Annotated in this window: 49 protein-coding genes and 4 tRNA genes (2 of these 53 running past the window's edge); 20 read left to right on the top strand and 33 right to left on the bottom strand. The window is 28.7% G+C overall.

Annotated elements, in window-relative coordinates; genetic code table 11:
- Positions 1-1,094, bottom strand: partial view of an aspartyl protease family protein gene (locus CXF68_RS11105; protein ID WP_101044665.1) — the 5' portion only. Its footprint begins 241 nt before the window's first position; only the first 1,094 of its 1,335 coding nucleotides appear in the window; the start codon lies at positions 1,092-1,094; its stop codon lies beyond the left edge, outside the window.
- A gap of 161 nt (positions 1,095-1,255) precedes the next feature.
- Here CXF68_RS11105 and CXF68_RS11100 point away from each other — a divergent pair, with 161 nt between their 5' ends.
- Together CXF68_RS11100 and murB are read left to right on the top strand one after the other, a co-directional pair.
- Positions 1,256-2,446 carry a pyridoxal phosphate-dependent aminotransferase gene (locus CXF68_RS11100; protein WP_101044663.1) on the top strand — a complete coding sequence of 397 codons (1,191 nt, stop codon included), beginning with the start codon at positions 1,256-1,258 and terminating at the stop codon, positions 2,444-2,446.
- Positions 2,447-2,451: 5 nt separating this feature from the next.
- A complete protein-coding gene (gene murB, locus CXF68_RS11095) occupies positions 2,452-3,459 on the top strand; it encodes a UDP-N-acetylmuramate dehydrogenase (protein ID WP_101044662.1) in 1,008 nt (335 codons plus the stop codon).
- Here the strand turns inward: murB and CXF68_RS11090 are convergent.
- The 11 genes from CXF68_RS11090 to aqpZ all read right to left on the bottom strand — a co-directional run bounded on the left by CXF68_RS11090 (position 3,456) and on the right by aqpZ (position 15,815).
- Positions 3,456-4,145: an SCO family protein gene (locus CXF68_RS11090; RefSeq protein ID WP_101044660.1), complete on the bottom strand. Its 690-nt coding sequence runs from the start codon at positions 4,143-4,145 to the stop codon at positions 3,456-3,458. The two genes, murB and CXF68_RS11090, sit on opposite strands and share 4 nt — an antisense overlap.
- Complete coding sequence (locus CXF68_RS20840; RefSeq protein WP_232771643.1) at positions 4,129-4,737, bottom strand: toxin-antitoxin system YwqK family antitoxin; 609 nt, start codon at positions 4,735-4,737, stop codon at positions 4,129-4,131. The genes CXF68_RS11090 and CXF68_RS20840 overlap by 17 nt, the downstream gene beginning before the upstream one ends.
- A 4-nt stretch (positions 4,738-4,741) precedes the next feature.
- Positions 4,742-5,515 carry a YHYH protein gene (locus tag CXF68_RS11080; RefSeq protein WP_101044658.1) on the bottom strand — a complete coding sequence of 258 codons (774 nt, stop codon included), beginning with the start codon at positions 5,513-5,515 and terminating at the stop codon, positions 4,742-4,744.
- A gap of 29 nt (positions 5,516-5,544) precedes the next feature.
- Entirely contained in the window at positions 5,545-6,855 is a 1,311-nt protein-coding gene (locus CXF68_RS11075; RefSeq protein WP_101044656.1) for a sulfatase-like hydrolase/transferase, read from the bottom strand.
- Positions 6,856-7,625: 770 nt separating this feature from the next.
- On the bottom strand, positions 7,626-8,726 hold the full coding sequence (locus tag CXF68_RS11070) for a hypothetical protein (RefSeq protein ID WP_101044654.1): 1,101 nt from the start codon (positions 8,724-8,726) through the stop codon (positions 7,626-7,628).
- 677 nt (positions 8,727-9,403) lie between these two features.
- Positions 9,404-10,225, bottom strand: a complete 822-nt coding sequence (locus tag CXF68_RS11065) for a hypothetical protein (protein WP_101044652.1) — start codon at positions 10,223-10,225, stop codon at positions 9,404-9,406.
- A gap of 412 nt (positions 10,226-10,637) precedes the next feature.
- Positions 10,638-11,345 carry a hypothetical protein gene (locus tag CXF68_RS11060; RefSeq protein ID WP_028889631.1) on the bottom strand — a complete coding sequence of 236 codons (708 nt, stop codon included), beginning with the start codon at positions 11,343-11,345 and terminating at the stop codon, positions 10,638-10,640.
- A 376-nt stretch (positions 11,346-11,721) separates the two neighbouring features.
- Positions 11,722-12,468, bottom strand: a complete 747-nt coding sequence (locus CXF68_RS11055; protein ID WP_101044650.1) for a LytTR family DNA-binding domain-containing protein — start codon at positions 12,466-12,468, stop codon at positions 11,722-11,724.
- Positions 12,461-14,191 carry a tetratricopeptide repeat-containing sensor histidine kinase gene (locus CXF68_RS11050; protein ID WP_232771642.1) on the bottom strand — a complete coding sequence of 577 codons (1,731 nt, stop codon included), beginning with the start codon at positions 14,189-14,191 and terminating at the stop codon, positions 12,461-12,463. The genes CXF68_RS11055 and CXF68_RS11050 overlap by 8 nt, the downstream gene beginning before the upstream one ends.
- A gap of 247 nt (positions 14,192-14,438) precedes the next feature.
- A complete protein-coding gene (locus CXF68_RS11045) occupies positions 14,439-14,933 on the bottom strand; it encodes a hypothetical protein (protein WP_101044648.1) in 495 nt (164 codons plus the stop codon).
- Positions 14,934-15,128: 195 nt separating this feature from the next.
- Positions 15,129-15,815 carry an aquaporin Z gene (aqpZ, locus tag CXF68_RS11040; RefSeq protein WP_101044646.1) on the bottom strand — a complete coding sequence of 229 codons (687 nt, stop codon included), beginning with the start codon at positions 15,813-15,815 and terminating at the stop codon, positions 15,129-15,131.
- 132 nt (positions 15,816-15,947) lie between these two features.
- On the opposite strand from aqpZ, the gene CXF68_RS11035 reads away from it, so the two are divergent.
- The 4 genes from CXF68_RS11035 to lipA all read left to right on the top strand — a co-directional run bounded on the left by CXF68_RS11035 (position 15,948) and on the right by lipA (position 19,109).
- Positions 15,948-16,154 (top strand): membrane or secreted protein, encoded by a 207-nt coding sequence (locus CXF68_RS11035; protein ID WP_101044644.1) that lies wholly within the window; start codon positions 15,948-15,950, stop codon positions 16,152-16,154.
- A 169-nt stretch (positions 16,155-16,323) separates the two neighbouring features.
- Positions 16,324-16,887 carry an RNA polymerase sigma factor gene (locus CXF68_RS11030; RefSeq protein ID WP_101044642.1) on the top strand — a complete coding sequence of 188 codons (564 nt, stop codon included), beginning with the start codon at positions 16,324-16,326 and terminating at the stop codon, positions 16,885-16,887.
- A gap of 93 nt (positions 16,888-16,980) precedes the next feature.
- Positions 16,981-18,201, top strand: coding sequence for an Nramp family divalent metal transporter (locus CXF68_RS11025; RefSeq protein ID WP_101044640.1), 1,221 nt, complete (start codon positions 16,981-16,983; stop codon positions 18,199-18,201).
- 38 nt (positions 18,202-18,239) lie between these two features.
- Positions 18,240-19,109: a lipoyl synthase gene (lipA, locus tag CXF68_RS11020; RefSeq protein ID WP_101044638.1), complete on the top strand. Its 870-nt coding sequence runs from the start codon at positions 18,240-18,242 to the stop codon at positions 19,107-19,109.
- 463 nt (positions 19,110-19,572) lie between these two features.
- On the opposite strand, the gene CXF68_RS11015 is transcribed toward lipA, so the two are convergent.
- Entirely contained in the window at positions 19,573-20,931 is a 1,359-nt protein-coding gene (locus CXF68_RS11015) for a pyridoxal-phosphate dependent enzyme (RefSeq protein ID WP_101044636.1), read from the bottom strand.
- Positions 20,932-21,183: 252 nt separating this feature from the next.
- Positions 21,184-21,504: a hypothetical protein gene (locus CXF68_RS11010; RefSeq protein WP_232771641.1), complete on the bottom strand. Its 321-nt coding sequence runs from the start codon at positions 21,502-21,504 to the stop codon at positions 21,184-21,186.
- A gap of 111 nt (positions 21,505-21,615) precedes the next feature.
- On the opposite strand from CXF68_RS11010, the gene CXF68_RS11005 reads away from it, so the two are divergent.
- Entirely contained in the window at positions 21,616-22,533 is a 918-nt protein-coding gene (locus CXF68_RS11005; RefSeq protein ID WP_101044634.1) for a LysR family transcriptional regulator, read from the top strand.
- A 5-nt stretch (positions 22,534-22,538) separates the two neighbouring features.
- Here the strand turns inward: CXF68_RS11005 and CXF68_RS11000 are convergent, their stop codons facing one another.
- Positions 22,539-23,774, bottom strand: coding sequence for an ABC transporter permease (locus CXF68_RS11000; protein ID WP_101044632.1), 1,236 nt, complete (start codon positions 23,772-23,774; stop codon positions 22,539-22,541).
- 126 nt (positions 23,775-23,900) lie between these two features.
- On the opposite strand from CXF68_RS11000, the gene CXF68_RS10995 reads away from it, so the two are divergent.
- Positions 23,901-25,148 carry an exo-beta-N-acetylmuramidase NamZ domain-containing protein gene (locus tag CXF68_RS10995; protein ID WP_101044630.1) on the top strand — a complete coding sequence of 416 codons (1,248 nt, stop codon included), beginning with the start codon at positions 23,901-23,903 and terminating at the stop codon, positions 25,146-25,148.
- 45 nt (positions 25,149-25,193) lie between these two features.
- On the opposite strand, the gene CXF68_RS10990 is transcribed toward CXF68_RS10995, so the two are convergent.
- The 5 genes from CXF68_RS10990 to CXF68_RS10970 form a co-directional block, all read right to left on the bottom strand.
- The gene (locus CXF68_RS10990; RefSeq protein ID WP_101044629.1) at positions 25,194-26,147 is read right to left on the bottom strand and encodes a MoxR family ATPase; all 954 of its coding nucleotides are present in this window, start codon (positions 26,145-26,147) and stop codon (positions 25,194-25,196) included.
- Between the two features lie 106 nt (positions 26,148-26,253).
- Positions 26,254-27,633 (bottom strand): peptidylprolyl isomerase, encoded by a 1,380-nt coding sequence (locus CXF68_RS10985; RefSeq protein WP_232771640.1) that lies wholly within the window; start codon positions 27,631-27,633, stop codon positions 26,254-26,256.
- Positions 27,596-28,444 carry a hypothetical protein gene (locus CXF68_RS10980; protein WP_101044627.1) on the bottom strand — a complete coding sequence of 283 codons (849 nt, stop codon included), beginning with the start codon at positions 28,442-28,444 and terminating at the stop codon, positions 27,596-27,598. The genes CXF68_RS10985 and CXF68_RS10980 overlap by 38 nt, the downstream gene beginning before the upstream one ends.
- Positions 28,445-28,447: 3 nt before the next feature.
- Complete coding sequence (locus tag CXF68_RS10975; RefSeq protein WP_101044625.1) at positions 28,448-30,052, bottom strand: peptidylprolyl isomerase; 1,605 nt, start codon at positions 30,050-30,052, stop codon at positions 28,448-28,450.
- On the bottom strand, positions 30,053-30,334 hold the full coding sequence (locus CXF68_RS10970) for a DUF493 family protein (RefSeq protein ID WP_101044623.1): 282 nt from the start codon (positions 30,332-30,334) through the stop codon (positions 30,053-30,055). It abuts the gene before it with no gap.
- Between the two features lie 114 nt (positions 30,335-30,448).
- On the opposite strand from CXF68_RS10970, the gene CXF68_RS10965 reads away from it, so the two are divergent.
- From CXF68_RS10965 to CXF68_RS10945, 5 genes are all read left to right on the top strand, one after another.
- Positions 30,449-30,979, top strand: coding sequence for an AAA family ATPase (locus CXF68_RS10965; protein WP_101044621.1), 531 nt, complete (start codon positions 30,449-30,451; stop codon positions 30,977-30,979).
- Positions 30,924-32,870 carry an ATP-dependent DNA helicase RecQ gene (locus CXF68_RS10960; RefSeq protein ID WP_232771639.1) on the top strand — a complete coding sequence of 649 codons (1,947 nt, stop codon included), beginning with the start codon at positions 30,924-30,926 and terminating at the stop codon, positions 32,868-32,870. The genes CXF68_RS10965 and CXF68_RS10960 overlap by 56 nt, the downstream gene beginning before the upstream one ends.
- Positions 32,871-33,815: a methionyl-tRNA formyltransferase gene (gene fmt / locus CXF68_RS10955; protein WP_198553799.1), complete on the top strand. Its 945-nt coding sequence runs from the start codon at positions 32,871-32,873 to the stop codon at positions 33,813-33,815. It begins immediately after the preceding gene.
- Positions 33,816-33,999: 184 nt separating this feature from the next.
- Positions 34,000-34,275, top strand: coding sequence for an HU family DNA-binding protein (locus tag CXF68_RS10950; protein ID WP_028889652.1), 276 nt, complete (start codon positions 34,000-34,002; stop codon positions 34,273-34,275).
- Positions 34,276-34,392: 117 nt separating this feature from the next.
- Complete coding sequence (locus CXF68_RS10945) at positions 34,393-35,166, top strand: pentapeptide repeat-containing protein (protein ID WP_101044617.1); 774 nt, start codon at positions 34,393-34,395, stop codon at positions 35,164-35,166.
- A 151-nt stretch (positions 35,167-35,317) separates the two neighbouring features.
- Here CXF68_RS10945 and CXF68_RS10940 read toward each other — a convergent pair whose 3' ends face one another.
- Positions 35,318-35,980 carry an HAD family phosphatase gene (locus CXF68_RS10940; RefSeq protein ID WP_101044615.1) on the bottom strand — a complete coding sequence of 221 codons (663 nt, stop codon included), beginning with the start codon at positions 35,978-35,980 and terminating at the stop codon, positions 35,318-35,320.
- 425 nt (positions 35,981-36,405) lie between these two features.
- On the opposite strand from CXF68_RS10940, the gene CXF68_RS10935 reads away from it, so the two are divergent.
- A complete protein-coding gene (locus CXF68_RS10935; protein ID WP_198553798.1) occupies positions 36,406-37,080 on the top strand; it encodes an SGNH/GDSL hydrolase family protein in 675 nt (224 codons plus the stop codon).
- 218 nt (positions 37,081-37,298) lie between these two features.
- Here the strand turns inward: CXF68_RS10935 and CXF68_RS10930 are convergent, their stop codons facing one another.
- Both CXF68_RS10930 and CXF68_RS10925 read right to left on the bottom strand, forming a co-directional pair.
- Positions 37,299-37,925, bottom strand: a complete 627-nt coding sequence (locus CXF68_RS10930; RefSeq protein WP_101044613.1) for a hypothetical protein — start codon at positions 37,923-37,925, stop codon at positions 37,299-37,301.
- 1 nt (position 37,926) lies between these two features.
- On the bottom strand, positions 37,927-38,346 hold the full coding sequence (locus tag CXF68_RS10925; protein ID WP_101044611.1) for a DUF2141 domain-containing protein: 420 nt from the start codon (positions 38,344-38,346) through the stop codon (positions 37,927-37,929).
- 453 nt (positions 38,347-38,799) lie between these two features.
- Between CXF68_RS10925 and CXF68_RS10920 the strand changes: the two genes are divergently transcribed.
- Complete coding sequence (locus CXF68_RS10920; RefSeq protein WP_101044609.1) at positions 38,800-41,862, top strand: M43 family zinc metalloprotease; 3,063 nt, start codon at positions 38,800-38,802, stop codon at positions 41,860-41,862.
- Between the two features lie 81 nt (positions 41,863-41,943).
- Here the strand turns inward: CXF68_RS10920 and CXF68_RS10915 are convergent, their stop codons facing one another.
- Positions 41,944-44,100 (bottom strand): TonB-dependent receptor, encoded by a 2,157-nt coding sequence (locus CXF68_RS10915; protein ID WP_101044607.1) that lies wholly within the window; start codon positions 44,098-44,100, stop codon positions 41,944-41,946.
- 232 nt (positions 44,101-44,332) lie between these two features.
- Between CXF68_RS10915 and pdxH the strand changes: the two genes are divergently transcribed.
- The 4 genes from pdxH (at position 44,333) to CXF68_RS10895 (ending at position 47,616) form a co-directional block, all read left to right on the top strand.
- A complete protein-coding gene (gene pdxH / locus CXF68_RS10910) occupies positions 44,333-44,980 on the top strand; it encodes a pyridoxamine 5'-phosphate oxidase (RefSeq protein ID WP_101044605.1) in 648 nt (215 codons plus the stop codon).
- Positions 44,981-45,010: 30 nt separating this feature from the next.
- Positions 45,011-45,499 carry a histidine phosphatase family protein gene (locus tag CXF68_RS10905; protein ID WP_101044603.1) on the top strand — a complete coding sequence of 163 codons (489 nt, stop codon included), beginning with the start codon at positions 45,011-45,013 and terminating at the stop codon, positions 45,497-45,499.
- Positions 45,500-45,507: 8 nt separating this feature from the next.
- Positions 45,508-46,404, top strand: coding sequence for a Ppx/GppA phosphatase family protein (locus CXF68_RS10900; RefSeq protein ID WP_101044601.1), 897 nt, complete (start codon positions 45,508-45,510; stop codon positions 46,402-46,404).
- Positions 46,405-46,521: 117 nt separating this feature from the next.
- Positions 46,522-47,616 (top strand): OmpA family protein, encoded by a 1,095-nt coding sequence (locus CXF68_RS10895; protein ID WP_101044599.1) that lies wholly within the window; start codon positions 46,522-46,524, stop codon positions 47,614-47,616.
- Between the two features lie 356 nt (positions 47,617-47,972).
- Here the strand turns inward: CXF68_RS10895 and CXF68_RS10890 are convergent, their stop codons facing one another.
- The 4 genes from CXF68_RS10890 to CXF68_RS10875 all read right to left on the bottom strand — a co-directional run bounded on the left by CXF68_RS10890 (position 47,973) and on the right by CXF68_RS10875 (position 53,658).
- On the bottom strand, positions 47,973-48,434 hold the full coding sequence (locus CXF68_RS10890; RefSeq protein WP_101044597.1) for a thioredoxin family protein: 462 nt from the start codon (positions 48,432-48,434) through the stop codon (positions 47,973-47,975).
- Between the two features lie 88 nt (positions 48,435-48,522).
- Positions 48,523-49,968 carry a DUF389 domain-containing protein gene (locus tag CXF68_RS10885; RefSeq protein WP_101044595.1) on the bottom strand — a complete coding sequence of 482 codons (1,446 nt, stop codon included), beginning with the start codon at positions 49,966-49,968 and terminating at the stop codon, positions 48,523-48,525.
- Between the two features lie 109 nt (positions 49,969-50,077).
- Entirely contained in the window at positions 50,078-51,193 is a 1,116-nt protein-coding gene (locus CXF68_RS10880; protein WP_101044593.1) for a C1 family peptidase, read from the bottom strand.
- A gap of 65 nt (positions 51,194-51,258) precedes the next feature.
- Positions 51,259-53,658, bottom strand: a complete 2,400-nt coding sequence (locus CXF68_RS10875; RefSeq protein WP_101044591.1) for a TonB-dependent receptor — start codon at positions 53,656-53,658, stop codon at positions 51,259-51,261.
- Positions 53,659-54,165: 507 nt separating this feature from the next.
- On the opposite strand from CXF68_RS10875, the gene CXF68_RS10870 reads away from it, so the two are divergent.
- Positions 54,166-56,322, top strand: a complete 2,157-nt coding sequence (locus tag CXF68_RS10870; protein WP_101044589.1) for a C10 family peptidase — start codon at positions 54,166-54,168, stop codon at positions 56,320-56,322.
- A 120-nt stretch (positions 56,323-56,442) separates the two neighbouring features.
- Here CXF68_RS10870 and CXF68_RS10865 read toward each other — a convergent pair.
- The 5 genes from CXF68_RS10865 to CXF68_RS10845 all read right to left on the bottom strand — a co-directional run.
- Positions 56,443-56,525 (bottom strand) — tRNA-Tyr (locus CXF68_RS10865).
- Positions 56,526-56,577: 52 nt separating this feature from the next.
- Positions 56,578-56,650, bottom strand: a tRNA-Lys gene (locus CXF68_RS10860).
- A 489-nt stretch (positions 56,651-57,139) separates the two neighbouring features.
- Positions 57,140-57,222: transfer RNA gene (locus tag CXF68_RS10855), tRNA-Tyr, on the bottom strand.
- A 52-nt stretch (positions 57,223-57,274) separates the two neighbouring features.
- Positions 57,275-57,347, bottom strand: a tRNA-Lys gene (locus CXF68_RS10850).
- Between the two features lie 134 nt (positions 57,348-57,481).
- A protein-coding gene (locus CXF68_RS10845; RefSeq protein ID WP_101044587.1) for an ABC transporter ATP-binding protein crosses the window boundary here: on the bottom strand, positions 57,482-57,671 show its end. Its footprint extends 575 nt past the window's final position; the window shows 190 of its 765 coding nt (coding positions 576-765); its start codon lies beyond the right edge, outside the window; the stop codon is at positions 57,482-57,484.

Raw genomic sequence — 57,671 nt, 5'->3', positions numbered from 1 at the left:
TAATAATTTATAAATGAAATAATATCCCCTTCCTTATTTTCTCCACCATACGTATCTTCCGTTTTCTTTCTTATGACCTCTTTAACCAATTCCTTGCCATCATAAATAATATGTAATCCACTCATGTTATAAAAAAAACCCTTTTTTAAGGAAGCATTCTTTTTTAAAGTAATTTTTTTATTAGGATAATCAACCCAAACTTTAAATCTATTTAAAATATTGCCGCCTATACTACCATTTCTTTCTTTAAATTGACGAGCATTAAGTGTTGATATTGTATCTAAAAAAGAAACTGTTGGTTTTTCTATTAAAAACTTCCCCAAAGATAAATAAGGTATCTTACTCCTATTCCCATAAATAGTTCCACTCATTCCTTCTCCTAAAACGTCTCTAAAATGTTTTATTGGAGTTTTTATATTTTTTTTTGTCCCTTCAAATAACCACATAGCATCGCTTCCTCCTGAGTCTATCAATAATTTTACAGGTATAGTTACATTATTTATAGTATCAATTCTAGCTTCAACATCTATATAAGGTTTGTTTTTATAAAATTGTAATGGAAAAGTTTCACATTTTCTACACTTTTGCACTTTATAGGTTTTAGGATTATAGAAAACAACGCTTTTTCTATTATAATTTATCTTAACAATAACATCTTTTAATAAATCATAACCAATAATACCGTGGATAGTGGTTCCCATTTTTGCTGATAAATTAAAAGAATCTCTTAAAACAACATACAGTTCTTGATTTGAGCTTAAAATGTTTTTAACTCTAAAACTATTTCCTTTTGAAGACAAAACCTCAATAGGTTCACCACTACCTAACCCCCTAACAAAAAATTTATTAACATTATTTAAACTGATACTATCGCTATCTATACCGTTGAATAAAATCGTTTTATTAACACCCGTATCTAAAATAAAAGATAATTTATGACCATTAACCTCTAAAGGAATTATTATTAAATTATTTATCAGTTTAAAAGAGACCTCTTGTTTATCAGTATTTTTTCCATAAAACTGAAATTTTCCTTGTGATAAAACCGAAGTATATAATAATAAAACAAAAATGTAAAGTATGAGTCTTTTCAAATGAGAGTGTGTTTTAGATTGTTAATCTTAAATATACAATCTTCAATCCATTTTTTTTGTTTTTTATGATTTTTTTAACCTCTAATTTACATGTAAAACAAATTCCTTTTCTCGAAAAAATTTCGCAAATTTGCCAATCAAACAACTAATTATATTATACAATGCCAGCTATTTCTATCAAAGGAAACTCAATGCCTCAATCACCAATAAGAAAATTGGTACCTTTTGCTGAGGCTGCTAAAAAAAATGGAACAAAAGTTTTTCATTTAAATATTGGTCAACCAGATATTAACACACCTCAAGTTGCTCTTGATGCTGTTAAAAACAATGCTATTAAGGTATTATCTTATGCTCGTTCTGAAGGTTCTGAAGAATACAGAACTAAATTAGCTAACTACTACGCTAAAAACGACATTAAGGTTAATGCAAATAATATTATAGCAACAACTGGTGGCTCTGAAGCTTTACTATTTACTATTGGTAGTATTACTGATCCAGGTGATGAAATTATTATTCCTGAACCTTTTTATGCAAACTATAATGGTTTTTCAACTGCTTCAGGTGTAAAAGTAGTTCCTGTAATTTCTAAAATAGAAGATAATTTTGCTTTACCTGCTATTGAAGAATTTGAAAAATTAATCACTTCTAAAACTAAAGCTATTTTAATTTGTAACCCTGGAAACCCAACAGGTTACTTATACAGCGCTGAAGAAATTGAAAAACTAAAACAAATTGTCTTAAAACATGATTTATTTTTAATTGCTGATGAAGTTTATCGTGAATTTACTTACGATGGTGAAAAGCACAATTCGGTAATGAGTTTAGAAGGTTTAGATCAAAATGCGATTATGATAGATTCTGTTTCTAAACGTTACAGTATGTGTGGTGCTAGAATTGGTTGTATCGTGTCTAAAAATCAAGAATTTATAAATACTGCTATTAAATTTGCGCAAGCACGTTTAAGTCCGCCTACATATGCTTTATTAGCAAGTGAGGCTGCTTTAGACACTCCTCAAAGTTATTTTGACGAAGTAATTGAAGAATATGAAGGTCGTAGAAATACATTAGTTTCAGAACTACAAAAAATTGAAGGTGTAAAAGTTGCAAACCCAAAAGGAGCTTTTTATTGTGTTGCTGAATTACCTTTAGCTGATGCTGATGATTTTGCGCAATGGATTTTAGAAAAGTTCAATCATAATAATGAAACGATTATGGTAGCTCCTGCTAGCGGATTTTACTCAACTAAAGGTGAAGGTAAAAACCAAATTCGTATGGCGTATGTTTTAAATAAAACGGATTTAATACGTTCTGTAGAAATTTTAAAAATCGCTTTAGAACAATATAATAAATAATTCTTTTGAATATTAAAGAAAATATATCATTAAAAGAATACAATACGTTTGGCATTAATATTAATGCTAAACGTTTTGTTTCTATTGACTCGCTTTACGGTTTACAACAACTTTTAAAAACAGAAAAAGACATTTTTTTAATTTCTGGTGGTAGTAATATGCTATTAACAAAGAATATTGAAAAACTTGTTGTTCATCTAAATTTAAAAGGAATTTCTATTGATAGAGAAAATGATAATGATATATACATTACTGTAAATGCTGGAGAAAACTGGCATGAATTTGTATTATGGTGTGTTTCTGAAAATTATGGAGGTATTGAAAACTTATCTCTTATACCTGGAAATGTTGGTACCTGTCCTATTCAGAATATTGGTGCCTATGGAGTTGAAGTAAAAGATACCATTAACCGTGTTGAAGCTATCGATATTAACACTGGTAAATTAGTAACTTTTTCTAATGCCGAATGTAAATTTGGTTACAGAAATTCTATCTTTAAAACTACAGAAAAAGGTAACTATATTATTACTTCTGTAAGTTTTAAACTAACTAAAAAAGAGCATGATCTTAATTTTTCTTATGGTGCTATTGAATCTGAATTAACCTTAAATAACATTACAAAACCAACAGTAAAAAATATTTCTGACGCTATAATAACAATTCGTCAAAGTAAATTACCCGATCCTAAAAAAATTGGTAATAGCGGGAGTTTTTTTAAAAACCCTGTAATTTCAAAAACAGATTTCGAAAAAATTCAAAAAGAATTTCCAACAATACCTAGTTATATTGTTTCTGAGTCAGAAATTAAAGTACCTGCTGGGTGGTTAATTGAACAATGCGGATTTAAAGGTAAACGTTTTGGTAATTACGGAGTACATGAAAAACAAGCGCTAGTTCTTGTTAATTATGGAGAAGCAACTGGTAAAGAAATTTATGAATTGGCTAAAAAAATACAAAAAACAATTTTAAACACTTTTAATATTGTTTTAGAAATTGAAGTAAACGTAATTTAACCTTCTTTTTTCAAAATTTCAATATGACGTATTAATCTCTTCGTTTCTAACGCTAGGGTTCCGTTATAAACACCTCTTATTCTTCCTTTTTTATCAACCAATATAAAATTTTCGGTATGAATAAAAGCATCTTCGTCTTGTGTTTTCCCGAAATCTTCGTCAGCAAAATACCCTTTTCTTGCTAAGTTATAAATCTGTTTTTTGTCTCCAGTTACTAAATTCCATTTACCAGATACAATCTCATTATCTAAAGCATATTTTTTTAAAACTGAGACAGAATCTTTTACAGGCATAACAGTATGTGATAATAATAAAACATTTGAATCATTCTTAAATTTTTCTTGAAGTTTACTCATGTTTTTTTCAAGAATAGGACAAATACCTGGGCAAGTTGCAAAGAAAAAATCTGTAACATAAATTTTATCCTTGTAATACTGCTTTGTTATTGTTTTTCCTTCTTGATTTATCAAATTAAAATCAGGAACTGTATGTATATAATTATATTCAGATGAACCTTTAGCAATCCATTCTGGTGTAAATTCTGCCGAGTTAAAAAAAGGTAATGTTGTTTCTTTATTTACTTTACTTCCTCTTTTACAAGAAGCAAAAACTAGCATTAAAACAAGTAATGTAAAGATTACTTCTTTTCGTTCACACCTACCTAACTGTTTATTTAAATTCTTCATTTTTGGTATGTACTGTATAACATTTCTTTAATCCTATCAATCCAAATCGTTCACCTTTTTTGGTTACAAAATTTGCTTTTATCTTTCCGTTTAGCTGCCACATTTTCTGGCTTCCTTCTTCCTTACCTTCCTTAAAATGAAATTCTTTTAATAAATTTCCGTTTTTATACCATTCAGTAACTTTACCATTATATAATCCTTTCGTATTAAAATGATACTCAAACATTGGTTTCCCGTTATCAAACCAACCTTTATGAACTCCTGTCTTTAATCCACTTTCATAAAAACGTTTGAACCATTTATTTTCATTGATATACCATCCTTTAAAAACACCTTGTTTTTTTCCTTCATAATATGTAGCTGTCGATTTTAATTTTCCTTTTGAATAATATTCATCAACGGTTCCTGAATAAGGCTTTTCATCAAAAAGTAAAACTCCGTTTTTAAGTTTAAAAGCTGTGTTATTTATATTTTTTTTTATAAACGGAATTGTTACCTCATTTATTAATGAAGTTTCATCTTGCTTTTCGTTTTTAAGATTACAAGAAACTAAAACGAATATGGTAATTGTATAAAGTATAGAATTTCTCAAAAAATTATCTTGTTACATTTCCTGCTGTTCCATAAAAACCGCTTCCATTTAAATAAGGATCTTCGTTTGTAATGTGGTAATGATATATTCCATTAGGAAAATCTACCGTTGCAGAAGTATGACCATGATAATCGTCTAAATCATCATTTGTAATTGTTTTACCATCTTCTAAAGAACCATATACAGGAAATCCGTCTGAAAGTAAACCTAAAAAAGCATCTTCACCAAAAGTACCCGTTAAGAAAGTAGGTTTAATATGGTAATGATATTGTGTACCTGCAGGATGTCCTAAATACTGATCAAAAGAATTTACCTCTCCTGTTAAAGGGGCTCCTCCTGCTGCATATTGATTAAAAAACACTACTCCATTTCTTGATATACCAATTGGTCCCATTGGTGTTGCTACTTTATTTGTAGCTTCTTTAGGATTTAAAGGCATTGTAAACGTAATGTTTTGTTCTCCAATTGATCCTGGATTTTTATTCCAACTACCATTTGTTCCGTTGTAAGCTTCATACAATGCATTTCCGGCATCCCAATACGGACTTTTATGGTTTGGCAAATCAGTTGTTGTAAATGTTACTGTAGTACCCGAAACTGAATACGAAACAGCGGCTATGCCATCAAATTTCGATAAAATTGATGTAATATCATAATTAGTTACTCCTGAAGTACTATCACCTAAATCTTCTACTGTATCGTTAGAACCACAAGCATAAAGTACACTTGATATCGTTATTAACAATACGATTATTTTAATTGATTGGATTTTTCTCATATATATCGTTTTAAAAATTACTGTTTACTTTATTCTCTTAAGTTACTCACTTTTGTTATTAGTTCTTGTTTTATAGTAGCGTCACTATTACTTAATGGTAATTGACTTGCGTTTAATAAGTTTGGGTTTTCAAAAGAGTTTAAACTTAAATTATACAAGGCTTCTGTACCATCTGAAAATTTAATATACTTATGGGTTGCATTTCTAATTGTGTAATTTACAGTTCCGTTATCTTCACCTATTTCGGTATAAGTATATTCTCTAAAATTAGAATTAGCTGCCGTAAATAATTCTTTAAAACTTTTACTATCGTTTACTTCTGTTGTACCAGTACCTGCTATATCAGAAATTGTAGCAAACAAATCAGTTGTATTTAATAAAGCATCATCCGATTCGTTAAATCTATTTATATTTTTACCAGATATAATCATTGGCACATTTACACCTCCTTGATATACACTTCCTTTTGCTCGCTGACTAGCATATTCTTGAACTACTTGATTAGGTGTACCATTATCCCCAATAAAAATAATAACAGTATTATCTTTCTCTTCCTGAGTCATTGAACTTAATAATCTTCCCATTTCAGTATCTAAAGCTTCTAACATAGCCATATAATAAGGCTGTGAATTTGCATCAATACTAGCCTGATCAGCCCCTAATGATTGAGTATGTAAACTTGCAGGAGGCAAATGAAAAGGAGTATGTGGTGCGTTATATGCCAGCCACAAAAACCATGGTTTTTCTTGTTTATCTATCCAATTTATAGCTAAATCTGTAAATTTTGTAGTTGTATATACACTAGAATTAGATGTTTGTCCGTTCTCTGTAAAATTCCAATTTGTATACGATTGTACACCTCCTGTTAACAAACCGGCATAATATCCTACTCCCATTTGTGTTGGGTGTAAAGCGTCTTTTGATAAATGCCATTTGCCAATAACGGCATGATTATAACCAGAATTACTATTGTCTAAGTGTTTCTGAAGAGATGTCTCAGATGTTGATAATACATCATCTACTTTCATCACATTTGTTCTAAAGCCATATTTACCGGTTAAAATACTTGATCTTGTTGGAGTACATGTTGGATATGACCATAAATTATTAAATCGAACTCCATTGTTAATCATGTTTTGAAGATTTGGCATTGTAGGTTTTACACTTCCCACATTAAACCCTGGAGCTGCATCTAACCCCATATCATCAGCTATTATTAATAAAATATTAGGTTTACTATTTATTGGAATTGAATCATCAGTATCTGTTTTTGTTACAGAATCTGTACTACATGAAATGAATAAGATTATAAAAATTAAACAAGAGATAAGTGATTTCATAATTTTGCTTTTTACTAAGACCTTCAAAAGACTAAAAGGTTTAATTTAAGCTAAATATTTGTCAAAAAAAAACAGAATAAAAATTAATTGAGCCCGCTCTTATATATTTATTTATTATTTCATCTTAAAATAACAACATTTAAAAAGCTAGTTTAATGAAAGCTTCAGGAATTCATTTCTTATTTTTTTTAAGTTAAAAATTAAGAAAGAAATCGAGCAATGTTTTCTAACCTTGCGTATTCATAAAGACCTCATAAGTTTTAAAACTCATGAGATCTATATAAGTAAGAAAAGAAAAATTGTATAATTATCATTTATTCTCCTAAAAAAATATTTGTAATCTACTTTTCGATTAAAGTCTTTTCTTTAAATAAATTATTTAATGTCGGAATTGTTTTTAGGTCTAAAAAAAAACGTTCATTATTTAGACTCTTTAAAAACTTCATATATTTTAGTTACTTTACTTTTATTATTCTTATCTAAATAATAGAAACCCACAAGGAACACAAACAGTAGCAGCAACACTATGTTTTTTTTAAGTACTACCGTATTTCCTTGTCGTTTTATAAAAAAAGGAACAACTATCGAGTTTCTAGAGATATGTAATTTTCTTCATTTTTATTTAGATTATTTACATTTTGAAAAGCTAAAACACTTTTAGTATCTTCACTTTCCCTGCTTCCTTATCAATCGAAAACATAAACTCATCTGCCATAATAAACTGCATATTTTTCACCGAATTCATTTTTTTATAACTTCGGTAATATATTTTAATTGATTAATTCTGGAATGCGTATGTTTTTACATTCTGTTGTGCTCTTAATAATGGTTTCACTCTTTAAATTAAAAAGATGATTTGTTTCCATAAGCGGAGGAACAGGCATATTGTAATTATTTAAGTTTTCTAAAACAATAGTATTTATCAAGCACTCAAATAAATAATCTTCTGAATAATCAGGGAAATGAATAAAGCATTGTTTTATCAATGCCGAAGCAGGATAATTTAACCCAGGCATACCATTAACATCAAAAAATTTAAGAACTCCATTTTTATCTAATCTTGCATCAACTCTAGTAGCAGCTCCTATTCCTAGAGCATCTATGATTATTGGTACGTATTTTTCCAATTGAGAAAGGATATTAGGGTTGCTAACCATTTCTTGTCTCATATAAGAAGGTGGTAATTTATAATGATCTTCGCTAAAAATATCAGTTACACAATCCATTCCTTTAACAACATTATAACTAGGTAATAGCATTATCTCATTACCTAATCGTAAAAAGCCACAAGTAACATCATTATTAGGTAAAAATTCTTCTATAATAATGTTTCCTTCTGGGTAATTATGATGAATTTTCTTAATTGTAATATTCGCTTCTTCTGCTGTGTGTACTTTCGTAATACCCTGAGATCTAGATTCTTTAACTGGCTTTATAACTAACGGAAAAGAAAGAATACTATTATTAATCAATTCGTGAGCTTTTTCTATATTATTTTGGTCAATAATAAAGTAGTTAGGAATCGGAATATTCGACTCTTTTAATACTTTTTGACAGGTATCTTTTTCTAAAAGTTTTAGCAACGTATTTAAATTGGAACCAAGAAAAGGTACATCATATTTCTCTAGTTGTTCATTTATTGCATATTGCTTACCATTTGCTCCATTAACCCAATAAGCATTAGCCCAAACTAAAGTATCTTTAGTTATTTTTTCTAAAACTTCTTCTAATTCATGGATTTTTTCTACTTCTATTGTTTTTACTTCACATCCTATTTTTTGAAGTGTATTAAGAACAATTTGTAAACTTTTAGGAGATGTCATCCATCCATTTATCCAATGTTCTTTACTATTTATTATTAAAATTTTCATTATTTTTTACAACCTGTTTATTTAGGATATGATAATTAATGACATGTCATTTAGTTATCGTATCCTCCTTTTTTAATTAAATATATTAATCTTTGTGTTTTCTAGATGCGAGCAATCTTTTGCACCGTATTTTCTAAAATAATTGTATTACTTTTCTTTGGTTTTTTATAGTTGAAGGGTTAAACTTTACTCACTAAAACAGAGAGTGTTTTATGTTTACTTCTAAAGAGAAGTAGAGTCGTTTTTTAGTTTCTAAAATTATTTAATTTTTCGTTTTTAGCTAACGTATATACATGGTTTTAAGTTGGTTGTTAAATTAAACAAAAAAAATATGATAGAGAAATATAACCAATATAAAAACAATCATTTTTTTAAAGGCAACTTAATTATACCATAGAGTTATTTGATTAAAAGATAACTATATTGAACCAAAAAGAAGTACTTATTTATAAGCTTTCATTGAATTATCTCAATTCACTATTTTCAAGAAAAACCTCTGAAACCAAACTCAAAATAATTCAACTATTCACTCAAAGTAGTATAGAACTTAAAAAAAGCTGGTAGTAATAAATACTGATGATATCAATTCTTCCTATCTTTCGAAACTACTAAGAAATATCACATATCAAGAGCATTACTACCAGCTCATTCTAAAAATAGAAATATCTTTTTATTGTTTATATTTTCACTTCTTTTTTCTTAGATACCTTAGTGTCATACATTTTTTCAGGAACACTTGTCCAGTTATGATTCGTATCAAGAGACCCTTCGGGCGGAAGGTGATCAATTACATTAAATTGACAGTTGCTTCCTAATATCTCAGTAATTATGATATATTCTGGTACCCACTTATCGTTCCCTACTTTTATGATTAAAATATGTGTTATGTTTTTTGATAGTAATCCAAAATACGTATCGAATGAAGGTATTGTATTTGTTTCACCTCCTTCATATTGATTCCCTGGTAAATCAGCCCTAGATGTCTTAGAAGCATGCCCTGTATCATCAAAAAGTTTGTAGTAAACATTATCATCAGTACCACCACCATCAGCAGTTGTTACTTCCATTTTAAAAGAATCTGTATTTTGGTCTGTATCACTCAATGTTTCTAACTCAAAATCTATTCTAAACGGATTATCTTCAGTTCCAATACCTGAATCCGTTCCAAAAAATTTATTTACTTTATTGAAACGACACCTTCCTCCATTTTGATTTGTTACCCATATTGTGTCAAGTTCCCAAGTTTTATCATAGAATTTTATTTTCACCCCAATAAAATCATCAGTATCTATACTTTTGCCATCTTTTTTCACTTCTATATTAGCGCAGATGTCTAATTGTCCATTCTCATAAGCATCCTTTCGATTAGAGTAATCTCCAGGCTTAAAATAATCGCTGGTATATTCATTTCCAGCATTATTGTAAACTAAAGCCATTTCAACAGTTTTATCTGTAGAAGCATCGTGAGATCTCCCTGTCGCAATAAGAAATTCATACATAATTTAAGTTTTTTAATTTACCTACTCATAAGGCTTTTCGATTTTCGCCTTCTGTATTTCCCCTCAGAAAGGGTCCTTTATTAAAGTAGTTTCTACTCCACTACTTTTTAAATTGACACAATACACTCCTAATTAATTGTAACATAAATTAAATGCGTATTGTATCAATCATATATATTTTTACAACCGTTCTTACTCACTTATCTATAATTCTAAATCAATTCCTCCAATTACACCTTAAAACAAATAAATGCCTGTAAGGTTAAGTAATACTGATATTTTTTTTCAGAACTGATAAAAACTCATATAGTTTATACATTTTTTCATGAAGTGTAATCACTAATAGATAAATATGTAAATAATAGCAATGTTGTGAGTCAACGTCTTTTTGTGAATGCTGTAAAAAGAGTTCTTATTTAATTTTTGGCATTTCAAATAAACAACCAGCTAATGGTGTTTCTATAGAATTTAATGCTGTATATATATTATAAACCTCTCCTTCTTTTAAGTCACCCATTGGTAAATACATTATTCCTGGAGCTCCGTTTATCTGATGTTTCGCGATTTCAATTCCACTCCCTAATTCATTCCCTTTTCTTGCAACTACAAAACCTTTATACTTATCAAAACCAAGTGGAGTACGAGGAAAGTTATAATATACCATAATGCCATCTCCTGAATCTACAATATTAAGTCCTTCACATTCAGAAAACCCATTTAGGTTCTCTTCAGGTTTACCTAGTAAAACATTTACATAAGCACTAATAACAGTAGGCTCATCTTCATTTAAAGGGCTGTAAACTACAACATAATTATTCTTTTCAAAATCAAGTTTATCACTTGCTATTTCTGTGCGAAAATATCCATCACCTGCATAAAACTTTTTTATGATTGGGTCTTCAAATTCAGAAATTTCTTCTTTATAAATCATTAAAAAACCACCTTTCCCTTCAGATGAATCTGGACGTAAAACTGTACACCAAAGAGTTCCCGCTGGAGATACCGCAACATCAACAATACTTGTACTCCAACTTACATAAGGTTTTATACTAATTTCTGTACCCAATGGTTTTGCATTAATTCCTTTTAATTTACTTAATTCAGCTATTTCTATACTCATTATTTCAATATTTTATACCCTATTTAATTTTACTTTCCTTCTATGTTTAACTTTATAAAAGAAACCGTTTATTAAAGTGGTTTCTGCTCCACTACTTTTTAGAAGCTTTAAAAACATTATATTTTTGATTGTAATTATATAAATATTCTGAATTTATTAATTCAGATACTTGTCTTTAAATAACTAAAGGATAATCATATAGCGCTATATTTTATTTCCTGAAGTGAAATTACTTTTAAAAAAGAAAGAGAATATAAAAGATGCCGTGAGTTGGCTTTTTTTTGCTGTGAGTACTATAGAATAATGGTGTGAATAAATGAAATAAATGTGTAGAAATACAGAGACTATTGAAATGATAGGTTTTATGGAGGCTATTTTATTTTAGAATATGAAAATTCTTAACTACGTTTTTATATTTTCCACTAAAGGTTACCTTGTGATTCCCTTTTAGTATTAATAGATTGTCGTTTAATATAATTTGTTCGATAGCATTACTATTTACAATATACTTTCGGTGGGTTCGAATAAATATTTTATTATCGAGTAATTCACTAATTTTCCCTAATGAAACTTGAATGATGTATTTTTCTTTTTCTGTAATAATATTACAGTATCGATCATCTACTTCAATATACAGAATACTAGAGAGCATTACTTTTCTTAATGCATTTGTTTTTTTTATAAATAAATAATCTTGACTAATGACAGTATCTTTATCTTCACTAGAAAAAATATTAGATTGCTCATAAAATTTTTCAACAGCAATCTCCAAAGCATATAACATCTCTAGTTCATTAAATGGTTTAAGTAAGAAACTGAAAGGCTTTGTAAGTTTAGCTCTTTCAAAAATTTGACGATTCTTTGAACTCGTTAAAAAAACAAAAGGTTTAAGTGCATTAGGAGTTATAGAGATAGTTTCTGCAAATGTTATTCCATCTGGGTTACCATCTAAAAAAACATCAATAATAATTAAATCAATATCTAGTTTATAAAATAATGTTAATGCTTCCTGATAAGAACTTGCTATAGCAACTACGTTATAGTTATTTTCCTCTAACATTTCTCTTAATACGAATGCATCATCAGTCGTATCTTCTATAATTAGAATATTTACCTTATCCATTTTGAACTAATTTAGGAAGTGCAATAATCATTTTCGTTCCAAGACCTTCTGTACTTTCAATTAAAAACTTTCCTTTATTTTTCTTAATCATTGATTTACAAAGCTGTATACCTAGCCCTGTACCTAATCCTTTTTGGTTTTTCTTCTTATTAAGAAGTACTCCTTCCTTAAGTAATGCTTCCTGTGTTTCCTTGTCCATTCCTATTCCAGTATCTTCAATTACAAAATAATAAAAACCATCTTCTTCTTTATATAAGTATACTGAAATAATGCCAGTTTCCTTAGAGAATTTAATAGCATTATCTAATAAATTTCGTGTTGTTATTTTCAATGAATCTAAATCGGCCCATACAAAAACTGATTTAGGAATCGTGTTTTTAAATATAATGTTTTTATCCTCGAATAGAGGTTTGTAATTGTAAGCTATTTGTTCCATTACCGAAAATAGATTAACTGATTCTCTAGAAAAATATAGTTGATGGTTTTGTATCGTTGCCCAATGTAAAATATTGTCTAATAAACTAGAGGTACTACTCGCTATTGCTATGCTTTTACGGGCAATTTTAGGTAGTTTTTCATAATTATTATCATCAATATCTTTTAAAAGCTTACTACTCGATTGCTTAAAGGCATTTACAGAAGATCGTAAATCATGACTTATAACAGAAAGTAGTTTGTCTTTAGTGGCATTTAATGTGTCTAGTTCATTCTTTTGAGTTAGAATAATTTTGTTAGTTTTATTTTTTCGATAATAAAAATAAAGACTTGTACTTAGTAATAATAACAATAAAATAGAAGAGATTACAAAGCCATTACGTTGTGTAATTTTTACTTTATTCTCAACTTCTAATAATTTAATTTGTTTCTGTTTCTGATTAACAGCATATTTTTTTTCCACCTGAGCTATAGACCATATTTTGTTTTGATCATTTAAAGAATCATTCCATTTTTCAAATTCCTTTCTATATATCAGTGCTTTAGTGAGGTTTTTTCTATTTTCTTCTATTACAGACATATTCAAAGATGTTTTTCTTCTAAACTTAAAACTTTTAATCTTTTTTGATAAATGATATGCCTTTTCAAAATAAGGTATTGCTTGACTGTCTTTATATTGTTCATAATATAAGTTTGCTATATTTGTATAAGAACTGATTAACGATATGGTATCTTTCTCTTTTTCTTGTAAAGAATAGCTCATTAAAAGATAGGTTTCTGCTTTATCAAAACGAGAAAGGTGGAAATATGCTAAACCGAGAGCATGAAGAACTGAACTCTTTACGAGGCTATAATTGGGATGTACTTGTAATGTTTTAAAATAACAGATAGCTTCTTTAATTTTTTTTTGTTCTAAAGAAATTCCACCTAAGTTTTGTAATACTAGATAATAAAGAGGAAATTTTTCAGATACGAAGCTGTATTCTTTTTTAGCCTCCTTAAAAATTTTTTTTCTCATGAAGCTATGCCCTCTGATATAGTGACAATACTCTATGGTTTTTTTTTTTTTAGATGCTTGTAATACTTTTGAAGTGTATACTATGGTAGAGTCCCATTTTTTAATTGCAAAAAAATGCTTTGCCCTATCAAAATCATTGGTATTCGAAGTCTTGTTGTCTATTTTTTGATCAGCAATAACTTTTTCTGTTTTCTTTTCTTTGTATTGAAAAAAGACATTACTTGATAAGTTAAGGAGTAATAACAAGAATAATAGTTTAATGAAATACATAATATATTTTAATATGCCTTACCTAATATAAAACTGAAACGAGATTTGTTTTTGTATTTGAGCTAAATGTAAGAATACAGTATGCCTTCAAATATTGCTTTTATTTTTATGAAGATTTAGATGATATCTGGCTAAATTTGGCTTTTGTTCGGGTTTGTGTATAGAAATGAAAGATGTAATTACATAAAGTAATACATCTTTCATTTCATAAAAACAGACTAGTTTTTTTATTAAGTTATTATTTTATTTAAAATGTTTCAGTCGTTAAAACAACAGTTTCAGTTCCCCTTGAAGTTTCAGGGTCTATATTCCATAAAAATGTTTGTGTTATTTTTACATGCTCTAGTGTAACACCTTTTGGAAAGTTAATCGCAGTGTTCTTTGTGTCGAATTTTACAGTAAAAGCTTTGTATGAAACTCTTGATCTGTTTTCTCTTAACCGTTCAATTTCATCTCCACTACAATGAATAAAAAATTGCAATTGATATTTACCTTCCATATTAACAGACAAAAGCTGCGATACTAGAAGTTTTGGGCGCTTTATTGTTGAGTCAATAAAAACAATAGCTTCAATAGCAATATAATTATTTTCTTTAGTGGCTCTTACATGAGGAACCAATGGTGGAGTTTCGTCGAAACTATGTGGAATTGTTATATCACCAGAATGTTCAATTTCTGTTATTTCTCTATGAGAATCACCTGGAGGTAATATTATATTACATTGATTTTTTACGAGGGACATTTCTTATTATTTATTAATTGTTACTACTTTTTTTATATAAAAATTTGTGTTATTGTTAATCAAAAACAACTTATTTCAACAAAATTTTACCGAATATAATAAAAGTTATATTATTAAAAACAAAATTGAGATATTCTTTTAATTTATTAATTTTCAGATGCTATATACAAGAAACCACAAATTTTCAATAGAATTTTACGCTTTATCAAATAATGATTTATGAATAAACCCTGCCACAATTGCTCCTGCAATAGGTGCAATCCAAAACAACCAAGATTGTGTTAAGTATTCACCACCTGCAAATATTGCCTGGCTCATAGAACGTGCAGGATTTACTGAAGTATTTGTTATTGGTATACTTATTAAATGTATTAATGTTAATCCTAAACCAATAGCTATTGGGGCAAATCCTTTAGGCGCTCTTTCATTTGTGCTTCCTAAAATAATTAATAAGAAAAACATCGTTAATAAAAACTCAGCGATAAAAGCAGAAGCCATATTATAACCACCAGGCGATAATGCTCCGTAACCATTGGCAGCAAACCCACCTATAGATTCAAAATCAGATTTCCCTGAAACAATAAAGAATAAAGCTGTTGCTGCTAAAATTGCTCCTATTAATTGAGATACAACATACGGTAATAATTCTTTTGATGAAAACTTACCTCCTGCCCACAGACCTAATGAAACTGCAGGATTAAAATGTCCTCCAGAAATATGTCCTACTGCATACGCCATTGTTAATACTGTTAAACCAAAAGCTAAAGAAACTCCCATAAAACCGATTCCTAAATCAGGAAAACCAGCTGCAAAAATTGCACTACCACAACCTCCAAAAACTAACCAAAATGTTCCGAATAATTCTGCTAAATATTTTTTCATATGTTATTATTTTAAATTGATTGATTATTAATTATGACCCTAAAAAAACTAAAAGTCACATCTATAATTCTATCACAAATAAATTTTATAAAAGAGTAAATTCGTATCTTTGCATTACAAAATTTGAAAAAAATGAAACTATTTTTTGTTACCATTGGGTTATTGGCTTTAGCTTTTGCAGGAATTGCAATAAAGATTTGGGCAAAAAAGGATGGAGAATTTGCAGGTACTTGTGCTAGTCAAAATCCTGTTTTGAATGAAAGCGGTGAATCTTGTGGTTTTTGTGGAAAAACACCTGATCAGTTTGATTCTTGTAATGATTCTGAACACAATAATTAATCATCTTTTTTTTATATAAAATTTGTTCTAACTTTACTTTTTTATCGCTATTATCATATTTTTTTGATACATATAATTTAAACTTAATTTATTACCACTATAATTAATAGTTGTCTAATTACTATTACAAATCATTATATTTATCAAATACAATTTCTAAACCTACATATTGGAAATAAATAAAAAAGAAGTACTTGAGCATATTCAGCTAGCAAAAAAAGGAAATCAATTATCTTTTAATTTTTTATTAGATACTTTTTGGGGTAATGTATATCACTATCAATTATCAAAAATTAAAAATGATAATGACGCTGAAGATATTACCATTCGTACTTTTTCTAAAGCTTTTGATAAGATTCAGACATTTGATGAAAAATATCAATTTAAAACATGGTTAATTTCTATTTCTAAAAATGTTTATATTGATTCTTTAAGAAAGAAAAAAACATTTATTTTACTAGATACCTCCAAAGAACAAGAAGAAGCAGCTTTTCGAGTTGTTGACAACTCTCCTTCTCCTCAAGATAAAATTATTACTGAACAAAATTTGGCAAAACTTTTAAAAGATATTAAAAAGTTAAAACCTAAATACCAAGAAATAATTAATTTACGTTTTTTTCAAGAATTAAGCTACAAAGAAATTTCTGAAACAATTGGTGAACCAATGAATAATGTTAAAATAAAATTATTGAGAGCTAAAAAATTATTAGCTGAAATAATAAAGAAAGCTTAACTTACCAATATTTTAATTACCAGATTACCAAAACATTGTAACATATCTGAATAAATTCACCCCTTTTTAATAAATTTATTTTCATTCCCCATTATGAAAAAATCTCTTTCAAGCATACTTGGCCCTGGGTTGTTATTTGCTGGCGCAGCTATTGGTGTATCCCACCTTGTACAATCTACAAGAGCTGGTGCCGATTTTGGTTTCGGCTTACTTTGGGCATTATTAATTGTAAATATTTTTAAATATCCTTTTTTTCAATTCGGTCCACGCTATGCTGCTGCTACAGGTGAAACATTATTAGATGGTTATAAAAAATTAGGAAAAGGTGTTCTAATTTGTTATTACATCTTAAATTTTGCTACTATGTTTACCATTCAGGCCGCTGTAACAATAGTTACCGCTAGCTTAGCTTCAACTATTTTTGGTTTTACTAACGACTTAATTATTTGGTCTGTAATTATATTATTTATAAGTATTATTATCTTAGGTATCGGAAAATATAAGCTTCTGGATAATTTAATGAAATACATTATTATTATATTAACAGTAAGTACAATTATAGCCGTAAATGTTGCCATATTCAGTACTCAAAAAGGATTCACTTTTCAACAAATAATACCTAGCGGAACTGCGCAAATTACTTTCTTAATTGCTTTTTTAGGATGGATGCCTGCCCCTTTAGATATTTCTATTTGGCATTCATTATGGTCGATCGAAAAGAGCAAAACTACTTTCGAAAAGATTAAACCTAAAGATGCTATTTTCGATTTTAACATTGGATACCTAGGCACATTCTTTTTAAGCGTATGTTTTGTTATACTTGGCGCCTTAGTAATGTATCGATCAGGAGAATCTTTTTCTAATAAAGGAAATCTTTTTGCCTCACAATTAATAAACTTATACACCAAAAACCTAGGTGATTTTTCTTATTTATTCATAGGAATTGCTGCCTTTACAACAATGTTTAGCACCACTTTAACAACTTTAGATGCCTCACCAAGAGCAATGACAAAAACATCTAATTTACTCTTTAGTAAAAAAAATAAGCTAAACTATTGGTTTTGGATACTCTTTCTTGCCATTGGTACTTTTATTGTATTAAAATATTTCTTAGCCGATATGGGATTCCTAGTTAAAACAGCAACTATTTTATCATTTTTAACAGCCCCTTTTTATGCTATTTTAAATTATATACTTATTACAGGAAAGCATACTCCTAAAAAGAATAGGCCAAAATTGCCTTTACGTATTTTAAGTATTACAGGAATTGTTTTTTTAGTTGGATTTAGTATTTGGTTTTTAGTGAATTTATAATTCTTTTCTTTGTAAATTTGCATTTCAATTTTTATCGAATGGCAAACGAATCTTTAGTAATACCTGAAAGAGTAAAAAAACCAAAATGGTTACGTGTAAAATTACCTGTTGGTAAGAAATACACCGACTTAAGAGGTTTAGTTGATAAATACAAATTAAATACTATTTGTACGAGTGGAAGCTGCCCTAACATGGGAGAATGCTGGGGAGAAGGAACTGCTACATTTATGATTTTAGGTAATATATGTACTCGTTCTTGTGGTTTTTGTGGTGTAAAAACCGGAAGACCTGAAACTGTTGAATGGGATGAACCAGAAAAAGTAGCTAGATCTATTAAGTTAATGAGCATTAAACATGCTGTATTAACATCTGTTGATAGAGATGACCTAAAAGATGGTGGTTCTATTATTTGGGCTGAGACAGTAAACGCTATTCGTAGAGCAAACCCAAATACTACTTTAGAAACATTAATTCCTGATTTTCAAGGAAACGAAAAACAAATTAACAGAATCATTGAGGTTGCTCCAGAAGTAGTTTCTCACAATGTTGAAACAGTTCGTAGATTAACTCGTGAAGTTCGTATTCAAGCGAAATATGATAGAAGTTTAAGTGTTTTAAAGTACTTAAAGGAAAAAGGAATGCGTACTAAATCTGGAATGATGTTAGGTTTAGGTGAAACTGAAGATGAAGTTATTCAAACAATGAAAGACTTACGTGGTGTAGGATTAGATATTATTACTATAGGTCAATATTTACAACCTAGTAAAAAACATCTACCTCTTAAAGAATTTATTACTCCTGAGCAATTTAAAAAATATGAGACATTAGGTTTAGAAATGGGATTTATGTATGTAGAAAGTGGTCCTTTAGTACGATCATCTTACAAAGCACATAAACACGCTAATTAATAATTCCTTAACATTTTAACGTTTTAATGTTAAAAAAATGTCAATTAACTAATTCAACACTATTTTACACAGTTTATTTTTTACTTTTGCCTACGTACTTATTAAGTTAAGTATATGAAAAGAGCCTTGTAAACTGTTTTCATTGTGTAAATTATTTGAATTAATAAATTAATAAAAGCCTATTCTTTTGAATAGGCTTTTATATTTAATGAAAAGTAAATTCGTTCCTACCAAAAAAACCCATCGAATAAACACTTTTATTTAAGATAAACAAGCATTTAAATTCTAAAAATAGGTTTACGGCGCAATTATTGATTAAAAACAAAATTGAAAACAACCTTGTAAACTGTTTTCATTGTGTAAACTATTTGAATTAGTTAAATAACAAAAGCCCACTCGTTTGAGTGGGCTTTTTGTATTTTATAAAATATAGAAAATAGTTAATCCTACTCCTTTATTCTAATTAGATAGCACTTATAATATCGTACTTTGTTATAATATGATGTTTACCGTTTTCTAAATCAACTAACACTGCTTGGTTGTTTTTTGTTATTAATTTAGAAACTTCATCAATAGATGCATTTAGTTTTACTACTGGATATAAGGCTCCCATTACTTCTTTTATGGGCTTATCCGCTATGTTTTTATCTGCAATATAACTACGTAATAAAGCTGATTCATCTACAGAACCAACAAAACCATTAACATCTCTTACAGGTATTTGAGAAATTTTATAATCACGCATTCTTTCAATAGCATGTGAAACTAATTCTTCTGTTTGTGCTGTTATTAATGATTTATCAATATGCGACTTTATTAAGTCTTCTGCAGTAGTACCTTTCTCTTCTAAGAAGCCTCTTTCTCGCATCCAATCATCATTAAACATCTTACCTACATACCTACTTCCATGATCATGAAATATAACAACTACAACATCATCTTTTGTAAAATGCTCTTTTAATTGTAATATTCCTTTAATTGCTGAACCTGCTGAATTACCAACAAAAATACCTTCTTCCTTTGCTATTTTTCGTGTATAAACAGCTGCATCTTTATCTGTTACTTTAGTAAACCCATCAATTACAGAAAAATCTACATTTTTTGGAAGTATATCTTCTCCAATTCCTTCTGTGATATATGGATAAATTTCATTTTCATCAAAAATACCTGTTTCATGATATTTTTTGAATACAGAACCGTACGTATCTACTCCCCAAATTTTAATATTTGGATTTTGCTCTTTTAAAAATTTAGCAGTTCCAGAAATTGTACCTCCAGTACCAACTCCCACTACTAAATGAGTAATTTTACCATCAGTTTGCTCCCATATTTCTGGTCCAGTTTGTTCGTAATGAGTTATAGCATTAGATGGATTATCGTACTGATTAACATACCATGAATTTGGGGTTTCGTCTCCTAAACGCTTAGAAACAGAATAATACGAACGAGGATCTTCTGGCTCTACATTTGTTGGACAAACAATAACCTCTGCTCCTACAGCACGCAAAATATCCATTTTTTCTTTAGACTGCTTATCAGAAATCACAAAAATACATTTGTACCCTTTTATAATAGCTGCTAAAGCCAATCCCATACCTGTATTCCCAGATGTTCCTTCAATAATAGTTCCTCCTGGTTTTAAACGACCATCAGCTTCAGCGTCTTCAATCATTTTTAATGCCATTCTATCCTTTATTGAATTTCCTGGATTAAAGGTTTCTACCTTTGCTAAGACTAAAGCTTCTATTTCTTTAGTTACAGAATTTAATTGAACTAACGGTGTATTACCAATAGTTTCTAATATATTTTTTGCGTATTTCATCTCTTAATTTTACAAATGCAAAGGTACTTCTTTTTAGTCATTTTCTAAAAAATAGTACTTTCATTACTTGCTCTTAACACTTTATAAATATTAAAGAGCACAAATAAACCATTTTATAGAATCGCTATTAAAATAACATTCTAATTATAAAAATAAAATAATATTGTTAAGAGATAAATAAGTATAAATTAAAGCAGGAAAGTCTATTTTTAGGCAGTCTTTCCTACTCAGGGATTCAAATCTAAACAAAAATTAATCTTCAATAGAAACATGTATTGTGCTTGAAACTTTTATATTACGTCCATTATTTTCTAATGAGTTTAAAAAATCTTTCATATTTGTTTTATCAGTAATTAGTTCAGTAATTCTAGAATTATCATAGCTACATTCGTCATTTATATTCCCTTCTGTTCTAGATAGTCTTTGTAGTTTATGAAAATTAACTTTTAAATTTACAACATCACCAATAATATTTAATACTTCTCTTTTTGTAAACTTACCATCAATTAATTTTAATTGTTTATCTGTTGTTTCATTCATAACTTTTAATGCTTCTAAAGTTTCGTTTGTCATAATTTTTTCCTTTATAATCTCTACTATACTGGTTCTTATATCTTACAAAGAAATAATGTTTTTTTCATATATTTTTATTTATATTTATTATAAAATACATTAAAATATTTTATGAGTTATACATTACATCAATTAGAAATATTTAGAAAAATAGCAGAAGTTAAAAGTGTAACGAAAGCTTCTGAACAATTATTTTTAACACAACCAGCGGTATCTATTCAGTTGAAGAATTTTCAAGATCAATTTAAATTACCTCTTTTTGAAATAGTTGGAAGAAAACTATACATAACAGAATTTGGAGAAGAAATATCTAATACTGCTGCTAAAATTTTAGATGAAGTAGAAGCTATAAATTATAAATCTGCACTTTTTGAAGGAAAATTAGCTGGTAAATTAAAAATTGCTATCGTTTCTACAGCTAAATATGCTATGCCTTATTTTTTATCTGATTTTATAAAAAAAAATGAAATGGTAGATTTAACAATGGATGTAACCAATAAGATGAGTGTGATTAGGAGTTTAGAAAACAATGAATGTGACTTTGCTATGGTTTCTACAATTCCTAAAAAATTAAATATTGAGCGTATAGAATTAATGAAAAACAGCCTCTATTTTGTTGCTAATAAGAACTACAAAACTGTTGATAAATCAATATTAAAAGAATTAAATAAAACTCCTTTTATTTTTAGAGAAAATGGTTCTGCAACTCGTTTAGCAATGGAAAAATACTTAATAAAACACAAAATAAAAATTCAAAAAAAAATGGAGCTCACCTCAAATGAAGCTGTAAAACAAGCCGTAATTGCAGGCTTAGGTATTTCAATAATGCCAGCAATTGGCATTAAAAACGAGTTACTAAAAGGAGAACTACAAATTCTTAATATAAAAGATTTACCTATAGAAACCAATTGGAATTTAATTTGGTTAAAGTCTAAAAACCTGTCTTCTGTATCAAAAGCTTTTAAAAAACATATTCAAGAAAATAAAAACACTATAATCAAAAACCAATTTGATTGGTTTACTGATTAATACTTTTATGCAAACTTAATGGATTTTGATGGCAGTATTTTAGTAATAATATATGACGGAATTACTAACATTAGGAAACATAATAATAACGTTCCTAAACTTAAAAGTAATACTGCCCAAAAACTAATATAAACAGGTACTGTTGCTACTGAATATATAGTAGAATCTAAACTAATTACCTTGAAGTATTTTTGAATTAAAAGAAATGCTATTCCTATTAGATTTCCCCAAAACAATCCTTTTAAAATCAGATAAGAAGCATTGTATAAAAATATCTTTTGAATACTCCAATTAGCACCTCCTAAGGCTTTTAATATACCTACCATTTGTACTCTTTCCAGTATTAACACTAACAAAGCTGTAATCATATTAATTCCTGCTATTAAAATCATAATACCAATAATAAACCATACGTTATTATCAAATAGTTTAATCCATTCGAAAATTTTTGGATAGTTATCTACAATTGTAATACTATTTAATGTCGCCCCTATATTACTGTATATCTCATCACCTTTTTCTGTTAATTGATCAAAATCATCAATTAAAACTTCAAACCCTCCAACTTGATCTTTATCCCATCTATTGATTTGACGCACTTCCCTAATATCACCAATTAACATCGTTTTATCAAATTGTTCAAACCCTGTATTATAAATTCCTACAATAATAGGCTTTCGCATTTTGTATTTTAATCTGCTTTTTTCTGCGCTAAATAAAGTTTGAATAGTATCGTTTAATTTAAAATGCAATCTATTAGCAATAGCTTCAGATATTATTATTTCTTTATTTCTTTCTTGATTAAAATTAGGTATGCGACCTTTTATTAAATATTCCTTAAAAAAAGAAAAATCATAATCTGATGATACTCCTTTAAATACAATTGCTTCAAAATCGGTTGGAGTTCTTATAATCCCTCCAACATTTGCAAAAACTTGAACATTTTTAATACCTTTAATGTTTTTAAATTCAGGGTAAAAATCTTGATTCTTACTTATAGGAACTGTAGAAATATCTGAGTTATTCGTATCGTAATTTACGATTTGAATATGACCTTTAAACCCCGTCATTTTATCACTAATTTTCATTTGAAAACCAGCTGCTATCGATACTGATATCAACATAATAGCAATTCCTAAAGCAATAGCAATAGTTGCTATTTTAATTATTGGTGACGAAATATTACTCTTATATTCTTTACCAGCAATAATTCGTTTGGCTATAAATAATTCAAAATTCAAAAGTTATCCATTTTTAATAAATTCAAAAGTAATTAATATTATGATACGTATCTTTTAAATTATTCACTCTTTCACTTAAAAAAAGGTTTTTTAGTAGTAATTTTATATTTTATAATACTCCATTAAATGAAAAACAATTTTAGTTACCATATTTTATTTTTAATATGTATTAGTTTTCAATTTACTTCTTGTGTTAAACAACAAAAACCAGCTGTAAAAAAAGTTAATAAAACAACACCTATATTAAAAACAGGTGCAGATAGAATTAGTTTATACACCTCTAAACTAAAAGGAAAAAACATTGCAATTGTAGCCAATCAAACATCAGTTTTAAATGTTTTACAAAGAGCAGAAGTGAGTTCAAATACAATGGGGTCAAAATTTGTACAACACCATTTAGTTGATTATTTACACAATTACAATAATATTACTGTAAAAAAAGTTTTTGCTCCCGAACATGGTTTTCGTGGTAAAGCTGATGCTGGTGAAGCTGTAATTGATGGTATTGATCAAAAAACCAAATTACCTATTATTTCTTTGTATGGCAAAAATAAAAAACCTTCTTATGAACAGTTAAAAGATATTGATGTTGTTGTTTTTGATATTCAAGACGTAGGAGCTCGTTTTTACACTTATATTTCTTCACTACATTATGTAATGGAAGCTTGTGCTGAAAAAGGCATCCCTGTTATTGTTTTAGACAGACCAAATCCTAACGGACACTATATTGATGGTCCTGTATTAGAAATAGCTCATAAAAGCTTTGTAGGTATGCATCCAGTTCCTGTTGTTTACGGTATGACAATTGGTGAATATGGACAAATGATTAATGGTGAAAAATGGTTAGAAAATGGAATTACATGTGATTTAACAGTGATTCCTTTAGAGAACTACACACACGACTATGAGTATAGCCTACCTATAAAACCATCACCTAATTTACCTAATAATACTGCTATAAACCTATACCCTAGCTTATGCTTTTTTGAAGGGACAAATATTTCTGCTGGTAGAGGAACTAATAAGCAATTTCAAATTTACGGTTCTCCTAATTTAAAAAAGTCCAATTTTAAATATACACCGCAGCCAAATGAAGGTGCTAAATACCCAAAACACAAAGGGCAATTATGTTATGGTGAAGATTTACAAAATCATAATACTCTTTCTAACCTAAACTTATCATGGTTATTAAAAGCCTATAAAGAATCTCCTAAAAAAGACTTTTTTAATTCTTTTTTCACAAAACTAGCTGGAACAAAAAAACTACAGCAACAAATAACACAAGGTATATCTGAAAAAAACATTAAAAGTACTTGGCAAAAAGATTTAGAAACTTTCAAAATAGTTAGAGAAAAATATTTAATTTATAAGTAATTTTCTCTAACTATTAGAGTTTTTTAATATTATTATTAGCTAATTTTAAAACAATGATTTAATGATTTCATTAACAGTAATTCCCTCTGCCTCTGCTTTGTAATTTTTAACTATTCTATGCGATAATATTGGAATAGCAACAGCTTGAACATCTTCTATATCTGGCGAAAATTTTCCATTAATCGCTGCATGGGCTTTAGCTCCTAAGATTAAGTTTTGAGATGCTCTTGGTCCTGCACCCCAATCAATATATTTCTTGATTAGTTCTGTTGATTTATCAGATTTTGGACGTGTTTTACCCACCAAACCAACAGCATATTCAATTACATTATCTGCAACAGGAATTTTTCTAATTAGTTTTTGTATTTCTAGAATTTCTTGCGAAGAAAGTATTGAGGTTACATTTTGATTAATTATTGAAGTTGTGCTTTTTACAACTTCTACCTCTTCTTCAAATGTTGGATATTCTAAATGAATAGAAAACATAAATCTATCTAACTGAGCTTCTGGTAAAGGGTAAGTTCCTTCTTGTTCTATAGGGTTTTGGGTTGCTAACACAAAAAAAGGTAAATCTAATTTATAATGATGTCCAGAAACTGTTACTGATTTTTCTTGCATTGCTTCTAATAAAGCTGCTTGAGTTTTTGGTGGTGTACGATTAATTTCATCTGCCAAAATAATGTTTGAAAAAACAGGTCCTTTTATAAATTTAAATTGACGGTTTTCATCTAATATTTCACTTCCTAAAATATCAGAAGGCATTAAATCTGGTGTAAACTGAATACGACTAAATTGCAAACCTAACACATCTGAAATAGTATTTACCAATAATGTTTTCGCTAAACCCGGTACTCCTATTAAAAGAGAATGACCTCCACAAAAAATTGATAATAACGTGTAATTAACAGCCTCTTGCTGCCCAATTATAACTTTACCAATCTCTTCTTGTAATTGACTAAATTTTTTTACCAAATTATTTACAGCAACTACGTCTGACATATGTTATTTTTTTAAATTTTCTTACTCAAGAATATTAATTTACAAACTATTCTAAAATAAGATTCCCGCTAAACGCAGGAATCACAATATACTAAATTATTAGTTCTTATTTATTTTCTTTTCTCCAATCTTTTTTAAAGGTACAATCTTTATAATCATTACCTAATTTAATATAAGTTTCTTGTATTTTTTCTTTCGACCATTTTTTAACTGCTTCTTCTTTTTTCTTAGCTAAAGCAAACTGTTGCATTTTTACATAATCTTCTACAAGATCTGCTTTATGCGTTTCAGTTTTATTTTTTAAGAAAATTACTTTATACATTTTCTCTCCCTCACGTGTCTCATCATAAAAAACTTCTGATAAATCACCTTTTTTAAGCTCGCTAATTCTACCAAATAAATCAGGTGCCATTCTTGTTAACTCAAAAGTAGTTTCTTGTGTATATGGATTTATTATCAAACCTCCATTATTCTTTGTTTCCTTATCTTCAGAATACTTTTTAGCCGCTTCTTCAAAAGTTAACTTACCTTCTTTTACTTCTTTTATAATCTTCTCTATCTCATCTTTGGTTTCTTTTAATTTCTCATCTGCAATTTCTGGTTGCATTAATATATGAGAAACATCACGTCCATTTCCTCTTATTTTATTTAATAAAATAATATGATATCCAAACGGAGATTTAAAAGGTTCAGAAATTTCGCCTTCTTCTAATGAAAAAGCTACTTCCTTGAATTCTCTTACAAAACCAGTTTCTTTTGTTATAACTCCCATATTACCACTATTTTGTGTAACACTAGGGTCTTCTGAGTTTACAATTGCTTTTAGTTTAAAACTAGCACCTCCATCAACTTGTTTTTTAATTTTGTTAAGTTTACTTATAATACGATCATTCTCTTCTTTAGTTGGTTCAGCTTTTAATACAATTTGCGCTATTTCAACTTCTGCAGCAATTTCTGGTAGTTCCTTTTTGTCATTTAACCCTTTAAAATATACTCGTACTTCTTCAGGTGTTACGTCAACATTTTCTGTTATTTTTTGTTGCTCTTTTTCTATAAGAAGATTTTCCTTTTGTACCCTACCTAATTCTTTCTTTAAATCTTCAATATCATTAAAACCATATGCTTTAATTACTTTTTCTTCACTACCATACTCATTTGTAAAATAAGCGATACTTCTTGCTACCTTACTATCAATATCTGATTGTGCAACAACAACACTATCAATCACACCATGATGCGCTAATAATTTTTGCCCCATTAACTCTTCTAACATTTCACAATTAGAAATTTTAACTTTCCCTTCACTCCTTAACTCAACTTCTTGTTTAAATTTATCTATATCAGAATCTAAAACAATATTTTTACCAATTACTACAGCAACACCATCAATTTTAGTTTTCTGTGCATTTACAACACCCAAACTAGCTAAAAAAATGGTAAATAAAATACTAGTATTCTTTAAAGTTTTTGTTTTGAATTGCATCATTTATCAACGTTTTTTCTATCTCTCTAATTAATTCTAATTTTCGTTTGTGTAAAATAATTTGTTTTATCCTAGAATTTACAAATGTTAAAGGTGCCACCGCGTTTTTTAGTAACATTTTTTTTACAGCGACCAAATATACTCCTAAACTATCTTCTTTTTGTATGTATTTAGAAATTTTTAACAATTTTTGCTGAGTTTCAGCCTGAAAAGGAGGTATTTTTTTCTTAAAAAAAGAAAATGACACCCAAGTTGAATCTTGTAATCGATAAGATTTAAAGTTTAACAAGTATCTATCTAAATCTTCTTCTCTAGATGATTTAAAACTTTTTATGACTTCTTCTTTATCTAAAAAATCTTTTCCAAAATGAACATAATCAAACTGCAGTAGCTCTTCACTTAGTTTAAAATTTTCTTTATTTTTCTGATAATATCTATTAATTTCTTCTTGATTAACAATAGTATCTAACCGTTGTTTTATTAAACGCTCCTTATACCCGTTTATATATAAACTTTTCTTGTAGCTATTTACTAAATTTTCTATTTTATTACTATTAACACTAGAAATATTCTCTTCTGCTTTAGCTAATAATAATTGTTTTTTAGCCCAAGAATTAATAAGTCCTTTTACAATTACAAGACTATCTTTTTTTGTAATACCTTTAGGTAATAACTCTTCAATATCCTTTTTGTACAAATTTTTATTATAAACTGTAGCAATAGGTTTATGTTGAGTAACCTTTTTAGTCTTTAAACTAATAAAATCACAAGAAACAATAAGTAATAACACAAATAAATAAAATATTTTCTTCACCTTTTATTGATTATATATTTTTTTAAATTTTTTTAATTCTCTTTCTCGTATTCTAATTTTATTTTTCACTCTCAAACTTCTAATCCAATCTTCTTCTATTTTTTTTTGATAATCATTAATTACTTGACCTCTTATATTATGTAGTTCTTTATTTCCATAAACGGTTTTATTTAAAATAAAAAACTCTTTTAACCCTAATGTATCTTTTGATGATTTATTCCAAATTTTTTCTTGCATCAAATTAAACAATAACAATCCTTCTTTATACTCTAATAAAGTATTTTTATATTGAGGTGTTGTGTTTATTAAATCATTTTTAAAATATTCTATAATTTGATTATTCTTAAACCGCTGATATAAAACACTTATTGATTTATTGTATTTACGCTCTATAAATTTAAAAAAAGTTTTTTGATAAATTTTCTTATCATTAATAGATAACAATACTTTATTTAAATTTTGTTTTTTTAATTCCTTTACTTCAGATGTTAAAAAAACATTTATTGCTTTTTTATTTTCTATTATCTTATAATTTGCAGTCAATCTGTTTAAAACTGCTTGTTTTGATAAACTTGCTCTGTTAGACTTTTTTACTTTATTGGTTAAATCTTTTTTAACCTCTTCAAAAGTGCCCAACGGGTATTTTTTTAATAACTTAACAATATGCCATCCGAACTTAGTTTTAAATGGTATTGTATAATCCCCTTCCTGTTTTAATAATCTTACATTATTTTCGAAATCCTCAACCATTCTTCCAGTTCCAAACCTTGGTAATCTACCTCCTAAAGAAGCTGTTCCTTTATCGTCAGAATATTTTTTAGCAACCTCTTCAAACTCCTCTCCCAACTGTAACTTTCTATAGAGTGAATCTATATTTACTTTATTATCTTTTGATTCCTTAACTAGAATATGAGCAACCTCAAATTCTCCCTTAGATACTCTTTTCCCTGTAACCTTTAAGATATGATAACCAAATTTTGTTTTAAATGGCTCAGAAACTTCATTTAAAGGTGTATTATAGGCTGCATTTTCAAACGCATGTAACATTGTAAAAGCTGAGAAATAGCCTAAGTTACCCTTATTTATTTTTACCGATGGATCTTCTGATACTTCTTTAGCAATCTTTTCAAAAGATTTTCCGTTTAATACTCTATTTCTAACATTAGAAATCCTTTTGTATAAAAGTAATGTATCAAATTTAATTCCTTTTTTAGGAAATTTAATTAAAATATGACTTGCTTTAACTTCCGTTTTTTTTCTTTTATATGCTTCCTTTATTAACTTATTTAAATATTTTACATCTTGTAAATAAGGAGCAATCAAACTATTTTCATAACCTTCTAACTCTTGCTTATAACTTTTTAAAGTATCTAATTTTAACTTATAAGCTTCTTTAACTTTTAACTTGTAATTTATAAACAATTCAAGATATTTATCTATATCCTTAGAGCTATCATCAACAACAAGTTCTAAGTTTTTCTCATATACTTGTTTAAATTCTGAAACCATTACTGGCGAATTATTTATACGAAACAATTCTTTATCTTTCTGAGAAAAAGAATAACTAGTCATCAAAACCATTAAAAAAAACAAAAGTAACTTCTTCATTTATAGTGAAATTATACCTTTAATAACATCTGCTTTTTTATAATAAGCAATTACTTCATCTGCACTCTTAATAATTAAAAAAATAGAAATGCTAATGTATTTACCTGTTTTTGATTTTTTTGTTTCAATAACAGCACCACCTCCATTAAACACTTTCTTTACCTCTTCTTCCTGATTTGCATCTGTTGGCACAATAAACTTATATAAATATTTACTAGGGAATTTTGTAGTATCTTCTAATTGTACTTTTAATTTACTGTAAAATGCTTCTCTATCTGACATAATGTTTTATAAAAAATTTAAAAATAATTCTCATCATAAATAATCTTAAAATAGATGAAGCACAAAATTACACTATTTATTACATTTATAAATTGAAACTTATATTTTTGCACTATGCAACAAAAAATAGTTTTAATAGGAGGACCTGGTACAGGTAAGTCTTCGATTTTAAGAGAGTTTATAAATCTGGGGTATAACTGCATGCCTGAAATTTCGAGAGAAGTAATACTCAAAGCTCAAAAAGAAGGGATAGATCAATTGTTTTTAGAACAACCGTTACTTTTTAGTCAAATGTTATTAGAAGGTAGAGAACAACAATATTTAGAAGCTGAAAAAAATGATACCGATATTATTTTTTTTGACAGAGGAATTCCTGATGTACATGCGTATATGAATTTTTTGGGAAGTGAATACCCTGCTATTTATAAAGAAAAAAGTAATAAATATTTATATACAAAAGTATTTATGTGCGCTCCTTGGGAAAAAATATACCTATCTGATAATGAAAGATATGAAACCTTCGAACAAGCTGTAAAAATTGATACCTTTTTAAAAGAATCCTATAAAGAAATAGGATACGAAATTATCAATGTTCCCTTCGGAACAATTAAAGAACGCTGCGATTTCATATTACAATCGTTATAAAACGATGTATGAAAAATCTTTAAAAATATTACAACACTATTGGGGGCACAACTCATTTAGAGAACCCCAACAGGAAATTATAACTACTGTTTTAGAAGGTAAAAACACCGTTGTTTTATTACCAACTGGAGGTGGTAAATCTATATGTTTTCAAATTCCTGCTTTGGTAAATGAAGGTGTTTGCATCGTTATTTGTCCTTTAATTGCTTTAATGCAAGACCAAGTTGAAAGTCTTACTCATAAAGGTATAAAAGCAACTGTAATTCCTTCGGGGAGTTCTCAAGATGAAATAATTACATTGTTTGACAATATCAGATTCGGTAAAACTAAGTTTTTATATCTTTCTCCCGAACGTTTACAATCTCGTTTTATTCAAGAAAAAATAAAACAATTAGATGTTAATTTAATAGCTATTGACGAGGCGCATTGTATTTCTGAATGGGGACATGATTTTCGGCCTTCTTATCAAAATATATCTATTCTAAAAGAATTACATCCTAATACCAATATTATTGCTTTAACAGCTACTGCTACTAAAAAAGTAATTAATGATATTATTCTCTCTTTAGATTTAGACGCACCAAAAATTTTAAAAAAATCTTTTTATAGAGAAAACTTAGCTTATCAAATTTTTAAAACTGATGATAAACTTCATAAACTAAAACAAATATTCATAAAAACGAAAGCTCCCGCAATTGTTTATGTTAATTCAAGGGTTAAAACAAAGGAGATTTGTTCATATTTAAATGCAAACGGTTTTAAAAGTAGTTTTTATCACGGAGGATTAACTAGTCTTGAAAAACAAACTTCTTTTAATAACTGGATAACTGAAAAAACGCCAATTATAGTTGCTACGAATGCATTTGGTATGGGAATTGACAAACCAAATGTTCGTGTTGTTATTCATTTAAACCTTCCTGCATCTATAGAAAATTATATTCAAGAAGCTGGTCGTGGTGGGCGAAATGGCAACAAAGCTTTTTCAGTTGTTTTAACCAATGAAAATGATATTAAACTAAGTAAGGAACTATTAAGTAAATCGCTACCAGCTATTAACGATATAAAAGTTGTTCACCGAAAATTATATCAACAATTTCAAATAGCTAAAGGAGAGTTTATCGAGACCGCTTTTGATTTTAATTTTTTAGAGTTTTGCAATAAATATAAATTAATTCCGAATAAAACCTACAATGCCTTACAAATATTAAATAGTAATGGTATTATTGAATTGAATTCTAATTTTCAACAAAAATCTACTATTCAATTTACTGTATCAAGTAAGCAAGTTCTATTATATTCACAGCAAAACCCTTCTTCAAAAAACTTTATACAAACATTTTTACGTTTATACGGTGGTGTATTTGAAACGCTTGTAAAAATTGATGAATTTTATATCGCAAAAAAAGCAGCAATTACTTCATGGCAAGTAATTAAAGAGCTAGAGAACATGGTTGAAAAGGGTTTATTGGAATATAATAAAGCAACTAACAATTCAGAATTATTCTTTTTACACCCAAGAGAAGATGATAAAACTGTTAATAAAGTTTCTAAGAATATTCATCTTTATTTAGAACAAAAGAAACAAAAAAGTAAAGATTTAATAGCCTTCATAAAAAACAATGACGTTTGTAGAAGTATACAATTACTACATTACTTTAATGAAACTGTGGTTGAAAAATGTGGAATTTGCGATGTTTGTTTACAACAAAAACAAACACCTATTATAAAACCTACTACCATTATTAACTTATTAAAGAATAGAAAGTCTTTAACCGTTTATGAAATCTGTACACTGCTAAATGAAAAAGAAGCAAACATTTTAATACTTTTGCGAGCACTGTTATCAGAAGAAAAAATCAACGTTACTAACAATAAATACTTTTTACTATAAATGAGAGATTTACGCATCGTTTTTATGGGAACACCAGATTTTGCTGTTACTATTTTAAAACACCTTATTGAAAATGATTATAATGTAGTTGGAGTAATTACTGCTGTTGATAAACCTGCTGGTAGAGGCCGTAAACTCAATCAATCTGCCGTAAAAAAATACACGCTGTCTCAAAACTTGCCTATTCTTCAACCTAAAAACTTAAAAAATGAAGAATTTCAAGAAGATTTAAAAAAATGGAATGCTAATTTACAAATAGTAGTTGCTTTTAGAATGTTACCTAAAGCTGTTTGGGCAATGCCTGAATATGGCACATTTAATTTACACGCTTCTTTACTACCTGAATATCGTGGAGCTGCTCCTATTAACTGGGCTATTATTAATGGAGAAACTAAAACAGGGGTTACTACTTTTTTTATTGATGATAAAATCGATACAGGTGAAATTATTTTACAAAAAGATGTTCATATAAAAGAAGATGAAATTGTTGGTCAATTACACGATAAGTTAATGTATTTAGGTGCAAACTTAGTTGCTGAAACTTTAGACCTAATAGCTACTGGAATTGTTAACACAACAAAACAGCCAGAATTAGAAGAAAAACCTGCTCATAAACTATATCCTCATAATTGTAAAATAGATTGGTCTAAACCTTTAAACCAAATTTACAACCATATAAGAGGATTGAACCCTTACCCTGCAGCTTGGACAACTATAAAAAACGGAGAAGATGAGATTTCTGCTAAAATATACAAAACTGCAAAAGAATTTTCATCTCATAATTTAGCTAACGGAAGCATTATTACTTCTAAAAAAGAATTAAAAATCGCTGTACAAGATGGTTACCTTATTATTGAGGAAATAAAAATTTCAGGTAAAAAATTAATGGATATAAAAAGTTTATTAAACGGTTTTCAATTTGATAAAGAAGCAAAAGCGCTGTAGCCCTTTATTCATAGGGTTTTGGCTTTTTTAGAAAAAAATAACTAGGGTTATTAACAATTACGCATCTTTTATTAACAAAATTCTAGTTTTTCACAGTCAAAACTTGCACGGTACTGCATTCCTACTATATTTGTTGAGCTATTAAGCGAAAAACGAAAATTAACTTTTTAAAATTATCAAAATTATGAACAAATCAGATTTAATCGATGCAATGGCTGCTGACGCAGGAATTTCTAAAGCTTCTGCTAAACTTGCATTAGATTCTTTAACTTCTAACGTTACTAATTCTTTAAAGACAGGTAACAAAGTTGCATTAGTTGGATGGGGAACTTGGTCTGTTTCTGAAAGAGCTGCTAGAACTGGTAGAAACCCTCAAACAGGAAAAGAAATTCAAATAGCTGCTAAAAATGTAGTTAAGTTTAAGGCAGGTGCTGGTTTAAGTGACTCAGTAAACAACTAAAACTTTTCTTTAAATATATTAAAACAGCATTTAGGCAACTAAATGCTGTTTTTGTTTCTAATAGTGTCACAAATAAAAGTAATTATTGTCTCTTAATTAGAATACAAAACATAAATCATGAAAAATACAATTACTTTTATTGCTGTTCTATTTTGCCTTACAATTCATGCTCAAAAAATAGTAAACGCTTCAGATATTATTCAAAAAATTAAAAACGGTAAATCTGTAGAGGTCTCTAACGCAACTATTAGTGGTGTTTTAGATTTCACTTTTATGAATGATGCTTTACCTAAATTACCTAAAAGAAAAAGTTGGTGGAATAATGGTGGGTCAAACACTATAGAAAAACAAATTACAAATAAAATATCTTTTATTAATTGTACTTTTAATGATAATGTATTGGCATATATACCCCATGAGAAGAGCGGATATACATTTGTAGCAAATTTTGAAAGTGATGTAATTTTTAAAAATTGTAATTTTAAACAAAAAGCAATGTTTAAGTATTCTGAATTTGAACGAAACACAGATTTCTCAAACACCAAATTTAATGACGACTCCACTTTTAAATATGCTAAATTTGAAAGAAATATCACCTTTGAAAATACTTTTTTTGAGGAGCCCGCTACTTTTAAATATTCTGAATTTAAACAGCATGTAAGTTTTAAAAACGCTGTATTTAGTGAAAGTGCAACTTTTAAATATACTGAATTTAAAGAAGGAGTATCTTTTAAAAACGTAAATTTCAAAGAAGATTTAAATATAAAATATACAAATGTATCTGGAGATTTTAATATTACAGATATGAATGTAGCCTATGAAATAGATTCTAAATACACTAACATTAATGGCAAAAGCTTTAATACGTATTTATTAAATAATAAAAAGTAGTAATCTATTTAACTATTTTAGGTATTTAGCTAGCTTTATAGCTTATCAAAAAAAGGAATGAGTTCTATTTAATATAGAACTCATTCCTTTTTAATTTTGAATATTAATTACTCCATTAATAAGTATAAAAAAAGCTAATTATTCTTTTTTACTAAACGATATCTTTTATAAATTCATATTTTATTTCTGCATAATCAGAAATAAGCTTCTGAGCTAATGAGTAATCTTGTTCTTTAGAATGCTCACTTTTATAAGCTACACAATAGATTCCGCCATCATAAGCAGCTCTTATACCGTTTGTAGAATCTTCAATAACTAAGCATTCCTCTTTTCTAACCTCAGCAATACCAGCTGCCTTTAAAAATATTTCTGGATGTGGTTTTGATGCCTTTAAATCTGCTCCACTAATTTTGCCTTTAAAATACTGATTCAAATCAAACTTGTTAAAAACATTATTTATCGTAACCATAGAAGCTGAAGATGCTAATACTAATGTAATTCCATTTTCATAATAATTTTTAATCAAATCGAGTACGCCATCTAGTAATTGTAAATCATTTTTATCTGAGAAAAAAAGTTCTTTAAAGAAAGCTCTTTTATAAGCTACTAATTCTTTAGCCTCTAATGATAATTTAAATTTATTTACTAAATCTTTGCAGATATCTATTGTAGATTGCCCTGTGTAAGAATTATATAACTCTTGAGAAACTTCAATTCCTACTTTAGAAAACATTAAAAAATATGCTTTCTTATGTAATGGTTCAGTGTCAACTATTACACCATCCATATCAAATAAAACTGCTTTTAAAGCCATTGTTCTTTGTTTGTATTATATCACAAAAATAGACATTTACACAATATAAAAACAAGTATTTTACTCACATTGTTTTAATATTTATTATGGTTTTTTAGCATGAATTTAGGGTAATATATTACTCATATTTTTCTTCCTTCTCTAATTTAAGAACTCTCTTTTACCTTCTTAGAAAAAAGAATTACTCTTGCACCAGCATTCCCTTTCGTAAAGATATCAGTTAAAATTTTACAATAATTTATTTTTTAAAACCATCAATTAAACTTAACTTAATCTGTAAAAGTTATTTTAATAAAATTCACTTCATACGAAATCATAGTTATTTCTATAATTTTATTTATTTTTAAAATCTATAATAGAATTATGAGTTAATTCTAATTTTGGTTTTTATTCTTAATAAGAATACATATATCTAAATAACAAATATGAAAAAATTACTACTTTTATTATTGATTCAAGTTTCAGTTCAATCTCAAAGTATTTTGTTTGTAGGAAACAGTTTAACCTATAGCAATGACATGCCTGGTATGTTAGAATATATTGGGAAAAAAAATGGTATATCCATTAAAACAAAAGACTTGTCTCTTCCCAATCATGCTATTATTGATCATATTAAAAAAGGAGGAATTCATAAAAAATTAGCAAAAAGACAATATGATTATGTAATCATTCAACAAGGACCATCGTCTCAAAAAAAAGGTAAAAAAATGCTAATAGAAGATGGAAATAATATAAAAATACTTTGTTCTAAATATAAAGTTAAACTTGGTTATTTTATGGTATGGCCATCAATAAGCTACTACCATACTTTTGATAAGGTTATTGAAAATCATAAAATTGCAGCAAAAGAAAATAAAGCTATCCTATTTTCTGTTGGAGAAAAATGGAAAACGTATAATTCTTTTAAAAATTTACAAAACCTTTATAGTTTAGATAATTTTCATCCATCTAAAGCTGGAAGTTTTTTAGCCGCCTTAACTATTTTTCATAAACTACACCCAGCAATAAATATAGAAAACTTACCTTATAAAGATTACAAAAAGTGGGTAACCAATCAAAAGTCTTTTAAAAAAATAATTCAGGTAATTAATTTGAATTAATTACCTGAATTATTTTTTCTATTACTATTCCCTAAAATCATCATAAGCAAATTCAAATAGTACTTATCAAATCTTCTATTCCTGATTCAGAGAAATATTAAAAACATGCTTTAATAAGTAATGCTTTTGTTTTACAACTCACATTATTCATATCAAAAAAAACTAATTTCAAGGCTATTATTATAACACAATAATAAAAATAAACTATCTGAAAACAATTATTTTTGCTCACATTTTTTTAATAACTGTTCTGCTCTTTTAAGCATGAATTTTGGATAAAATTTTATTGTTCTTTTTTCTTCCTTCCCTAACTCAATTGCCTTTTTTATATCCTTGCAAAATGGCACTGTAGATTGTCCAAAAAAACGAGCTGCTCCAATATCTGCCTCTGCTTTGCTTAAAATTACTCTTGGGTTATTGGGAGCTAACTTAAAAGCTTTTGAATACAACCCTTTATTTTTCATAGACATAGACATCCCATATTTTTGTCCATCAAAAGCCATATAAGCCGTATTTAGTAACGCTTGTGTTATTAAAATTTCAGGGTTATCTCGTGAAATAATCATTGCCTTATCTAAAAACTCTTGAGCTTTATTTAATTTAGCTTTTAAAAAAACTTCATCTTTTACACCAAAACTTCCAATAATTTCAATAGTTGCGGCATAATAAGAAGGTAACCAATTATCACTCTCTGCCTTTGATATTCGTTCAAACAATTGACCTGCTTCTTTATTTTTGTTTGCTCCCCATAACTCAAAAGCTTTCGACATCCCTTTTTCGTACTGACTTTGTGCAGATAAACTTACCGTAAAAGCGAATACTATTAATGTAATTATTCTTTTCATCTTATTTTATATTTATATTTAATTTTATATCTTTTAATACCTCAAATTTTGCATCCTTATATTTTGGTGGTCCCATAAAGCCTTTAGCATTATTAGACATACCTGTTGGCTCCTTAGGAATTCCTAAAAAATTAGTATCCATTTTTTTATTATCATTGATATCATGAAAAACTGAGACAGCATATACTCCAACCGAAATATCTTTTAAAATTACTATTGCCTTTTTATTAACTATTTCTACAATAGTTCCATTTAGAGGCTTTTTTAAAAAAGTATCTTCTGTATTATAAAGAGCTATAAACAAACTCCCTTTATTTGATTTAATCCCTTCAAACTCTAAAGTAACTGTATGTTTCTCTTGAGCTATACTATTTATAACTCCACTTAAAAATAGTATCACTATTAAAATACTTCTTTGCATTTCTTTTGTTTTTAATTAATAGTTCAAATATCTTAACTTTTCTTATTCTTTTATAAAAATTGAGACTGAGTTGTTATTTTTTATTACTGAACTGTCGAACAACTTCTTTTACTCTTTTTTTCTTCGTAGAAGCAACAGGCAAATCTTTTGAATTCTTTTTTATAAACCAAATTGAAAATAATCCTCAATGAGAAAATCATTTTCTATTCAAAAAATACTTCTTAATTTTTTAATTTCTATTTTTTTTAAAACTAGTAGAACGATCAAATTAATTACCTACTAAAAATCAAAGACAGAAACAACATCTCTCACCACAAGGAAACAAAACACTAAAAAAAACACATTAACAATAATATAGTATCTATTTAAGATAAATTATGCATCACCAATATCTTATAAAAACTATAATTTTATCGAAAATTTAATTAACAAAAATCACAAAACCCTTCAATTATGAAAAAAATTAACTATTTAATTATGTTTTTCACATTATTTACCTTTTTCGGTTATTCACAATCCGAACATGCTTGTAAAGCCAGTGAACAAAACGAAATTTATTTTAAAAAACATCCAGAATCTAAAATTGAACATCAAAAATTTAACTTATTTACAAGAAAACATGCAAATAATAAACTAAGTCAAAAAGCAGCAGCTGCTACCTATACAATACCAGTTGTATTTCATATCTATGGAGATGTACAACACGGAAAAACAGTTACAACAGATAAAATTAAAGTTGCTTTACAAAAATTAAACGACGACTTTCAAGGTTTAAATCCTGATTTTAACAGTGTTGATTCTTATTTTAACGCTAGAAAAAGTACACTTAACATCGAATTTAAATTAGCGAAACTAGATCCTTATGGAAACTGTACAGAAGGTGTTGTTTATTATCCTGAAAAATCTGGTTACGGTAATGGTGGAGGTTATGATTCTCAAATAGCAAATGATGCTTGGAATAACTACAAATACATGAACGTATATATTCAAGGTGATTTATACAATGATGGTGCATCAACAAACTCCGGTGTTGCATGGTACCCAAACACATCTATGTCTAATAGTAATACTGCCAGAGTTGTTTATAACGGACAATACTTACATGGAAATACAGGTGATGAATTTGCTTCTATTTTAACTCACGAATTCGGACACTATTTAAATCTAATTCATACGTTTGATGGTGGTTGTACATACCCAAATGATGAAGTTAGTGATACTCCTCCTGAAGATGGATCAATTACAGGTACAAGCTGTGCTCCTAGTACAAATTGTGAAGGAAATTACATTAATTACGAAAATTACATGGGCTACAATGGTGCTAGATTTGGCTGTTACAAAATGTTTACATCTGGACAGACTAATAGAATGTTAGCTGCCTTACAACATCCTGCTCGTCAAACATTATGGCAATCACAAAACTTAATTGACACAGGTGTTAATAACTCTGGTGCTACACTAAGTATAGATAATGCTATTGTAAAAGAACTTATAGCTAACAATGGTTCATTTAACCAATCTGCGACTATAACAGTTTCTGGTGCAAATTTTGCATCATCATCTGCAACCTTGGTTTCTGGAACAGATTATTCATTAAGTTTACCACAAGGATTATCAGCAACAGTACAAACAACATCATACACTACTGCTAATATAACAATTACGGGTACTGCTAACAATCATTTAACTTCAAACAATCTGGTTGCTAATTTAACTTTTAACAATTCAGCTATTGGTGCAAACCAAAGTTTATCATGTGCCTCTGTAGGATTAAATTTTAAATTTTACAATCCATTTGAAATAATTTATGAAAACATTGCTGATGCCTCTGCTGGTACAGGTGCTACCTGGAAATGGTTTTCTCTTCCTAAAATAAATGGGGATGGAGCTTACGGTGCATGGCAATATACTGCCACTCATTTAAAATTAGAAACATACGGTAAAAAATTAGTTACATCTTCAGGTACTAGAAACATTACTTTACTTAACAACAACCAACTAATTTCTACAAGTAGTAATTTTACAGCTCCAGGTGCATACCCTGATCAATTAGATTTAAGAACTTCAAGCAATACTAGTTGGGATGGACAAACTGGTTACATCGGTTTTTCTGCTGTTCATAATGACGAATCTATTCATGGTTGGATGAAGGCTAGTGTTACCTCTGATGGGAGTAGTCTGACAATATATGAATATGCTTTTTCTACAAAGCCAAATGGTGATATACGAGCAGGACAAACAATAATTGATAACAACCCTACTCCTGTTAACGCTCCTTCTAATTTAACCAGTACTTCTAATTCTTCTTCTCAAATAACATTAAATTGGTCAGATAATTCATCTAACGAAGATGGTTTCTATATTGAAAAAATGAATACTAATGGTAGTTTTTCTGTAATTACCACTACAGCAGCAAACGCTACTACTTATGCTAATACAAGTTTAACTGCTAGCACAGCATACTCTTACAGAGTTCGCGCGTTCTCAGGAAATAAAAATTCAAGTTATTCTAATACCACAACAGCAACAACAAGTGCTAGTACTGGTGGAGGAAACTACTGTACTATTACAGGTAGTAACACTTATGAATACATACAAAATGTAACTATTGATAGTTTTTCAAATACTTCTGGAGCGGATGCTAATGGTTACGGAAACCATACATCTCAAACAGTTAATTTAACTCCAGGAAATGCAACTAGTGTTAGTTTAACACCTGGTTTTTCAGGTTCTGCTTATACTGAGCATTGGGCTATTTTTATTGACTATAATAAAAATAACACATTTGAACCTTCTGAAAGAGTTATAGATGGTCTTTCTGGTAGCGGAGCTGTTTCTGGCAACTTTACTGTTGATAATACTGCTTCTGGTACTACAAGAATGCGTGTAGTTATGAAGTATAATAGCTCACCTACTGATGCATGTACAAGTATAGGTGATGGTGAAGCTGAAGATTATACCATTTTATTTTCTGGAAGTGGAAACGAACCTACACCTACATTACCAACACCTGAAAACATTGGTGACTCTGGAGTATATAGCACCGGTTTTTACGCTTCTTGGAATACCGTTTCTGGAGCAACAAATTACGAGGTTCAACTTCTTAAAAACGGAAGTTGGATAACTGAAGGTACTTCTACAACTTATTATCTTTGGGTATCGAAACAAAACTCTGATACTAATTATACATTTAGAGTTAGAGCAAAAAACTCGACTGAAAATAGTTCATGGAGTAATCAACTAAGTATTTCGCTTCCTGTAGCAGGTCCTACTGCTTCATTAACAAATACATTACTTCAATTATCTGTATTTCCAAATCCAGCAACAGATTATATTACTATAAGAAGTACTAATAATGAAAATGTCTCTGCTCAATTATTTAATATTCAAGGGAAAAAAGTAGGAGAGTTTACAAACAAAAATAAATTTTCTGTACAACACCTTACCAAAGGAATGTATATTTTAAAAATGAAAACCAAAAAAGAAAGTACTTTAAAAAAGCTTTTAATAAAATAATTTAATTTTTCATTAACTAGTTCTAAAAGCCATCTGAATTCAGATGGCTTTTTTTCTTAAAAGATTACTCTCATACTACTGTTATAAATTATTTAATTGATTATCTTTTTTATTATCACTAATTGTCCAAAAGAAACCTACAAAAAAGAATCTATCTGCACTAGGAATTATTGCTTGCCTATCAAAAACCCCATTCATATTTGAAGTGTTTTTATAGTTATAACCAGATACATTTTGTGTACCTAAAACATTGTTAACTGAAAAATATAATATTTTTTGTTGACTAATTAAATATGCCCAATTTACGCTTACTGAATTATAATTTTTTGTTTTATTATTTAAAAACCCTACTTCATTCGGGTTTGTATAATTTCTACCTGATGCAAAATTATAACTAAAACCTAATTGACTTTTCCAGTTTTTAATCCAATGTTTACTTACTACTGATAAATTATGTGCTGATGCAAAATTTGGAGTAGCCTTTGTTGGATAATTTTTATAATCTCTTTCGGTATCTAAGAAGGAATAAGAAACCCAATAATCAGTATTTTTAATACTCTTATTATCTCTCCAAAAAACATCTACTCCTTTTGCAAATCCCTCTCCTAAATTTGAATAGCTAGATGTTGGTAAAGACAAGTTAGTATCATACTTCACTAAATCTTGATACTTTTTATAATACCCCTCAATTCTAAAAATTTGTTTGTTTTTTACATATTGATAATTCGCTATAAAATGAGAAGTATTCTCTGCTTTAAAATCTGTATTAAATTTTAAATAATCATTTTTAGGATTCTGAAAAAAACGACCATAAGCTAATGAAAACTGTGAGTTTTTTCCCGATTTATAAGCTATCGATGCTCTTGGAGAAATAGTAATTTCATTTAGTAATTCAGAATACTCTCCACGAATACCAACTTTTGATGCTAATTTTTTAGAAAAGAAAACATCTGCCTCTACATAACTTCCTAAAATATTATTATTAAAACTATAATCAATACTATTATTTGTTATGCTTTTATAATTCTCTTTAAAATCTGTTATAAAATACTCAGCTCCAAAATTTAATTTAAACCGATTTGAAAAACGTTTTTTCATTGCTATTTTAAAATGTGCCGAATTTTCATCATCTGTAACTTCTGCATCTAAAATCTTAACATCAGAATGATCATTCGTAAAACTCATTCCTGTTGCTACTTTCCAACCATCACCGAAACTATTTTTATAAGAGCTATTAAAATATAAATTTCTATTTTTCATTCCAAAACGAATCCCATCTTCATGATTAATATCTTCTTGTACCAAGTCAAAATCGGTATAACTAAACGCTCCATACACCTTTAATAAAGATTCATTTTTAAATTTAAAACGATATACAGCCTCCCCACTTAATGCTTGCACTGGTTTATTCCATTTATTTCTGTCTGGAAATGCAGATTGATAAGGTGCTAAGTTTATATATGATGCATTTACACTTAGTGAGTTTTTACCAAAAACTTGTGTATTCCCAACACCTAAACCAACTGTCATAAATGCTAAATCAGTCTTTTCTTCAATAACTTCATCATTTGTATTCAATAACAATACACTTGATAATGCTTGTCCATATTCGGCTGAGTATCCACCAGTAGAAAATGTAATTCCTTTGAATAAAAAAGGAGAAAATCGCCCACGGGTAGGAATATTCTTTGCTGATGGAGAATACGGTGTAAAGACTCTAATTCCGTCTACAAAAATTTGAGTTTCTTCAGTATCTCCACCACGAACAAAAAGACGCCCATCTTCATTTACTGTTGAAGTTCCTGGTAAAGTTTGTAACGCTCCAACAAAATCACCTAACGCGCTTGCTGTGGTTACCACATCTAATGGTTTCAATGCAGTAACTTTAGCATTGTCTCCTGCTTCAAAAGTTCCAGCATTTATAGTTACCGCATCTAATGTATTTACATCATCTCTTAGTTTTACTTTTAAATTATTCAATAAAGAAACATCTGTTCTTTTTAAAAATGTTTCGAAAGAAATAAAAGAAACTAGTAACGTTTGTATTCCTTTTTCTGATGTTGAAAAAGAAAAATTTCCTTTATCATCTGTTGATGCTCCATCGTAAGTTCCTTCTAAATATACATTAGCTCCTTCTATTATAGTTCCTTTTTTATCAGTTACAGTTCCAGAAATTGTTGTTTGTGCAAAAAAATAGCTTTGAATGAATAAGCATAGAATAAATAATAATTGTTTCATTGTTTTGTTATTTGATAGTACAAATTTGCTTCCTTTATAAAACTTAGCATAAAAAGACAGACTCAACTGTATAAAATTAATGACGAACTGTTTTTTATCACCAACTAAATATTATTCATTTTTTAACTTAGCAAATATTGCTTTTACCTTTTCAAATACTGCTGAATTTAAAAAACAAAAAAGCACAGAATATCTGATAAAATTGTATTTTTACGTAGTCTAAAAAATCATAATGTCACACGATTTAAGTAATCATAGAAAATCATACGAGAAACAGGAGCTATTAATAGAGAATTGTTCTGAGAATCCAATTGAACTTTTTAGAGACTGGTTTCTAACAGCCGATGATTCTGAAATGGTAGATGAAGCCAATGCAATGACTATTTCATCAATAGGATTAGATGGATTTCCTAAAAGCAGAATTGTTTTATTGAAAAAATACACTTGGGAAGGTTTTATTTTTTATACTAATTATAATTCTGAAAAAGGGAAAGCTATTTTAAATAATAACAATGTATGTCTTTCTTTTTTCTGGGCTGGTCTAGAACAACAAATAATTATAAAGGGTAAAGCTGAAAAACTTGCAGAAAATTTGTCTGATGGCTACTTTGAGTCTAGACCTGATGGAAGTAAATTAGGTGCTTGGGCATCTAATCAAAGTGAAGTTGTTACCTCTCGTGAAGAACTTGATAATGAACTAAAAAAAACGGAAGAAAAATTTAAAGGGAAAGAAATTATACGTCCACCACATTGGGGCGGTTTTATTATAAAACCTATTTCTATTGAATTTTGGCAAGGTCGCCCTAATAGAATGCACGACCGTATAAGATATACTTTACAAAAAGATTTTTCTTGGAAACTTGACCGTTTAGCTCCATAGCTTTATATTTACATAGCTTTTAAAAATTAAATGAAAACACTTTATATTGTTCGTCACGCAAAATCTTCTTGGAAGTATGAAAGCGTAGAAGACATTGACCGACCTCTAAAAGAGCGCGGTATAAAAGATGCACATCTTTTATCTAAACACCTAACTAAAGAAATTAAAAAACCTGATGTTTTTATTTCAAGTAGTGCTAATAGAGCTTTACATACCGCTGTTATCTTTTGTGAAAATTTCAAGTATCCGCTTTCTAACCTAAAAATTAAGCGACAACTCTACAGCTTTAGTGATGGCTACTTAGTAAAAACTGTAAAGGCTTTAGATGATAGTTTTGATAGCGCTATAATATTTAGCCACGATCATGGTATAAATAGTTTTGTTAATAAATTTGGAGATAAACCAATAGCTCATGTATCTACATGTGGTGTAATTGGTATTCAGTTTAAGGATAAACATTGGAAAAACATAAAAAAGGGAATAACTACTTTAGTAGAGTTTCCTAAAAATCATAGATAAATCTATATATTTTGAAAATTAAAAAATACGGTGCTATAGATATAGGTTCTAATGCTGTAAGACTTTTAGTAGCAAATGTTATTGAAGAAAAAAATAAAGAACCTCAATTTAAAAAATCTTCATTAGTTCGAGTTCCAATTCGTTTAGGTGCCGATGCCTTCGTTTCAGGAATAATTTCTGAAGAAAACATCAATCGAATGATCGATGCCATGGAAGCCTTTAAACTACTAATGAAAGTTCATGGTGTAGAGAGATATAAAGCTTGTGCAACTTCTGCTATGAGAGAAGCTGAAAACGGTGCTGAAGTTATAAATACTATTTTTAAAAAGACAGGTGTAGAAATTGACATTATTGACGGAAAAAAAGAAGCTGCCATTATATTTTCTACAGATTTAAATCAATTATTACAATCAGATTCTACCTATCTTTATGTTGATGTTGGTGGTGGTAGTACCGAGTTTACTTTATTCTCTAAAGGTAGAATTATTAAATCAAGGTCTTTTAAAATTGGTACAGTACGTTTAATCAATAATAAAAAAACAGAAAACAAAGCCATTTTTAAAGAAGTACAAGAGTGGATTGAAGAAAATACAAAAAATTATAAGCGTATTTCTTTAATTGGCTCTGGCGGAAATATTAATAAAATATTTAAAATGTCGGGAAGAGATATGGGGAAACCAATCTCATATATATACTTAAATGCACAATATCAATTCTTAAAAAAAATGAGCTACAAAGATCGTATCTCTGAACTAAGTTTAAATCCTGATAGAGCTGACGTAATTGTTCCTGCAACCAAAATTTACCTTTCTGCAATGAAATGGAGTGGAGCTAGAAAAATTTTTGTCCCTAAAATAGGGCTTTCAGACGGGATAATTAAAAGCTTATACCTCAATAAATTATAAACATTAACAAACCTTTAACATTTAATATTTTATATATATATTTGTTTGAATGTGACTTTCACACCCCATATGTGTCTTAACATTAACTAAGTAATCACAAACAAATATTTAATTAATATGAAAAAATTATTATTAACTGGGGCGTTATTAGCATTTTATTTTACAGCTTCTGCGCAAGATTTACCTACCAATGCTGAACCAGGTAAATGTTATGTACGTTGTAAAACACCTGAGGTTTGGAAAAATGAAGATGTAACCATCGAAATAGCTCCTGCTTACAAAAAAATTGTAACACACCCTGCAAAGTACAAAACTGTTACTGAAAGTGTAATTAGTAAGGAGGCAGGTGAGAGTTTAGTAGTCGTTCCTGCTGTGTGGGAAAATAAAACTGTTACTTATAGAGCAAAAGATGATGCCAATAAGTTAAGAGTAATTAAAGCTAGCTTCAGGCCAGATTCAGAAATTATTGAAACAAAAGCTGCTTCTGCACAATGGGAAATGAGTGAAAAAGCTCCTGATTGTGAATCTAGTGACCCAAATGATTGTAGATATTGGTGTTATGCACCTATTCCGGCAAAATTTGTGACCATTCCTCTTACCAAATTAAGTAATGATGCTTCTACAGAAAAAATAACCGTACCTGGATACGAAAAAACATATACTAAAAGAGTAATGGTTACACCACCTACTACTCGTACTATTAAAATACCTGCTATTTACAAAAACATTACTAAAACAGTTTTAGTAAAGGATGCTTGGGATGAAACAATTACCGTTCCTGCAAAAAACAAAACAATAACTAAAGAGGTATTAGTATCTAAAGGTGGATTAACTACATGGAAAGAAGTTGAATGTAAATTACTAACATACAACCCACTACCAATTAACTGGAACTTAGGAAGTGCTACGTTAACATCAACTGCAAAAAAATTAATAGATTCTAGATTATTACCAGTTGTAAAAGATGGAGTTCAGGTTGAATTAGCCTCTCATACAGATTCTAGAGGTTCTAGAGCATCGAATCAAAACCTATCTGATAGAAGAGCTAAAGCTGTTGCTACTTACTTAATATCAAAAGGCGTTAACCCTAGTCAAATCGTAGCAAAAGGTTATGGTGAATCTAAACTTAAAAACAGATGTTCTGACAAAGTTTCATGTACAGAAGCTGAACACTTAATAAATAGAAGAACAGAATTTAGAGTTATAAACTAACTATTTATTTTAAATCTTTTTAATAATTTAAAACCTCTTGAAATTAAAACTTCAAGAGGTTTTTTGCGATAATTATTTATCTATTTTTTCTTACTTAATCTGTCATTTAAAAATTTCATAGTTGTGATTCACAAAAGAGTACCTAAAATACTGTGTGAACATTAATTTATTAAGACAATACAAACTCATCTTACTACACAAATCCCATTTCATTCTTCTAATTACAAAAAAGAAAATGTGAATAATTACAATCTAATTTTTTACATTTTTTCAGGGCACAGCAATTTTAAGTAAATCTATGTTATACTATTTCATAGTTAGTATGTATAAATATAAAAAATGACACTAAACTAAATTTATTTAAACTTAGATAAAACTGACTGAAAAAAAGGATAGTAGTAATCCGTTAAAATCATTCCTTTTTTATATGCAATAATTTTTTGTCTATGATTAACAAATAATAACGTAGGATAAGAACTTATTTTAAATTTCTTTACAAGTTTAAGATTTACCTTTAACCTATCTGCTTCTACTAAATCTTTGTTATAAGGGTTATCTGCCTCATAAAGAATAAAATTCTTTTTAGCTATTTTTTTAAATTTATCTGAAATAAACAATCCTTCATCTAATTTTTTACAAGGCCCACACCAATCAGATCCTTTAAAATAAATTAATACTGGTTTTCTTTCTTTTTTTGCCTTTTTTAAAGCTTCTTTATAAGAGTTTAACCATAATGTTTCAATATCTACATCCTTTTCTTGTGCAGTTACAAGAAAACAAATCATTAACAGTAAGATTGTTATTGAATTTTTTTTCATACATCTATTTATAGATTATAAAAGTATCAAATATAATACCACATAATTTTATTTAAGCATCCATTTAAAGTACACGTCTACATAAGTACTATTTTAATAAAGTAATTTCTAATTTTAGTTCCTTCTGCAACCAGCCTTTAAGCTCTTTCTCTTTCTTTTGAACAATAGAATCTGCTAATTTCTTACTCCATACAACTGATAATTCAGGAATCGTATCTATTTTTATAAAATCTTTAGAAGATAATCTTTTAGAAAAACTAATTGCCTTAATATCATTAAATCTAATTTTAGCTTCTTTTGCTATTTTGCTAAAAGGCACACTGTTTTTGTCTCTAATTAAAGCGCTTTGTTCTATACTATTATTTAATTTCGAAATAGTATTTTTTAAATCATCAATCTCTCTATGTAAACCATTTATTACATCGTCTTTTTGATTTAAATCAACAATTGCTCTATCATAAGCATCTACTACCCTATCTACACTACGTGCTTTATTTTCGTTTATTACTAATTCATAAGCATCTAACTTATCATACGTTTTTAATTCATTTCTTAAAAAAGTTTCAGTAGCATCTGTTACATCTCCATTAAAAAATAGGTTTATCTTTTTCCCTTTTCTATCAATATTTTTACGTTGTAACCACAAGTCTTTATTTGACTCTATTTTCTCTTTTAAAAACTTATCATAATTCGAATTAATAACACTTTCTTTATATACACTTATAAAAGTAAATATCGCAGGTACCATAACCAAAAAGGCTACAAAAGATGCTATACGAGCAATTCTTTTTCTCTTTTCAGAATTTACATAACGAATCATTGTAAACCCTAACAATTTTAACACTAAAAAAGTAGCTAATGCTATAAAAATAGTATTAATTGTAAATAAATACATTGCCCCAAAAAAGTAATCAAAATTACCTATTGCTAAACCATACCCAGCTGTACATAAAGGAGGCATTAATGCTGTTGCAATTGCAACTCCAAATATTACTGAAGCAATGGTTCCTTTTTTTGTACGGGCTATAATTAAAGCTAAACCTCCAAAAAAGGCAATTAAAACATCTCGTATATCTGGTTTTACCCTACCTAACAACTCTGAGGTTTCCTCTTTTAAAGGAAATAAGAAGAAAAACAAAAAGGCTGTCAACAAACTTAACACAATCATCGTTGCTAAGTTTACCATCGATTTTTTTAACGTATCAATATCATTAATTGCTATAGACATACCTATTCCTAAAATAGGTCCCATTAATGGTGATATTAACATGGCTCCAATTACAACAGCCGTTGAGTTTGCATTTAAACCTATAGAGGCTACAAATATTGAACAAATTAAAATCCAAGCTGTAGCTCCTTTAAAAGGTATATCAACTTTAATAGCTTCTATAGTTGCTTCTTGATCGGTATCATGACGAAAATCTAATAATTCAATAATAAACCTTTTTGAACTTTCCCACAAACCTTTAGCATCTTCATGAACAGCTTGTTTAGATTGCTCTACACTTTCGTTTTGATCCATTTTATCTTCCATATTATTTTCTTTTTTCAGGTTCGCAAAGATACAAAATTCCTACTTTATTAAATAAAAAACAAAAAGCTCGAAAATATCTTCGAGCTTTTTATGTTTGTGCGATGCTATTTTATTTGATACTTAATTTTGTTTTTAAATCTTTCGAAACTGCATCTTTATGAAGTAATACAGAAATAGTCTTTAATTTAAAATAAGGAATTGACATATATACGTATCCTTTATTACCTTGTTTAGCACCCCAAGAATTTTTAACTTTAAAATACTTGTTTCCTTTCTGATCTTTTACTAAACCTACAATATGCATTAAATGATCATCTGTTGTATTAAAGTTTTCAAATTCTGATTGACGGAAACTAGGTGTAATTTTCTTTTCCTTTACAATTTCTTTTAATCCTTTTTTATTTTCAGAACTATTTGCTGGTATAAATGCTATACCATTTTTTGATGAGAATGTTTTTTCAGAAACATCACAATCTAATTCAATTGTATACCCTTTAGCAATAGCTTCTTCTGTTACAGAAACCAATTCATCTAAAGAAACATTGTAAAACGATCCGTTTGAAAAATTATCAGGAATATTTAAAACAAATTTATCATACATTTTAGCATGCTTAAATGAGCTAATCGTAACATAGTTTGATGGATCAATTTTCACATACTCAGCAAAAGTTTTTGGAGTATACTTCTTTCCTTCAAATTCAAATTCTTTTTTATTTTCTCCTAAGTAAACATCTAAAACACTTTCGGTAGCTTGTTTCCATCTTGGACTTAATTCTCTTGCTGGATTTTTAATATAAGCATCTAACATCGATTTTAAAACAGCAACTACTTCTGCATGATTATGTTTTACCTGCCCCAAATCTAAGCCTGAAAAAACACGCTCAGGTACTAAACCGTAGCTTGCTACAGAATTTATAACATCATGTCCTAACCCACCTTCACTAAATTGTGCTTTTCCTTGGCGATATAAATAATTATTTGCCTTATCTGAATATGTATTTCGTACGGTGTACATTTCAGACAAATCAATATTTTTACCTGTTAATCGTATAATTTCAGATTCTAAAAATGATGTTGTAGAGAAACTCCAACAAGTACCTGTTTTTCCTTGGCTTTTTACTTGCGTGTTCTCAATATCTTTTACTGTACTAAATTGGTATTTTTGAGCAGTTACTGAACCAATACTTAAAAAAGTAAAAGCAGTTCCTATCAATAAATTTTTCATAAGTTGTGTTTTGTTTTATTGAGCAATTTACTGCATTTATAACAACTTTAAAAATTTTAAGAAGCCTAAAAATCAACAATAACACCTATTCTTGGTAGCGCTCTTCCTGATGTACTTTCAATTTCTTCTAAAAGATACTTAGAGTTATCACTAGGGTCAGAAATTCTACCATTCTGATCTTCAGTCGGTAATAAAAACGGGCGTTGTTTAGAACTACTCGCATAAATGTTTTGAATATCGACATATAAATTAATCGCTGCTTTCTTTAAATACCATGTTTTATCTACTCTTACATCTAACTGTGTGTAAGTATTAAAACGTTCTTCATTTAATTTTGAATAATCTAAAACTCCTCCATTTACAACATCATAATTTGATTTTAATGAAGATGCATTTTCATCATAAGGAGTATAAGGTCTACCACCAACTAATCTAAACTTTGCCCCTACTTCCCAGTTTTTCTTTAGTTTTTTCCCTGCAGTAATGGTTACTAGATGTTTATTATCCCATGTAGAAGGAATATAATTACCTACAGCGTTTTTAAATTCACTTCTTACAAAAGTATAAGATGCTATACCATACAAACCATTATATGATTTTTTCTGAGCTAACACCTCAAAACCATAAGCTCTTCCTTTATTATTAGAAACTACTTCTTCATTTCCAACCACACCAAAACCTGCTCCTAAATTGGCTAAACTTATCTGGTTTCTTACCGAAAACGGATAATTACTATAAGATTTATGAAACCCTTCAAGAGTAATTTTAGAACTTGCATTTGGTCGATATGATAATCCACTTACAAAATGATCAGACTGTATATATTTTAACCCATTTTTATTCACGAACTCATTTGTGTTATTCTTAAAACCTAAAACAGTATAAGATGGTAATTGGTAGTAACGACCTACTGATGAATTAATAGATAATTTATCGCTTAAACTATAACTTAAAGAAACTCTAGGTGAAAATTGATTCAATAAGTTTTTCATTTCACTATTATAATCAACTCCATCAATTCTAAACCCAAAAGAAACTCCTAGTTTATTATTTAAGTACTCTTTTGATACCTGACCGAAAACGCCATATTTTATAAAATCTATTTCTGAATTAAATACATCTTCAAAAACACCATTTGAATTAGCTACTTTTCGGTAGGTATTATTTATATAAGTTGCTTTCTCTAGATTGGTTCCTATATTAATAGTATAATTATTTGCTGTACTAAAATTATTCTCGTACCTAAATTTCGTTTCTATTTCTTTAGAGTTATAATCTAATAATAAGTTTAAAGGCAGCTCTTCATTCATAAAGTATTTCTTTGCCTTGTTTTTAAGCTCATTTCTACTTAAAACAAATAAATGAGTAGCATTCTTATCAAAATATTTATAGCTAGCTCCTACGGTGTAATTCCATTGACTATTTACAGGAACAGTATTTAAAACTATTTTATTTCTTTTTAAAGTTTCTTCATCAGTTTCATCATCATTAACAGATTCATTTAATTTAAAGTTATCTATAGCTCCTAAAGCCACAATAGACAGTTCACTATTTTTTGATAATTGAGATTTTACATTTAATTGAAAATCATTATATGTTGGTAAAAAAGGGAGTTTAATTAACTTAAACAAAAACTGGAGATATGATTGACGTACAGAAAACATAAATGTGGTATTATCACTCAAAGGACCATCTAAAGTTACACCTGCATCTGAAGTACCTAATGTTACTCTTGTATTTAAAGCTGTTGGGTTTCCTTTTTTTTGAGTAAACTCAATTACAGAACTTAAAGTATTACCTCTGTTTGCAGGAAAAGCACTCGAATAAAAATCAACCTTACGAATTAAATCAGCATTCATTATTCCTACAGGACCTCCTGTAGCTCCTTGTGTTTGAAAATGATTTATAACAGGAACTTCTATACCATCTAAATAAAATTTATTTTCAGAGGTTGCACCTCCTCTTATTATAATATCATTTCTAAATCCAGGGTTAGAAGCTACTCCTGGAAACGATTGAATAACTTTTAAAATATCTCTATTTCCTCCAGGGTTTTTTTCTATTTCTGCAACTCCTAATGATTGCAACGATAAAGGACTCTCTAATGATCTTTTAAATAAACTAGCCCTAACCTCTACTTCCTTTAGGTTTGTACTATTTTCTTTTAACTCAATAGTTACAAAGGGTGAATTATCTTTCGTTACTAAATATTCATCTGAAATTAGTGTTTCATAGCCTATAAATGAAACACGTAGTTTATTATAACCTAATGGAACATTTGAAATTTTAAAAGTTCCATTATCATCTGATGCTACGCCAATTGAGGTACCATAAACTAACACATTTACAAAGGGAAGAACTTCTCTTGTTTTAGCGTCAATTATCTTTCCTGTAATTTCTCCTTGGTCTTGACCAACTGAAATAAATGATTGTAATATAATTACAACTAAAAGTATATTTTTCATAAATAACACAATTAAGGTTTAACAAAAGTACAAATTGTTTAACAAAAACACTAAAAAGATAAACAAAAAAAAGAAGCCTTATTTCAATTACAAATTACAAACTTTATAAAAAATATGCCTTAGGTCTCTTATCTAAATTTAATTAAAAGCTATAAGAAGAATCAAAAATTGCTTTTACAACTCATTTTTTTAACAATAAAACTTATAAAAAACGACTCAAATTAAACTTTAATACAATAAACAAAAATTATACACTCTTAATTATCAACACCTTAAAAAAAACAATAAATAACACTATTATTTTTTAACTCAAAAAACAATAACTTTTAAAGCTGCATATTTTCACAATGCACTAATTAAATGACAGTTAGCATTTTGTGGTAAACCAAGTGTTAAAATAAATAGGGTTAACCCTATTTATAGATAGGGTCATTGGGTATTGTGTGATTGTAATACGCTACTTAATTTTGAATAATTATAAATAATAACTTAAAAACTAATTAAGAAATGATTAAAAAAATTACTTTACTAACTATGGTTTTACTCTTTTGTTTCAAGAGTACATTTGCTAATCCAATTAATAAAAAAACGGCTATTTCTGTCGCTAATAAATGGTTAAGCAATAAATTACAAAGAAGCGCAAAAACTAATCAAAAAGAAATTTTATCTCTAAAAGAAATTCATCATAATGAGCGTGTTGTTTATTACATCATAAGCTTTAAAAAAGGTGGTTTTGTTATTGTTTCTGCAGACGATTCAACCAAACCTATTTTAGCATATTCAGATACTTCTTTTTTTGATACTAATTTAGAAAACCCAACAACTAAAACTTTACTTAACGGTTACAAATCGTTTGTTTACGAAAGTGCATTAGCTCAAAAAACAAGTAAAATGAAATCTGCTAATTCTGGATGGAATAGATTACTTAAATCAAAATCACAAAACCAACGTAAAACAAAAGTTATTGCTCCATTTATGGATGATATTCTTTACACGCAGTCTAGTGGTTTTCAAAAATTTTGTCCGAGTGATGATGATGGTCAAGCTATTGTTGGCTGTGTAGCTACAGCAATGTCGCAAGTAATGAGATACTGGGAATTTCCTTCAACAGGAAGTGGTAAAACATCATACAATCACAATAAATACGGAAATATTAGCGTTGATTTTGAAACCCAACAATATGATTGGGATAATATGTCTAAAACCAGGGCTGATGACGAAAATGCAAAACTGTCATACCACGCAGGTGTTGCTGTTAAAATGAACTACGGAACATCTGCAAACGGAGGTTCAGGTGCTTATACAACGAATGCTTTATCTTCTTTAAAGAGAAATTTCAAATATAATAATGGAGCTAGAATGGTTTACAGATATCGCTATTCAGATAATGAATGGAGTAACGTTATAAAGGAGCAACTTAATGAAAAAAGGCCAGTTTTATATTCAGGACGAAGTAAAAACCTTGAAGACCCTACCGCTGGAGGAGCAGGTCATTTATTTGCTTTAGATGGATATGACACTACAGATCAAGGTGATTTTTTTCACATTAACTGGGGCTGGGCAGGAAGAAGTAATGGTTACTTTTACTTAACTGAAATGGTTACTCATGGAGGTAAATACAACTGGATAGATAACAATGCTGTTATCATTAATTTATATCCTACAAATCTTGCTCCAATATTTAAATCTAAGCCTACTACTTTTGTGGACATTGATCAGCCTTATAATTACCAAATTATCACTACCGATGAAAACCGTAAAGACATCATAGAAACGTCTTTAAAACAAGGTCCTAGTTGGTTAAGTCTTAAATTAAACAACGGTACCTATTCTTTACAAGGAACTCCTTCTAATTCAAATTCAGGAGAATTTAAGATTGTATTAGAAGCTACAGATGGCGATAATATTACGTTACAAGAATTTAATATTACTGTAGGTAAAAACAAAGACTATTGCGAATCAAAAGGGAATAGAATAAAATATGAATGGATTGATTTTGTTTCTTTTGGTGATATGACAAACGCTACAGGTCATAATGATGGCTATGCAGATTTCACAAATAAAACCGCTTCTGTAGTTTCAGGAACTACCAACGATTTAGTTATTAGTGCTGGTTTTAGTGGTAGTTCATATACTGAATTTTTTAGTGTTTGGATAGATTACAATCAAAACGGAAAATTTGAAGAAAATGAAGAGGTAGTTAGTGAATCTACAACAAATGGAGCTAACAAAACTTATAGTGTTAAAGTTCCAGAAAATGCCTTAATTGGATCAACTAGAATGCGAGTATCAATGAAGTATGAAAACACACAAACCCCTTGTGAATTATTTAACGACGGTGAGGTAGAAGATTACACTGTAAACATTACTAAAACTTCTGCTCGTGAAATTATAACGAAAGCAACCGATAAAGAGATTAGTAATACTTCTTTAATTAATCTACTTGTATACCCTAACCCATCAAGTAAGGTTTTAAATATAAAAGTCGGAAAAACACTTAAAAAAGCAAAGTATCAAATTATTGATGCTAATGGAAAAGTTGTAGATCAAAATTCATTTTCTCCTTCAATCAATATTGAGAAATTACAGATTGGTATCTATTATTTAAAAGTATTTGACAAAAAAACAAAATACACTAAATCTTTTATAAAATCTGGTAAATAACATTTCCAATTTATATCATTAGATTAAATAATGAAAGCCCTTAGAAAATATTTTCTAAGGGCTTTTTTTATAAAAAAATTATAAATAAAAAACCTCAATCTATTATAGATTGAGGTTTTGTGGGGAGAGCAGGATTCGAACCTGCGAAGTCGTAAGACAACGGAGTTACAGTCCGTCCCAGTTGGCCGCTTTGGTATCTCCCCAAAGCTTATAAAAGAAATAAAAAAGCTTCTCTAATTACAAGAGAAGCTTTAGTGACCGGGCTGGGGCTCGAACCCAGGACCCTCTCCTTAAAAGGGAGATGCTCTACCAACTGAGCTACCAGGTCATTTATTATTCCTTCCTTAGCGGCTGCAAATATAGAAGGTATTTTTAAATCTGCAAACTTTTTTTCAATAAAAAAACACTAATAAAAAACAAAAAAACAGACATACTTAATAATCTGCAAGTTAGCGAAAAAAAATATTTTTTTTAAAACAAGTTCATTCCTATTTTTAAATACCCAAGAATTGAACGCAATTTTATAGGCTCTTAAATGGATACTCGATTTTTTTAATCTAACCACGAACTAATCAATCATAGACAAAGAACTTCTCCTTCATTTTCATGAACTCTTAATTAAAAAACAACGACAAATACTTACTGTAAAATTAACAACCATTAAACTGCGTTAAAATCCGTAAACCTATTTTCATTTAGGTTCATTATATTCATCAATCCCCTAAAAAATTTGGTAACGCCCCATTACTTCTTAATTTAAATATGAAACAATATTCATAAAAAAAACCTCAATCTAAATAGATTGAGGTTTCTTATGTGGGGAGAGCAGGATTCGAACCTGCGAAGTCGTAAGACAACGGAGTTACAGTCCGTCCCAGTTGGCCGCTTTGGTATCTCCCCAAAGCTTATAAAAGAAATAAAAAAGCTTCTCTAATTACAAGAGAAGCTTTAGTGACCGGGCTGGGGCTCGAACCCAGGACCCTCTCCTTAAAAGGGAGATGCTCTACCAACTGAGCTACCAGGTCATTTATTATTCCTTCCTTAGCGGCTGCAAATATACGAGCCTTTTTCGGTTCTACAAAAACTTTTTATTAAAAATTTTAGCATAAAACGCAACATTTTTTTTAGGTTATTGTTTTACAATATTTTAACTCTTAAATTATTTTTCTAATAAATATGCTTGACGTACTTTTTTAAACAAATTTGAAGAATACACAAAGTCTACTACTGCTTTATTATCTGTTTTGAAAATTTCTTTATGAGACCCCTCCCATGCTTTTATTCCATTTTTAAGAAAAACAATCTTATCACCTATTTCCATCACCGAATTCATATCATGTGTATTTATA

The sequence above is a fragment of the Tenacibaculum sp. Bg11-29 genome (assembly GCF_002836595.1).
Classification (GTDB): Bacteria; Bacteroidota; Bacteroidia; order Flavobacteriales; family Flavobacteriaceae; genus Polaribacter.
Note: the sequence above shows the minus strand (reverse complement) of the source record. Positions and strands in the feature narration are given on the sequence as shown.

Excerpts from the sequence above, each read along its gene's own strand:
- CXF68_RS10870 (WP_101044589.1), top strand. The coding sequence starts at position 54,166 with ATGATTAAAAAAATTACTTTACTAACTATGGTTTTACTCTTTTGTTTC.
- CXF68_RS10940 (WP_101044615.1), bottom strand. The coding sequence starts at position 35,980 with ATGGCTTTAAAAGCAGTTTTATTTGATATGGATGGTGTAATAGTTGAC.
- CXF68_RS11100 (WP_101044663.1), top strand. The coding sequence starts at position 1,256 with ATGCCAGCTATTTCTATCAAAGGAAACTCAATGCCTCAATCACCAATA.
- CXF68_RS11080 (WP_101044658.1), bottom strand. The coding sequence starts at position 5,515 with ATGAGAAAAATCCAATCAATTAAAATAATCGTATTGTTAATAACGATA.
- CXF68_RS11015 (WP_101044636.1), bottom strand. The coding sequence starts at position 20,931 with ATGAAATACGCAAAAAATATATTAGAAACTATTGGTAATACACCGTTA.
- CXF68_RS10975 (WP_101044625.1), bottom strand. The coding sequence starts at position 30,052 with ATGAAGAAGTTACTTTTGTTTTTTTTAATGGTTTTGATGACTAGTTAT.
- CXF68_RS10920 (WP_101044609.1), top strand. The coding sequence starts at position 38,800 with ATGAAAAAAATTAACTATTTAATTATGTTTTTCACATTATTTACCTTT.
- CXF68_RS10880 (WP_101044593.1), bottom strand. The coding sequence starts at position 51,193 with ATGAAAAATTTATTGATAGGAACTGCTTTTACTTTTTTAAGTATTGGT.
- CXF68_RS11045 (WP_101044648.1), bottom strand. The coding sequence starts at position 14,933 with ATGTCCCTCGTAAAAAATCAATGTAATATAATATTACCTCCAGGTGAT.
- CXF68_RS10895 (WP_101044599.1), top strand. The coding sequence starts at position 46,522 with ATGAAAAAATTATTATTAACTGGGGCGTTATTAGCATTTTATTTTACA.
- CXF68_RS10905 (WP_101044603.1), top strand. The coding sequence starts at position 45,011 with ATGAAAACACTTTATATTGTTCGTCACGCAAAATCTTCTTGGAAGTAT.
- CXF68_RS11050 (WP_232771642.1), bottom strand. The coding sequence starts at position 14,191 with ATGTATTTCATTAAACTATTATTCTTGTTATTACTCCTTAACTTATCA.
- CXF68_RS11070 (WP_101044654.1), bottom strand. The coding sequence starts at position 8,726 with ATGAAAATTTTAATAATAAATAGTAAAGAACATTGGATAAATGGATGG.
- CXF68_RS10935 (WP_198553798.1), top strand. The coding sequence starts at position 36,406 with ATGAAAAAATTACTACTTTTATTATTGATTCAAGTTTCAGTTCAATCT.
- CXF68_RS11035 (WP_101044644.1), top strand. The coding sequence starts at position 15,948 with ATGAAACTATTTTTTGTTACCATTGGGTTATTGGCTTTAGCTTTTGCA.
- pdxH (WP_101044605.1), top strand. The coding sequence starts at position 44,333 with ATGTCACACGATTTAAGTAATCATAGAAAATCATACGAGAAACAGGAG.
- CXF68_RS10945 (WP_101044617.1), top strand. The coding sequence starts at position 34,393 with ATGAAAAATACAATTACTTTTATTGCTGTTCTATTTTGCCTTACAATT.
- CXF68_RS10985 (WP_232771640.1), bottom strand. The coding sequence starts at position 27,633 with ATGATGCAATTCAAAACAAAAACTTTAAAGAATACTAGTATTTTATTT.
- CXF68_RS11075 (WP_101044656.1), bottom strand. The coding sequence starts at position 6,855 with ATGAAATCACTTATCTCTTGTTTAATTTTTATAATCTTATTCATTTCA.
- CXF68_RS10885 (WP_101044595.1), bottom strand. The coding sequence starts at position 49,968 with ATGGAAGATAAAATGGATCAAAACGAAAGTGTAGAGCAATCTAAACAA.
- CXF68_RS11025 (WP_101044640.1), top strand. The coding sequence starts at position 16,981 with ATGAAAAAATCTCTTTCAAGCATACTTGGCCCTGGGTTGTTATTTGCT.
- CXF68_RS10930 (WP_101044613.1), bottom strand. The coding sequence starts at position 37,925 with ATGAAAAGAATAATTACATTAATAGTATTCGCTTTTACGGTAAGTTTA.
- aqpZ (WP_101044646.1), bottom strand. The coding sequence starts at position 15,815 with ATGAAAAAATATTTAGCAGAATTATTCGGAACATTTTGGTTAGTTTTT.
- CXF68_RS10965 (WP_101044621.1), top strand. The coding sequence starts at position 30,449 with ATGCAACAAAAAATAGTTTTAATAGGAGGACCTGGTACAGGTAAGTCT.
- CXF68_RS10990 (WP_101044629.1), bottom strand. The coding sequence starts at position 26,147 with ATGTCAGACGTAGTTGCTGTAAATAATTTGGTAAAAAAATTTAGTCAA.
- CXF68_RS10950 (WP_028889652.1), top strand. The coding sequence starts at position 34,000 with ATGAACAAATCAGATTTAATCGATGCAATGGCTGCTGACGCAGGAATT.
- fmt (WP_198553799.1), top strand. The coding sequence starts at position 32,871 with ATGAGAGATTTACGCATCGTTTTTATGGGAACACCAGATTTTGCTGTT.
- CXF68_RS10995 (WP_101044630.1), top strand. The coding sequence starts at position 23,901 with ATGAAAAACAATTTTAGTTACCATATTTTATTTTTAATATGTATTAGT.
- CXF68_RS10960 (WP_232771639.1), top strand. The coding sequence starts at position 30,924 with ATGTTCCCTTCGGAACAATTAAAGAACGCTGCGATTTCATATTACAAT.
- CXF68_RS11065 (WP_101044652.1), bottom strand. The coding sequence starts at position 10,225 with ATGTATGAATTTCTTATTGCGACAGGGAGATCTCACGATGCTTCTACA.
- CXF68_RS10915 (WP_101044607.1), bottom strand. The coding sequence starts at position 44,100 with ATGAAACAATTATTATTTATTCTATGCTTATTCATTCAAAGCTATTTT.
- CXF68_RS11055 (WP_101044650.1), bottom strand. The coding sequence starts at position 12,468 with ATGGATAAGGTAAATATTCTAATTATAGAAGATACGACTGATGATGCA.
- CXF68_RS10875 (WP_101044591.1), bottom strand. The coding sequence starts at position 53,658 with ATGAAAAATATACTTTTAGTTGTAATTATATTACAATCATTTATTTCA.
- CXF68_RS11090 (WP_101044660.1), bottom strand. The coding sequence starts at position 4,145 with ATGAAGAATTTAAATAAACAGTTAGGTAGGTGTGAACGAAAAGAAGTA.
- CXF68_RS10890 (WP_101044597.1), bottom strand. The coding sequence starts at position 48,434 with ATGAAAAAAAATTCAATAACAATCTTACTGTTAATGATTTGTTTTCTT.
- CXF68_RS11005 (WP_101044634.1), top strand. The coding sequence starts at position 21,616 with ATGAGTTATACATTACATCAATTAGAAATATTTAGAAAAATAGCAGAA.
- CXF68_RS10970 (WP_101044623.1), bottom strand. The coding sequence starts at position 30,334 with ATGTCAGATAGAGAAGCATTTTACAGTAAATTAAAAGTACAATTAGAA.
- CXF68_RS10925 (WP_101044611.1), bottom strand. The coding sequence starts at position 38,346 with ATGCAAAGAAGTATTTTAATAGTGATACTATTTTTAAGTGGAGTTATA.
- CXF68_RS11010 (WP_232771641.1), bottom strand. The coding sequence starts at position 21,504 with ATGACAAACGAAACTTTAGAAGCATTAAAAGTTATGAATGAAACAACA.
- lipA (WP_101044638.1), top strand. The coding sequence starts at position 18,240 with ATGGCAAACGAATCTTTAGTAATACCTGAAAGAGTAAAAAAACCAAAA.
- CXF68_RS11060 (WP_028889631.1), bottom strand. The coding sequence starts at position 11,345 with ATGAGTATAGAAATAGCTGAATTAAGTAAATTAAAAGGAATTAATGCA.